At 42.5% G+C, this 57,671-nt stretch carries 55 protein-coding genes (1 of these 55 only partly in view); 29 read left to right on the top strand and 26 right to left on the bottom strand.

Features of this window, described 5'->3' with window-relative positions; translation table 11 throughout:
• Positions 1–213, bottom strand: the 5' portion of a protein-coding gene (locus tag DRW42_RS00530; protein WP_113946878.1) for a glycosyltransferase family 2 protein. Its footprint begins 642 nt before the window's first position; the window shows 213 of its 855 coding nt (coding positions 1–213); it begins with the start codon at positions 211–213; the stop codon falls past the left edge of the window.
• Positions 214–249: 36 nt separating this feature from the next.
• Positions 250–1,602 (bottom strand): lipopolysaccharide biosynthesis protein, encoded by a 1,353-nt coding sequence (locus DRW42_RS00525; RefSeq protein ID WP_113946877.1) that lies wholly within the window; start codon positions 1,600–1,602, stop codon positions 250–252.
• A 254-nt stretch (positions 1,603–1,856) separates the two neighbouring features.
• Between DRW42_RS00525 and DRW42_RS00520 the strand changes: the two genes are divergently transcribed.
• Positions 1,857–2,378, top strand: a complete 522-nt coding sequence (locus DRW42_RS00520) for a serine acetyltransferase (RefSeq protein WP_158544244.1) — start codon at positions 1,857–1,859, stop codon at positions 2,376–2,378.
• On the opposite strand, the gene DRW42_RS00515 is transcribed toward DRW42_RS00520, so the two are convergent.
• From DRW42_RS00515 to DRW42_RS00500, 4 genes are all read right to left on the bottom strand, one after another.
• Entirely contained in the window at positions 2,371–3,264 is an 894-nt protein-coding gene (locus DRW42_RS00515) for a glycosyltransferase family 8 protein (protein WP_113946875.1), read from the bottom strand. The two genes, DRW42_RS00520 and DRW42_RS00515, sit on opposite strands and share 8 nt — an antisense overlap.
• A gap of 74 nt (positions 3,265–3,338) precedes the next feature.
• Entirely contained in the window at positions 3,339–4,610 is a 1,272-nt protein-coding gene (locus tag DRW42_RS00510; RefSeq protein WP_113946874.1) for a UDP-glucose dehydrogenase family protein, read from the bottom strand.
• A 57-nt stretch (positions 4,611–4,667) separates the two neighbouring features.
• On the bottom strand, positions 4,668–5,834 hold the full coding sequence (locus tag DRW42_RS00505; RefSeq protein ID WP_113946873.1) for a glycosyltransferase family 2 protein: 1,167 nt from the start codon (positions 5,832–5,834) through the stop codon (positions 4,668–4,670).
• Positions 5,835–5,950: 116 nt separating this feature from the next.
• Entirely contained in the window at positions 5,951–6,886 is a 936-nt protein-coding gene (locus DRW42_RS00500; protein ID WP_113946872.1) for a glycosyltransferase family 2 protein, read from the bottom strand.
• 192 nt (positions 6,887–7,078) lie between these two features.
• On the opposite strand from DRW42_RS00500, the gene DRW42_RS00495 reads away from it, so the two are divergent.
• The 3 genes from DRW42_RS00495 to DRW42_RS00485 all read left to right on the top strand — a co-directional run bounded on the left by DRW42_RS00495 (position 7,079) and on the right by DRW42_RS00485 (position 9,222).
• Positions 7,079–7,912 (top strand): LCP family protein, encoded by an 834-nt coding sequence (locus tag DRW42_RS00495; RefSeq protein ID WP_113946871.1) that lies wholly within the window; start codon positions 7,079–7,081, stop codon positions 7,910–7,912.
• Complete coding sequence (locus DRW42_RS00490; protein ID WP_113946870.1) at positions 7,912–8,109, top strand: hypothetical protein; 198 nt, start codon at positions 7,912–7,914, stop codon at positions 8,107–8,109. The genes DRW42_RS00495 and DRW42_RS00490 overlap by 1 nt, the downstream gene beginning before the upstream one ends.
• Positions 8,110–8,598: 489 nt before the next feature.
• Positions 8,599–9,222 (top strand): class I SAM-dependent methyltransferase, encoded by a 624-nt coding sequence (locus DRW42_RS00485; RefSeq protein WP_113946869.1) that lies wholly within the window; start codon positions 8,599–8,601, stop codon positions 9,220–9,222.
• Positions 9,223–9,681: 459 nt separating this feature from the next.
• On the opposite strand, the gene DRW42_RS00480 is transcribed toward DRW42_RS00485, so the two are convergent.
• Entirely contained in the window at positions 9,682–9,891 is a 210-nt protein-coding gene (locus DRW42_RS00480) for a hypothetical protein (protein WP_147243638.1), read from the bottom strand.
• A 1,614-nt stretch (positions 9,892–11,505) separates the two neighbouring features.
• On the opposite strand from DRW42_RS00480, the gene DRW42_RS00470 reads away from it, so the two are divergent.
• Positions 11,506–11,904 carry a response regulator transcription factor gene (locus DRW42_RS00470; protein WP_158544243.1) on the top strand — a complete coding sequence of 133 codons (399 nt, stop codon included), beginning with the start codon at positions 11,506–11,508 and terminating at the stop codon, positions 11,902–11,904.
• A 123-nt stretch (positions 11,905–12,027) separates the two neighbouring features.
• Positions 12,028–13,152, top strand: coding sequence for an RCC1 domain-containing protein (locus tag DRW42_RS00465; protein ID WP_113946865.1), 1,125 nt, complete (start codon positions 12,028–12,030; stop codon positions 13,150–13,152).
• Positions 13,153–13,256: 104 nt separating this feature from the next.
• On the opposite strand, the gene DRW42_RS00460 is transcribed toward DRW42_RS00465, so the two are convergent.
• Positions 13,257–13,886, bottom strand: coding sequence for an alpha-ketoglutarate-dependent dioxygenase AlkB (locus tag DRW42_RS00460; protein WP_113946864.1), 630 nt, complete (start codon positions 13,884–13,886; stop codon positions 13,257–13,259).
• 47 nt (positions 13,887–13,933) lie between these two features.
• Positions 13,934–14,155, bottom strand: coding sequence for a hypothetical protein (locus DRW42_RS28630; RefSeq protein WP_158544242.1), 222 nt, complete (start codon positions 14,153–14,155; stop codon positions 13,934–13,936).
• Between the two features lie 57 nt (positions 14,156–14,212).
• On the opposite strand from DRW42_RS28630, the gene DRW42_RS00450 reads away from it, so the two are divergent.
• Both DRW42_RS00450 and DRW42_RS00445 read left to right on the top strand, forming a co-directional pair.
• Positions 14,213–15,001, top strand: coding sequence for a hypothetical protein (locus DRW42_RS00450; protein WP_147243637.1), 789 nt, complete (start codon positions 14,213–14,215; stop codon positions 14,999–15,001).
• Positions 15,002–15,153: 152 nt separating this feature from the next.
• On the top strand, positions 15,154–15,420 hold the full coding sequence (locus DRW42_RS00445; protein WP_113946861.1) for a hypothetical protein: 267 nt from the start codon (positions 15,154–15,156) through the stop codon (positions 15,418–15,420).
• Between the two features lie 179 nt (positions 15,421–15,599).
• Here the strand turns inward: DRW42_RS00445 and DRW42_RS00440 are convergent, their stop codons facing one another.
• From DRW42_RS00440 to DRW42_RS00420, 5 genes are all read right to left on the bottom strand, one after another.
• Entirely contained in the window at positions 15,600–16,604 is a 1,005-nt protein-coding gene (locus DRW42_RS00440; protein WP_113946860.1) for an IS110 family RNA-guided transposase, read from the bottom strand.
• An 853-nt stretch (positions 16,605–17,457) separates the two neighbouring features.
• A complete protein-coding gene (locus DRW42_RS00435) occupies positions 17,458–19,689 on the bottom strand; it encodes a hypothetical protein (protein WP_113946859.1) in 2,232 nt (743 codons plus the stop codon).
• Between the two features lie 653 nt (positions 19,690–20,342).
• Positions 20,343–21,035, bottom strand: a complete 693-nt coding sequence (locus DRW42_RS00430; RefSeq protein WP_244215156.1) for a DUF421 domain-containing protein — start codon at positions 21,033–21,035, stop codon at positions 20,343–20,345.
• A gap of 129 nt (positions 21,036–21,164) precedes the next feature.
• The gene (locus tag DRW42_RS00425; RefSeq protein ID WP_113946857.1) at positions 21,165–21,524 is read right to left on the bottom strand and encodes a response regulator transcription factor; all 360 of its coding nucleotides are present in this window, start codon (positions 21,522–21,524) and stop codon (positions 21,165–21,167) included.
• 64 nt (positions 21,525–21,588) lie between these two features.
• The gene (locus DRW42_RS00420; RefSeq protein ID WP_113946856.1) at positions 21,589–21,855 is read right to left on the bottom strand and encodes a hypothetical protein; all 267 of its coding nucleotides are present in this window, start codon (positions 21,853–21,855) and stop codon (positions 21,589–21,591) included.
• Positions 21,856–22,185: 330 nt separating this feature from the next.
• On the opposite strand from DRW42_RS00420, the gene DRW42_RS00415 reads away from it, so the two are divergent.
• Together DRW42_RS00415 and DRW42_RS00405 are read left to right on the top strand one after the other, a co-directional pair.
• Positions 22,186–22,731: an RNA polymerase sigma factor gene (locus DRW42_RS00415; protein WP_341866220.1), complete on the top strand. Its 546-nt coding sequence runs from the start codon at positions 22,186–22,188 to the stop codon at positions 22,729–22,731.
• A 1,044-nt stretch (positions 22,732–23,775) separates the two neighbouring features.
• Positions 23,776–24,282: a hypothetical protein gene (locus DRW42_RS00405; RefSeq protein ID WP_113946854.1), complete on the top strand. Its 507-nt coding sequence runs from the start codon at positions 23,776–23,778 to the stop codon at positions 24,280–24,282.
• A 427-nt stretch (positions 24,283–24,709) separates the two neighbouring features.
• Here DRW42_RS00405 and DRW42_RS00400 read toward each other — a convergent pair whose 3' ends face one another.
• On the bottom strand, positions 24,710–25,150 hold the full coding sequence (locus tag DRW42_RS00400; protein WP_113947168.1) for a MarR family winged helix-turn-helix transcriptional regulator: 441 nt from the start codon (positions 25,148–25,150) through the stop codon (positions 24,710–24,712).
• A 25-nt stretch (positions 25,151–25,175) separates the two neighbouring features.
• Positions 25,176–25,676: a GNAT family N-acetyltransferase gene (locus DRW42_RS00395; RefSeq protein WP_113947167.1), complete on the bottom strand. Its 501-nt coding sequence runs from the start codon at positions 25,674–25,676 to the stop codon at positions 25,176–25,178.
• A 343-nt stretch (positions 25,677–26,019) separates the two neighbouring features.
• Between DRW42_RS00395 and DRW42_RS00390 the strand changes: the two genes are divergently transcribed.
• Positions 26,020–26,469, top strand: coding sequence for a hypothetical protein (locus DRW42_RS00390; protein WP_113946853.1), 450 nt, complete (start codon positions 26,020–26,022; stop codon positions 26,467–26,469).
• A 380-nt stretch (positions 26,470–26,849) separates the two neighbouring features.
• On the opposite strand, the gene DRW42_RS00385 is transcribed toward DRW42_RS00390, so the two are convergent.
• Together DRW42_RS00385 and DRW42_RS00380 are read right to left on the bottom strand one after the other, a co-directional pair.
• Positions 26,850–27,530, bottom strand: a complete 681-nt coding sequence (locus DRW42_RS00385) for a GNAT family N-acetyltransferase (protein WP_113946852.1) — start codon at positions 27,528–27,530, stop codon at positions 26,850–26,852.
• Positions 27,531–27,562: 32 nt separating this feature from the next.
• Entirely contained in the window at positions 27,563–27,973 is a 411-nt protein-coding gene (locus DRW42_RS00380; RefSeq protein ID WP_113946851.1) for a winged helix-turn-helix transcriptional regulator, read from the bottom strand.
• Between the two features lie 112 nt (positions 27,974–28,085).
• On the opposite strand from DRW42_RS00380, the gene DRW42_RS00375 reads away from it, so the two are divergent.
• The 3 genes from DRW42_RS00375 (at position 28,086) to DRW42_RS00365 (ending at position 29,960) form a co-directional block, all read left to right on the top strand.
• Positions 28,086–28,715 (top strand): nitroreductase family protein, encoded by a 630-nt coding sequence (locus DRW42_RS00375; protein ID WP_113946850.1) that lies wholly within the window; start codon positions 28,086–28,088, stop codon positions 28,713–28,715.
• Positions 28,716–28,726: 11 nt separating this feature from the next.
• Positions 28,727–29,023, top strand: a complete 297-nt coding sequence (locus DRW42_RS00370; protein WP_113946849.1) for a putative quinol monooxygenase — start codon at positions 28,727–28,729, stop codon at positions 29,021–29,023.
• A gap of 193 nt (positions 29,024–29,216) precedes the next feature.
• Positions 29,217–29,960 carry an SDR family oxidoreductase gene (locus DRW42_RS00365; protein WP_113946848.1) on the top strand — a complete coding sequence of 248 codons (744 nt, stop codon included), beginning with the start codon at positions 29,217–29,219 and terminating at the stop codon, positions 29,958–29,960.
• 245 nt (positions 29,961–30,205) lie between these two features.
• On the opposite strand, the gene DRW42_RS00360 is transcribed toward DRW42_RS00365, so the two are convergent.
• On the bottom strand, positions 30,206–31,180 hold the full coding sequence (locus DRW42_RS00360; protein WP_113946847.1) for a gluconolaconase: 975 nt from the start codon (positions 31,178–31,180) through the stop codon (positions 30,206–30,208).
• A 1-nt stretch (position 31,181) separates the two neighbouring features.
• Entirely contained in the window at positions 31,182–32,381 is a 1,200-nt protein-coding gene (locus DRW42_RS00355) for a PQQ-dependent sugar dehydrogenase (protein WP_113947166.1), read from the bottom strand.
• A gap of 280 nt (positions 32,382–32,661) precedes the next feature.
• Between DRW42_RS00355 and DRW42_RS00350 the strand changes: the two genes are divergently transcribed.
• Together DRW42_RS00350 and ligD are read left to right on the top strand one after the other, a co-directional pair.
• Positions 32,662–32,820: a DUF3606 domain-containing protein gene (locus tag DRW42_RS00350; RefSeq protein ID WP_113946846.1), complete on the top strand. Its 159-nt coding sequence runs from the start codon at positions 32,662–32,664 to the stop codon at positions 32,818–32,820.
• A gap of 37 nt (positions 32,821–32,857) precedes the next feature.
• Positions 32,858–35,749: a DNA ligase D gene (ligD, locus tag DRW42_RS00345; protein ID WP_113946845.1), complete on the top strand. Its 2,892-nt coding sequence runs from the start codon at positions 32,858–32,860 to the stop codon at positions 35,747–35,749.
• 484 nt (positions 35,750–36,233) lie between these two features.
• On the opposite strand, the gene DRW42_RS00340 is transcribed toward ligD, so the two are convergent.
• From DRW42_RS00340 to DRW42_RS00330, 3 genes are read right to left on the bottom strand one after another with little or no spacing between them, the layout of a single operon-like run.
• The gene (locus DRW42_RS00340) at positions 36,234–39,464 is read right to left on the bottom strand and encodes an error-prone DNA polymerase (RefSeq protein WP_113946844.1); all 3,231 of its coding nucleotides are present in this window, start codon (positions 39,462–39,464) and stop codon (positions 36,234–36,236) included.
• 12 nt (positions 39,465–39,476) lie between these two features.
• Entirely contained in the window at positions 39,477–40,985 is a 1,509-nt protein-coding gene (locus DRW42_RS00335) for a Y-family DNA polymerase (protein ID WP_113946843.1), read from the bottom strand.
• Positions 40,986–40,988: 3 nt separating this feature from the next.
• A complete protein-coding gene (locus DRW42_RS00330) occupies positions 40,989–41,726 on the bottom strand; it encodes an ImuA family protein (RefSeq protein WP_113946842.1) in 738 nt (245 codons plus the stop codon).
• Positions 41,727–42,134: 408 nt separating this feature from the next.
• Between DRW42_RS00330 and DRW42_RS00325 the strand changes: the two genes are divergently transcribed.
• From DRW42_RS00325 to DRW42_RS00310, 4 genes are all read left to right on the top strand, one after another.
• Positions 42,135–42,908 (top strand): SDR family NAD(P)-dependent oxidoreductase, encoded by a 774-nt coding sequence (locus DRW42_RS00325; RefSeq protein ID WP_113946841.1) that lies wholly within the window; start codon positions 42,135–42,137, stop codon positions 42,906–42,908.
• Between the two features lie 61 nt (positions 42,909–42,969).
• Positions 42,970–43,890 (top strand): helix-turn-helix domain-containing protein, encoded by a 921-nt coding sequence (locus tag DRW42_RS00320; RefSeq protein ID WP_113946840.1) that lies wholly within the window; start codon positions 42,970–42,972, stop codon positions 43,888–43,890.
• 612 nt (positions 43,891–44,502) lie between these two features.
• Positions 44,503–44,955 (top strand): GNAT family N-acetyltransferase, encoded by a 453-nt coding sequence (locus tag DRW42_RS00315; RefSeq protein WP_113946839.1) that lies wholly within the window; start codon positions 44,503–44,505, stop codon positions 44,953–44,955.
• Positions 44,956–45,935: 980 nt separating this feature from the next.
• Positions 45,936–46,889 carry an alpha/beta fold hydrolase gene (locus tag DRW42_RS00310; protein WP_113946838.1) on the top strand — a complete coding sequence of 318 codons (954 nt, stop codon included), beginning with the start codon at positions 45,936–45,938 and terminating at the stop codon, positions 46,887–46,889.
• 519 nt (positions 46,890–47,408) lie between these two features.
• On the opposite strand, the gene DRW42_RS00305 is transcribed toward DRW42_RS00310, so the two are convergent.
• Complete coding sequence (locus tag DRW42_RS00305) at positions 47,409–47,999, bottom strand: TetR/AcrR family transcriptional regulator (protein WP_113946837.1); 591 nt, start codon at positions 47,997–47,999, stop codon at positions 47,409–47,411.
• A gap of 18 nt (positions 48,000–48,017) precedes the next feature.
• On the bottom strand, positions 48,018–49,550 hold the full coding sequence (locus DRW42_RS00300) for an ABC-F family ATP-binding cassette domain-containing protein (RefSeq protein WP_208643462.1): 1,533 nt from the start codon (positions 49,548–49,550) through the stop codon (positions 48,018–48,020).
• A 142-nt stretch (positions 49,551–49,692) separates the two neighbouring features.
• On the opposite strand from DRW42_RS00300, the gene DRW42_RS00295 reads away from it, so the two are divergent.
• The 5 genes from DRW42_RS00295 (at position 49,693) to DRW42_RS00275 (ending at position 53,517) form a co-directional block, all read left to right on the top strand.
• Positions 49,693–50,025 (top strand): hypothetical protein, encoded by a 333-nt coding sequence (locus tag DRW42_RS00295; protein WP_113946835.1) that lies wholly within the window; start codon positions 49,693–49,695, stop codon positions 50,023–50,025.
• A gap of 39 nt (positions 50,026–50,064) precedes the next feature.
• Positions 50,065–50,847: a DUF1223 domain-containing protein gene (locus DRW42_RS00290; RefSeq protein ID WP_113946834.1), complete on the top strand. Its 783-nt coding sequence runs from the start codon at positions 50,065–50,067 to the stop codon at positions 50,845–50,847.
• Positions 50,848–50,868: 21 nt separating this feature from the next.
• Entirely contained in the window at positions 50,869–51,048 is a 180-nt protein-coding gene (locus DRW42_RS00285; protein WP_113946833.1) for a hypothetical protein, read from the top strand.
• A 202-nt stretch (positions 51,049–51,250) separates the two neighbouring features.
• Positions 51,251–52,531 (top strand): epoxide hydrolase family protein, encoded by a 1,281-nt coding sequence (locus DRW42_RS00280; protein WP_113946832.1) that lies wholly within the window; start codon positions 51,251–51,253, stop codon positions 52,529–52,531.
• Positions 52,532–52,725: 194 nt separating this feature from the next.
• The gene (locus DRW42_RS00275) at positions 52,726–53,517 is read left to right on the top strand and encodes an alpha/beta hydrolase (RefSeq protein WP_244215155.1); all 792 of its coding nucleotides are present in this window, start codon (positions 52,726–52,728) and stop codon (positions 53,515–53,517) included.
• A 795-nt stretch (positions 53,518–54,312) separates the two neighbouring features.
• On the opposite strand, the gene DRW42_RS00270 is transcribed toward DRW42_RS00275, so the two are convergent.
• Positions 54,313–54,726: a DoxX family protein gene (locus tag DRW42_RS00270; RefSeq protein WP_113946830.1), complete on the bottom strand. Its 414-nt coding sequence runs from the start codon at positions 54,724–54,726 to the stop codon at positions 54,313–54,315.
• Positions 54,727–55,095: 369 nt separating this feature from the next.
• Between DRW42_RS00270 and DRW42_RS00265 the strand changes: the two genes are divergently transcribed.
• The 4 genes from DRW42_RS00265 to DRW42_RS00250 all read left to right on the top strand — a co-directional run bounded on the left by DRW42_RS00265 (position 55,096) and on the right by DRW42_RS00250 (position 57,653).
• On the top strand, positions 55,096–56,148 hold the full coding sequence (locus tag DRW42_RS00265; RefSeq protein WP_113946829.1) for an alpha/beta fold hydrolase: 1,053 nt from the start codon (positions 55,096–55,098) through the stop codon (positions 56,146–56,148).
• Between the two features lie 63 nt (positions 56,149–56,211).
• Complete coding sequence (locus DRW42_RS00260; protein WP_208643461.1) at positions 56,212–56,667, top strand: heme-binding domain-containing protein; 456 nt, start codon at positions 56,212–56,214, stop codon at positions 56,665–56,667.
• A gap of 43 nt (positions 56,668–56,710) precedes the next feature.
• Positions 56,711–57,166 (top strand): cytochrome P460 family protein, encoded by a 456-nt coding sequence (locus DRW42_RS00255; protein WP_113946828.1) that lies wholly within the window; start codon positions 56,711–56,713, stop codon positions 57,164–57,166.
• Between the two features lie 28 nt (positions 57,167–57,194).
• The gene (locus DRW42_RS00250; protein WP_147243636.1) at positions 57,195–57,653 is read left to right on the top strand and encodes a hypothetical protein; all 459 of its coding nucleotides are present in this window, start codon (positions 57,195–57,197) and stop codon (positions 57,651–57,653) included.
• Positions 57,654–57,671 lie beyond the last annotated feature (18 nt).

Here is a 57,671-nt window from a genome sequence, read left to right as displayed (position 1 = left end):
AGTGGCCAGGTTGGCCAGGCTCGCCATATTGCGGATAACATTAACTTCTTCATTCCAGGCCGCTATTACAATACTCACCAGGGGAGTTTCGGTTTGCAGCACATCCAGCCGGGCATTTATTTCTTCAAAAAGCGATTCGGGTACTTCAGTTAACTGTTTAAAAGAAAAATCATATTTGTTGATCCATTCCGGAGTAGTGAAAATATTGTTCATGGTATGCGTTATATCATTGAGTTAAATGGACCGTAATCAGCGTAAATTTTGTGCCTGTTTTATTCCCAGGGTTACAAACCTCATCAGTTCGCGATAGCCGCTGAGGTAACTGTTTACCAGAGAGAATTTTCTAAAATCTTTATTGATATAATAATAAGAAATGGCTATTGCGGTAATGGTTGGGAAAAATGTGCCGATTACAATGCCATAAACATTCCCAAGCAGGTAAACACCCAAAAAATCGGCTGAAAGGTTAACCAACAGCATCACCATTACTTTAATGAAATTGATTTGTGGCCTGTGGATCGCATCAAGCGCTACGCTCATAAAACGGTCTGCGGGGTAAAGCAATGCAAACGTGGTAAAAATCCTGAAGATGTTTATCGCTGTATCACCTGCGGAGGTATTGTGGTATTGCCCCCCGCCAATAATGCTCATGGCCAGTCCGGCGGCAATATAGGCTACAACCAGCACCGGAAACAGGCAGATGGTAATGGTTCCGATATATTTTTTCATAATATCAATTACTTCTTTCTTATTTCCGCTGTTATAAGCTTTAGATAAAGAAGGCATCGCGGTAGCCACGAAACTTCTTAGCGGAATTTCTACCACTTCCATCAGGCGTTTGCCCAGGTTATATACGGCCAGTGAGGATGGCCCGAGCATAAAATTGATCACAAAGGTATCTGTTACCCCAAAAAGGCTGCTGCTGATGGAAGTGCCCACCGTATATTTTCCGAAATTGAAAATCTCCCTGACGCAGTCTTTTTGTTTTTTAAAAAAATAACCAATGCCCGACCAGCCCATTACCAGCGTTAACATGCTGGTTAGCAGTGTAGCGGCAATATTGGCAAACATGAGGTATTGCAGCGAGTTGATTTTTAAAATGTTGAGGATAACCAGAAAGCTAATGAGTAAAATTACCTGGCACATCCTGATGTATAAAAGGGTATCAAACCGGAGCTCACCCTGGGCAATGCACATGGCTACAATCATCGGTAAGGAGCAGATCAGGTTTATTGCGTAATATTTGATGAAAAATGCAAGGCTTTCATCATTACTGAAGTGACTGAAAAATAGTAGCGGTATATTAACGGCTACTAATAACAAAGTAATTCCGGCGGCGATATACCAGGTAGAACCAATTACCTGCCGGCCTTTTTCTTCAGTAGCGCCTGCATAAAATTTTACAAATGCCGTGGTCAAAAATCCCTGTCTGAAAGTATCCAAAAAAGAAAGAAGTGCCTGAAAGAAAAACCAGATACCGATTTCTTTAGTGCTTAATGACCGGTATAAAATGGCGGTAAAAAGGAAAGTGAGCAACGACATTCCACCGGTACCCATAAGGGAAAGGAAATGGATATTTTTTAATTTAGAAACTAATTTCATTCAATAAAACAGGGTTTTCCGTAATTTCTGGCCAAAGCTCCATGCAGGGGCGGTTAATAAGGTTGATCAAAATTACTCATCCCGCATTGCTCTATAAATAGCCCTTAAATACTAATGAAAGCAAAGCTTTAAGGTGTTAATTTTGGGTATTCCCAGCTTCATCAATACATCGTGCGTTAATGCTCCTGTCTGGTTTTTAAATATGAATACACAAACAATACCGTTTACTGGCCTTAATGACCGGAAGTTTTAACATGGGGATAATCAAATATATTCTTCAGGACCGGAAGGCCAATCTGGCCAATCCCACCAAGGGAAAGTATATCGTGGTGTTTTTTAGGACAGCACAGCTTATATCGAGGTATAAAATCACTAAGATTCTGTTCTTTTGGTACCTGTTATTTTACAGGGTTGTTATAGAATGGACGATGTGTGTAGAGCTCAACTGGAAAACTTCTATAGGGAGCGGTTTCCAGCTTTGGCATGGCAGCGGCCTGGTTATTCATCCGGATACCATAATCGGTAAAAACTGCTCGGTGCGCCAGTGTACTACAATTGGTGTTAAACAGGATTTTACAGCATCGGGTCCCGTTAAAGCCCCGGTTATTGGCGATGCTGTAGATATTGGCTGTAATACAGTAATTATTGGTGACATAACCATCGGCAGCAATGTAACCATCGGGGCTGGTTCGGTAGTAGTAAAATCAATACCAGATGATGCCGTAGCCGCAGGGAATCCTGCGAGGATTCTCCGCAGCAACCCAGTGATTACCTGAAAGCCATCACCAGCTTTTTCTCTATCTTATTATAAATCTTTTTTAGTTTACTCACCGCATCACTTTTAATGCGGTAGTTTGCCCATTGGGTTTTATTTAGGTAATGGAAAAAAGTAGTTTTAAAATGTTCTTGTCCCGAATATCCATTGTAAATTGGTTTCATCCCTGTAAAATGGATGAGGTAGGGGCTGGCCATATCTTTTTTTGCAAACCAGTTCCATAAAGGATCCAGCTCAAACCAGTCATTATTAAAAACCACGTTAAGTGTGTATTGCTCTGCAAAGTTGAGATACGCTGCATTTTCTGCGGCACAGGCAAAAGCTCGGGCAGTAATATTCCGTTCGCGCCAACGCTGAGGTTTTAATAGCATCATGCCGGCATTAAGGTATTTGCTGTTAGGATCGAGCCCCAACGCTTTATAATTACTGATTCCTCCCCATGGAGAACTCACCAGACCCGAAAGATCGGGTACAGCACCCAGGTCGTAATTGCCTATATCTGTATGCCATAACTTAGATATATCATCAAGCACAATCATATCCACATCCAGGTAAATTGCTTTTGTAGCCTCCTGAGGAATAAAATAAGGGATGCACAAGCGCATGTAAACATTCGCGGGAAATGAAGATTTATCCCTGGGCAGTTTAAACTGTTTAGGTAGAGCTTTTTCAATCGGGATCCAGTGTAAACGAAGTTTGGTGGTAGCCAGGCTCGAAACCACTTTGAGCCGGTTTTTCTCCGTAATGTGGTCAGAAACAATATAGAGGTTAATTTCTTCTCCCGAATGGTGGTTATCTTCTAACGACCTCAGCATTGCAGCCAGCAGCGCCACAAACTGGTTGTCGCAAATGGTTACTATTGTTATACTTTCAGCTTGATGCATCATGGTATTTTATTGTTTTGTGTGTGATGTGCAGTTGGATAAGTTATTTTGATCAAACATTTTGAACAGCATCTTTTTTACTTTCCAAAGACTGATAAGGTTTCATCCATCGCAATCAATTTTCTTCCTATACTATTATAGTAATAGCCAAGCTCAGTCATTTTCTCGAGCTCGAACAGATTTCTGCCATCAAAAATTACTTTTTCCTTAAGCAGTTCAGCCATTTTTTCAAAGTCAGGGTTTCTAAATAACGACCACTCGGTTGCAATTAACAATGCATCTGCCCCCTCAAGTGCTGCGTAATGGTTTTCGGCATAAGAAATCCGGTTGTTAAATACCGATTTTACATTTTCCTGTCCCTCAGGATCAAAAACGCTTACGGTTGCGCCATTTTTAAGCAGGGTTTCGATTAGGTAAAGTGCAGGTGCTTCCCGGATATCGTCCGTTTCCGGTTTAAAGGAGAGTCCCCAGAGGGCAAAATGTTTTCCACTGATTTCATTGTCATAATAGTGAAGCAGTTTATCTGCAAGGATTACTTTTTGCTTTTCGTTTACGGTGATTACCGATTTCAGGATCTCAAAGTTGTATTCGTTTTCATCTGCTGATTTAACCAGCGCCTGTACATCTTTCGGAAAGCAGGAACCTCCATAACCAATACCGGGGAATAAAAAGCGTTTGCCAATACGTTCATCAGTTCCAATTCCTTTACGTACGGCATCAACATCAGCACCTACCAGCTCGCAAAGGTTGGCAATTTCATCCATAAAAATAACCGGATTGCCCTGGCGCACATAGGGTGCATAAAGTTCCGACATTAATTTTTTTGCCCTTTCGCTGCTTGTACCTATTACCACGCGGTCTGGTTTCATAAAATCTTCTACCGCAACGCCTTCCCTTAAAAATTCAGGGTTCGAAATCACATCAACAGCGATAGAAGTATGGCTTTCAAAAACAGCTTTTACTTTATCGGCAGTTCCTACTGGCACGGTTGATTTGTTTACAATTACTTTATAGCCGTTAAGGAGCGCTGCAATATCTTTTGCCGCACCAAGGATGTACGAAAGATCGGCCGCACCATCTTCGCCAGGAGGGGTAGGAAGGGCCATAAATATAATTTCGGCATGTTCTACCGCCGATTGCAGATTCATGGTAAAGCGGATACGTCCCTGCTGAATGTTGCGGTGAAAGAGCAGTTCTAATCCAGGTTCATAAATAGGGAGTTCGCCCTGTTGCATTTTTTCTATCTTGCTGGCATTAATGTCCACACAGATTACATCATTTCCTGTTTCTGCCAGGCAGGTTCCTGTTACTAGGCCCACATAGCCGGTGCCGATAACTGCAATTTTCATTTATTTTATTGTTAATAGCGTTTATTTTATCAATGAAAGTTTAGCCTGCTGGTCTGGCTACTTGCGTAGCGAGCGCTCCCAGGCTGCATTCTGGTTCTGGTTAATGTATCTTAAAATTCCCGCTGCCACAGCATAGTTCATCATGCAGAAATAATAGGGAATAAAAAGCGCTTTGAGCCTGATGTTTCTCCGTTCCATCAACATGCCCAGCAGGGCCAGGCCATAAAAAGCAAACTGTGCCATCAGCAGGAACAGGTAAAACCTTTGGTTATACTGCGAAACAATGATGATGTTGGCCAAAAGGGCCAGAACAAGCAGGAACGGGGTAATCGTCCAGCGGAGTACCCGGTGCGACAGGTACTGAAAAGTTAATATAGGATAACGGAAAGGGTTTGCTGCCACTTTTAGCCTGAAAATAGACTGGATACCGCCCGCTGCAATTCTGATTTTACGCTTAAGTTCTTCAGCGGTATTTGCCGAAGCTGTTTCACTGGCGTAAGCTGCAGGCTCATAAGCGATCAAATAGCCTTTTTCCGCAATCCGCATGGCAATCATATGATCATCAATAATGGTATCGCTTTCTACCGGTTCGTATAACGATGCCCTGATGCTGAAAAGTTCGCCGGCAGCACCTACATTAGAGTAGAGCTCATAATCCCACTCTTTAAGCCGCGATTCGTATTTCCAGTAAAAACCTTCTCCGGCTGAACTGGCATCGGCATGCTGGTTGACCAAAATCCGTTTTTCGCCTGCCACAGCACCTACTTTCCCATTCTGGTAATGTTTTACCAGCTCGCGCAGCGCCTGTTGGTTTAAAAAGGTGTTCGCATCCGAAAATACAATAATTTCGCCCGTTACGCCTGGCATCGCTCTTTTTATTGCCGCCATTTTGCCGTGGCGGGCACCGTTATGCATCAGCACAATTTCCTTATACGGATAAATCAAATCGGGAGTGTGATCTGTAGACCCATCAGTGATAAAGATAATCTGCAACAGCTCCTTTGGGTAATCCAGTAATAGCGTGTTTTTAATTTTATCGCCAATAATCAGTTCTTCATTCCAGGCAGCCACTAGTAAGGTAACTGTAGGCAGGGCGGCATCAGTGAGGAATTTTTTTGGATGGGTAACAATGCGTTTGATCCTGATGAGGATATAAAGTAATAATCCATAACCCACGAAGGTGTACATCACGATGGAAAGGCAGGCCCAAAAGAAAATAATCATTGTTTATTGGATATGTATAAATTGGTGGTGAATCATTAAGCCCAGGCTTACCAGCGGCACGAAGTTAGGATGCTTAAAACTGTATCTCAATAGTCCTTTACTACCATTGTATTGCCTTATTTAACACTTTTGGCTGGTAAAGTGATAGGAGAACGATGTTCGACATGATTCTTTGATCGGATCAGGTGCCACGAAAGCCCCTTTGTCACAAAAGGGATCAGATCTCTCCTGCCTTTTATGAGATAAGTAATGACTTGTTTTGGCACGGCCAGAAGCAGGTAATAAGTGCTAAACAGTGTAACATTTAGCCAGTTGGTATTCCGCCGCATAAAAAGCAGCCGGTTTCGGGTAACGAAATAGGTTTTTACAGCACTTTCTTTCCCTACACTCATCGATTCTTTATGAAAGATGTGTGTTTTACCGGTAAACCAGATCTGTTTGCCAGCTCGTCTAAACATCTCGCACCAATCCAGCTCTTCATAATACAAAAAATACTGTTCAGGTAACAGGCCGACATGGTGAATGTCGCTTTTCCGGCACATCATTGCGGCTCCATGGCAAAAAGCTGTTTGGTAACTGGTATTGTCGTATTGGTTATTATTCTGCCTGCCCAGGCCAATGGTTTGGTTTCTGCCCGTAATTAAATTTATTGGTGTAAAACCGGCATATTGGATTACACGTGGATCATCATAAAAGAGTATTAACGGCGAGAGTATCCCGATTTCCGGCCGTGCAATCATTTCTGCTACGAGCTGCATCACAAAACCGGGAATTATTTCGGTGTCGTTATTGATCATCAGGATATATTCACCCTTAGCCTGCATGATGCCGAGGTTGTTCCCGCCGGCAAAACCCAGGTTAACTTCCGAACGGAGATACCTTAATGAAGGATAGCAATCTGCAAAGAGGCCTTTGTTGTCAATATCGCTCGCATTATCAACCAAGATTACCTCAATATCATCCCTCTTGCAGTTTTTTTTAATTGATTTGAGAAGATCCAGGGTTGCCCCGGGCTGGTTGTAGTTTACCGTGATGATAGATGTTAATGCCATTTCTGCAAACTTATGCAAAGCCCGGCTACTGGTCTATAGTCTTTTTGGGTGGTTTATCAGCCCTTATAAAAACACTTACGACGGGGATTTAGTGAAATAAGGCTATAGGTGAAAGGAGGCGCTAACGATAGCTTTGTGTTTGATTATTCGGTGGATATGCATGTTTAGATCTGCCCTTTTAATATACTGATTATGAAAATCAAGAACTTAATTTTAATTATGTTACTAAGCCTGTCTGGCATGGCTACGCTTTACGCCCAGCAGATACTTTTGATCGGATCTGATTCGAGGGAGAATAATACGAGGGGTAATGCAGATCTGATTATGGTGATTACCGTAAAAAATAAAGAGGTAAAGCTGACTTCCATTTTGCGCGATACCTATGTTTACATTAAAGGATATGGCAATCAGAAACTTAATGCGGCGTACCGCCTGGGAGGTAGGAAATTATTAATCAGTACCATTAATGCAAATTTTAAAACCAAACTGGTATCTTCTATCGTAACTGACTTTAACAATACAGCAAGGGTAATCGACTCTTTTGGAGGAATTACCATTAATATAGATAAAGGCATACACCAGTATGTAAACCGTTATATAGCAGAACAGTCGTACTTAAAAGGTGTGCCTTCACTGCCATTAACGCGTACGGGGGTAATTAAGGTAACGGGCGATCAGGCTCTTGCTTATGCCCGGGTAAGGGTTGCCGGAACCTGCTATGATGACCATGCAAGGGTAGAGCGGCAGAAGAACATTACTAAAGCGGTAATCAGCTATGCGGTGAAAAATAAGTCGGTGGCTTTAAAAAATATCTCGGGTTTATGGTCGATGATTGATACCGACATCCACCTGAAAGATTACATGAAAACCTTTAGCACTTTCCTTAACAAACAGCACTTGCCGAGGTCGCAGGTGTTTCCTGCCGGAAACCTGTATAGTAATGAACGGATAAGTGGAGTGGGGCTGGTATTAAAGATAAAGAATTTTAAGAGTGCAGCTTACCGTTTAAACGATATGATAAAATAATGAGAAAGGGAAAAATACTGAGTGTGAGTGAGGTTCACGGACATGGAACTATAGAAGACGAAAACCAGCAGGAGATTACATTTAGTTTAGCGAGTTTACAAGTTAGCGTTCATGTTAGTGATGAAGTGTCATTTGATATCGCTATGGGGGCATCTGGTCTTGTAGCTGTAGATATCCTTACCATAAAGGAAGACTGATAGAATGCAGACCGCATGCATTAGTTGATCAATCTTTCGATATGTTTCTTCCCAGGACAAGATTATGAAGAAGTCCGCCTTTTTATTTTCCGATTATCCCTTTTATCTGTCGGAGAATATAAAGTTTATAAGATAAGGAATTAAATGTCAAAGGAGACGCCAAGCATTGCTACATCTGGTGATGCCTATTTGCATAGATGAAATGGCCAGTACGATAAATCTGCACCAGCACACAATGAAGTGGTTAAGCTACCAGTAGACTGACACAAGGTTTAAGGGATTTGTTTCGGGTATTTTGATACCAGTTTGTATCTCGACCTGTAAGCCAGAGATAATAATTTGATTGCAAATTATTTCCGATGCCTGTCTTCACATCCGGGAATCTCATTTTCGTATTACTGATATATATAAATCGGACCGGCAATAAAAAACAGAGACTTATCTTTCCTGAAAATTGAAGGCTAAGGTAAAAAAAGATAAATTTGCGGGATGAGCAGTTTTAACAGTTCGGATAATCTACAGGAAATCTACGGCAATATCGACATATATCTTTTTGATCAGTTATTAAAAGGTACTTACAAGGGCTGTGTGCGTGTTTTAGATGCTGGCTGCGGCAGCGGGAGAAATATTCAATTTTTCTTAAAGCAGGGGTTAGAGGTTTTTGGTGTGGATCAAGACCCGCAGGCTATAGCGGCGCTTCAGCAGCTGTACTCCGGGTCTGAGCAGGATTTTCAGGCAAATCATTTCGTGGTTGCAGAGGTGGAGGAATTGCCGTTTGATGATAACAGCTTTGATTTGGTCATCAGTAGCGCGGTTCTGCACTTTGCCAAAAACCTGGAACACTTCGAGCAGATGTTAAGTTCAATGTGGCGGGTGCTGAAAAAGGATGGTTATTTTTTCTGCAGGTTGGCTTCAGATATCGGCATTGAATCATCACTCCACTTTGTGGGCAACGGGCGGTATATTTTGCCGGATGGCTCGGAACGTTTTTTAGTTAATCAGGAAATGTTACTTAGGTTGACACGCAAACTCGGCGGCACACTCCATGAACCTATCAAGACCACTATAGTGCAGAACATGAGGAGCATGACGACCTGGTGCCTGAGAAAATAAAATTTTTTTTATGCGAATGATTTTGGTTCCTGGTCCTATAGTATGGCCTGAATCAATTGGAGTGCGTGTAGTTATCTCATGCTTACTTAAAGTTCCTGCCCCCTGAAATAGCTGGTACTGTTGGGGTGTTCTTTTCTGGGTTACCATTTTGGCAACTTAGATATGGGGCAGTTCTTCCATCTGACCTGAAAAAGCTACGGCTGGAAAATCATTGTGTCCAGCCCTGTCGATCGACCGTGATATATCGCTACTGTCAGCTGGACTAAATTCGAAATCAAAAAAATAGACTTTGGGTACATTATCTGCAGAGATAATTTTGGTAAAGACTATACGGGAATAAACAAAAACAACAGGCTTAAGAAGGCAAAAGGCGCTCGATTACCGAAAATTTTTTGATCAGCTTGTTCAGTAAAAATATTTCGATGCAAAGGACAACTATCATTGGAATGTTTCGATGCATTATATTGAGGTACTGATATTCGGCATTAGTAATGCTTTTTCCTTGCGCAGCTCAACTTGTTCTCCCAACTGGTTAATCCATCTTTGGGTATAAAGCGCTATCCCACTATGGTATACCCATCCATAATCTGTACTTACAATGTTCAGTTGCTGTCCGCTTATGTCCTGTTGAAAACTATAAATTGCTTTTTCCCCGTGATGTAGAATCATAAGCCTGCAATGGCAGCGTCTGCCATCTGCCTCTATGAAAAAATACCCGGAGCGAAACATACATCAAAGGAAATTGGTGGGGAAACAAAGTTAATGATGTATATCGGAATTGAAAATCTTTGAATAATTAAATTTACTATCTGCAAGTTGATTCTGAATATTTACTACCGGTACTAATTACCAGATAATAAGCTATAGGATTGGTGCCTTTTTTGGACAGGATTCATTGATACCGGTTGAAAAACCGAATCACAAAAAAGGGCGGGAAGGAATAGGTATTAGCCATCTAGAATTTATAATGTCAGGTGGTAACAGGCTGTCGCCTGCATATACACTTGTTACAGGAAATAAAATACATCAGAGCTTTGCCTTCCCTCATTCTTTGCACCTTGCCAGCTCCATGATTTAAGTGAAGAAAAACAATGTTTCTGATTTACAGATGCCGACTAAAAGACGTTGATAAGTAAGACTGTTGAAGATAAAAGGCATAGTAGAAGGAGTATAAAAAGCATGTCAATAAGTACATGTTTTTTTATGGAACTTTGCCATTCATCATACTCTGGCAAAAAATCCTGCTTCCAGTTTTGCGCATCTTTGCCATGGGTAAACTGTCTTCCCGTTTGATGATTGTTTTTTAATGTCTTATCCAATACTTTCATTTGATAAAAATGCCAAGGTTGATCGCTGAAAGATAAAATTCCTCTAATAATTCGTTACTAAAATAGATAATTCTTTGTATTTTTCTACTACCTAACTAATATGCAAAATCACATTTAATTTTTAAAAATTTCAAATTGTATCAGTTCCAAGACATTCATTTGTTTTGAAATATAATATCTCGCAACTGGTTAATCCGTTGTGTAATACAGTAGGCTATAAGATAACATCAGAGAAGAAAAACTTTTTAGGTCTAATAGGTTTAAAAAAGCTGATTGTCAAATGATAATATCCATGACCCGATATCGCTGCCAATCTGGTTTATCAGTTGTGCCAAAGGAGCCCTATTGCTTAATGGCCATATGGCTTTTTCAAATCCACCAAGATAGAATGCAGGTATCTATAGCCATTCGAATAGTTTAGCAAATATGCTAGCTTTGGAGGAAACCATTGCGATCTTTAAGTATATTCCGTTACATTCCGTAAAATTTTCATTGGTAGGCAACAATGGGATATATCACAATAGCGATAGCTTCTTGCTATTCGGGAAGGCGTCGTTAGTCATGTTGTAAGCAAAATTGCCAAGCAATGGTTATCGGATTGAAACCTGTTCAGTCGCATGCGGAAGTTTTTTATTTAGTTAGATTTATCCTTTCGCTTTAAAATTATTTTTTCTTATCCCAAATGTCGGCGGAGATGATTAATTCTTAATCCTTTGTTTCAAAATGTCTCTTTGGTTGATATGTCCTTGATGATTATGAGGGATATGTTTATTAATTTCATTGTTAAAATGACTGATTATTCATACTTTAGTATCGTCGAAATAATGCTGCGCAAGCAGCTGTATCCGGAAGCGGGCAGGGAGAGCGGAGAAGCGCCGGATGCATAAAGTTCTATCTGAACCCACGTTAAATGCAATAGCCAAAGTTTTAAACTGGGTTTATAAAATGAATGGATATGGAAACAATTTTCATTCACGAAACCGATGAAAGTATAAGGGATGTTTTAACAATCATCTTTAACTCGGAAGATTATCAGGTAAAATTTTTTGAAAGGTATGGTGACTGGTTTTTACGGAGTCTTTCCACCAATCCCAGTCTTGTTATATTGGATTTCAAGTTGACAGGTGAAGTTAGTATTGCTGCCTGTCAGCTCATCAGGCACAGGTATCCATACCTTCCGGTACTTGCGATGAGTTGCAATGAGAGGATCGGAGACCTCTATTTAAGGCATGGATTTGATGATTATATATTAAAGCCATTTGACGTCACTGAGTTGCTATCTGTTGTCCGCCGAATGATAAGCACAGCTAAGATTTCCAAGCACAAAACGTGTACAGTAACCGCCTCAAATTGACTGCAAAGAGATTTACCATACGCCTAATTCAAACGATCCTTTAAATTATCATATCTACTATCAGCAATGTTAAAACAAAACAAACCTTATCTTAGTTTCTAGTGGTAAATCTGCATTTGACATATGAAACGCATTGTTACACTGTGCCTGATAGGCTTATCGGGTATGTTTTATTCCTGCAAAAAGAATGGTTCTCCGGATCCCGGACAACCACAGCCTTCCCCTGATGCCCGTTTCACGGCAATCGCAACTACTGAACGCAATTCCCTGGCAATCGATGATAAAGGAACGCTATGGGGGGCTGGCGAGAACAACGGGCAAATGCTCCGAACCGGTAATAATGAGGTGCAAAAAAAATGGGCCAGGATAATGGATCAGGTAAAAGATGTTTCAATCAGTGAATCACGATCGCTGATTATCAAAGCTGATAATTCCGTATGGACCTGTGGACGGAATTCGTTCGGAGACCTCGGTACGGGAAATGATGCATCAACCAAAGGAAAATTCGTCAAAGTTGCTGATGGGGCACAGCAGGTTGAAGCAGATTACAATAACGGCTATATTATTAAGTCCGACCATACACTCTGGGCTACTGGTTTTAATTATTATGATCAGTTCGGCGCTGCGCATTCCAGAGCTGAAGTGATCAATACCTATGTAAAGATTGCCGATAATGTGACCGACATCGTAACGGGGAGAAATTGCATCCTGATTGTCAGAACTGATAACAGCCTATGGGCCTGCGGCCAGAATGTCTGGGGGCAATTGGGTCTGGGCCATAAGGCTGACCAATACGGGTTCGTTAAGGTTACAGAAAACGTAAAAGCGGTGCGTGCCGGGGAATTCCATACACTCATTATCAAAACAGATAACAGTCTTTGGGTAGCGGGTGACAATGAATTTGGAGAGCTTGGTACAGGAGATAAGCTCAGTCAGGTCAATTTTGTAAAAGTACTCGATGGGGTTACAAATATCGCGGGAGGCCGTTATTTTTCATTGGCGGTCAAAACCGACAATACGCTGTGGGCTACCGGATACAACAGTTTTGGGACGTTTGGCGTTTCAAGTGCGGACCAGGTAAAGTTCGTAAAAATCATGGATAATGTTTCGAAGGTGGCCTGCGATACCTATCATTCCTTTATGATCAAAACTGACCAGACTTTATGGGCCACCGGAGAGAACACTTATTACGGACTGGGTACTGGAACCAGAGATGATTTGGCTGTATTTACTAAAGTCAAACTGTAATAACGGATTTGATCCACTGTATTATAAAGCATCCTTCTATGATTGGGTAGTGATGCCAACAACCCGTAAAGGATCAATTTGTCTTTGTCGATAATAAACTTATCTCAAGGCAAATATAAGCCGAACTTTTCTATAAGCATTTCCGCCACTTTGCCCTGTGGGTTCATCTTGTGGACATTTGAGGGCTTGACCTTACGATAGGTGATCGATACGCGTCTTTCCCTTTTCATTAATGCTCCATTGATGTTATCCTTTTTTCTTGGCGGAATGCCGTGGGTCCATTTCTTTCTGGCATCATCCTGCATAATATACATTGACCTTCGCGGCATCTCAATATCTACGGTCTCGAGGTTTTTGCCCTTTATGAAACGCATGAGGCAACCACTGCCCAGATTAATACCGCAGATTTGGTTTTCGTAATAGCTGCGGTCCTTATGTGGACGGATTCCCTCGCCAGGAAGATATTCATTTATGATGACCTGATCAGGTTGTAAATCAAGAAGGCCCTGGCTCACTATATTCTTTGAAAGGTGGTAGATTCTTTCAGGTATAGTCAAGGGTATGGATATTAGTTGGTGTGGCTCTTCAAGCTCATTTCTATACCCGTAATATTGCAGGCGCCTGGAGTAATCAACCATCCATATCTGCTTGTCTATTTCTTGAAGTAGCTCTTCTTCAAGGGAACCTGAAATGAAATTAGGGTAAATATATAGCCCCGGGACTTTTGTTTCCATCAATAAATAACACTTAGACAGTTTGTTTGTGTGGGGCGAGGGATCATTTATTTACGCAGAGAAAACTGGTCCAAGGTGCCGTTTCCCAGTTGCCGGAATTTCTTGCGGGGTTCAGCGGCTGGAATGGTCAAGTACGCCAGAAAGAGCATAGGCAAAATAACGCTTATACCTGCTTTTCCGTTGACGCTGGCCAGGAAGGGTGGGCTGTTGATGGGAAAGGAGCGGGGGTGGATTGATGATGGTTGATTACTTCGCTGATTTTTGTGCATGTTTTGTTATTAACTGATATCATTTATCTTTACTGTTTATTTTGCAGTCAGATACATTTGAAAGAAATTCTACGTCGACTTGAAAAGCCGTTCCTCATCACCTATATTTCCATATGGGTAGCGGTTTACGTTTTGTCAAGGTTTTTCCTTGAAATTTATACCGATGATGCTCCGGCGTCGGTCTGGATATTTTTACTTATTGTCTTGGTGCCACTGAGCTTTTATGCGGCTGCAAGGACAGTAGCAATAAAGAGGGAAAACTGGTACGGCGTGATCGGTTATTTCATTATGTATAGTGCCGTGTCACTGCTCACAAGTAATTATATTATCGTCAATGGTGATCTTTTGATCAGCGCTGCCATTAAACCTAAAATGCGGAGTCAGGTGGTGGTGACCGATGTGCGTAAGGTTTTTTATAAAAGCGGCTTTGACCATACTTCAGTAACGGTTAAAACTCAAGATAGATTCATTACCCTGCAGGGCAAGCCTTATATTTTCTTTTACCTTCTGGGCAAAGAGCGTATCTCTGTGAGTTCCGCGAGATCTTTTTTAGCAAACGAATTTCTTTACACCGATGGAATTTCCCGTAGGGAAAAGCTTAAGGCCAGATGGCTGCATTTTAAAGACCAGATTTACCGTTTGCGCATCATTGCCGCTATCATCGCTACTTTGACACTCATCGGGTTTTTATGGCCTCAAAAAAAGTCCCCAAATCGCCAGGCGGCTGCAAAGATCGGGATCTGGAAGATGATGGCTATTGTGATGGGCATCTTGCTTACCCTTGGCCTGTTATTTTATGCCGGGCTTTTTGTGTATGTTAAATATTTCGCCACTGCGCGCCATTGATTCCGATTGCCATTAGCCTGGTTTTTTAATTGCAAATTTACAGCACCCCTTTGCGCGGTAAAAGGACTTTCGCGGCATAAGCGCTGCGCTATTTATTCCACGCTTCCCTGTAACGCTTAAACTCGGTACTGTCCTTTCTTTTGCAAAAAAAAATGGCTACTTTAAATCATGCAATCGAAAATCAATATGGCAATACCTTTCATCAGTCTTTAATTACTGACCATTATATCTTTTACACTGACGATGGTGACGGTATAATTATGTTTTTCCGCAATGACCTAAAAAGAGGGCCATTCCAGGGTTACAGGGCAGATGAGTTACTGATCGAGGTAATCTTTAAGGGGGAATGGGACTGGGCCAGTGAGGATATGAAATTCAATATCAGCTGCATCCTGGAAGCTGATAGTGAAGCAGGGTGAGCGTTATTGGAAAATAGCAATTCAACGTGAAGGGATAGCATTCAGTTCGGGTATTTTTAACTTCATAATTTTATTTATATGCAATGATCCTTTTTAATTTCATAATTTCCATGTTGCCAAAATTTTCCAGTCAGCTTCTGCGACGCAGGTTGAGATATTAATGCAACTCCTACGGTCAGTTATTTTACCTGATAATGAGTTTGATAAAACCTATCCTGGGCGATACAGGTAAACATCCTTGAAATAATTTTGAATCTGATTGCATTAATGACCAGCATTTTGTGCTTACCTTCGATTTCAACCTTACGCTTATAGTAGCCTCTCAGATCAGGCACGAATCTGATAGATAGTATCGCGGCAGTATGTAGTAAGGCCTTTACACGCTTATTTGCAGTTTGGGAGACTTTTGCACGCTTACTGATTGTCGTTCCAGACCGATGCCGAAAAGGAGCAACACCACAATAACTTGCAAAGCGTTTAGCTGTGGTAATTGATCTGAATTCATTGGTTGCAATGATCGCATGTAAAGCAATAACAGGTCCAATACATGGAATTGAAAGCAGGATCTTCATTAAACGGGAAAGACTTTCGTCAGACTTCCATGTTGCATCAATCGAGGCATTTATATTCTTTATGTCTGTGACCAATGCTCTCAAGCTGCCTGAACATAGACGGTTACTTTCCAATATCAGGCCTTTTTTCACAAAACCCGCATTTTCTTTTAATGTATTTACTATAGAAACCCTAAGGGCAATGAGTTTTCTGCGTAATGTCATTAAAGAGGATAAATGTCCAATGATATCGCGACGTGCTGCAAAAAACCTCAATTCGTTACGCGATTTGTAAAGATAACTGGCAATCCTTTCCGAGTCGTCCTTGTCTGTCTTCCCCCTGATCAGTCCAAAGGAGTTTTTAAGGTGTAATGGGTTTTCGAGCACAACTTTAGCCTTCTTTTGATGAAGAAATGTTACAAGTTTAGCAGAGTAAATCCCCGTACTTTCCATCCCAAAAACGGTGTTTCCAAAAGTCAATCCTTTGTTTGCCATGAGCTCTTTGATAAAGGCCTTTATAGCATGGCTTTCATTCTTAATACACCTGTGAATCACAAAAGTGTTGCCCTGTAATAGCGTGAGGTCCAGTGTGAGTTTTGATATATCAACTCCAACAAAATATTTTAATTTCATGATAACATTAAAAAAAGTAAAATTAGCCCCTGTCCATTCAGGTATTATATCATTTAATAGGCCATTAGCCTTGAACTGCTTATAATTCCACCTGAATGGGGCTTTTGGATGTTTTTTGCCAAAGAAGCGGTCTTAACACAATTCCCAGGCCTCTGCCTATGTTCTTCTTTAAGTCTGTTCCGAATCGTTGTTGCATTTTCTTCCATATCCTTCAGGGGCTACTTCAAGCATATATAGTTTTCTCATTTTAATAACCAGGCCTCATCTTAAAATCCTTTGTGTAAAGTTCAGTATTTAAATGTAAAAGCCTCGGCTACAAGCATTAAAAGTGCATTCCTGGTCTGGAAATTTTTAAACAAATCTTGATAAAATATCAAATAATAATTTTCGCATGGAAACCGCTGACGCGACGAACCGGTACATTTGAATGTTTTGAAAAGTTTAATTTATGATTGTGGTAGCGCCTGTATGGGAGACCTCACTTATATGCCAGGGTATCTTTGTTGCGAATGCTTGACAGAATGTAGACGATTTGCCAGATTTTATTAGTGATGATAGTTTAAGATGATATCGAACAATCGTTTGTTCGCCATGGATATTTGAATAATCCTAGGCGTATTGTGTCAAGAGTGGAAAATGAGAAAACAGTGTTTTAACAACGTGATTATATAATACATCTCGCATAACACGCTATGAAAAGTATTTATTTTTTCTTTGGTATAGTAGGGCTTTTAGATACCATTCATCCTAACCGTGCTCCTCAGGGGGAGTGAAGCCTGTTAATATCCACCTTTGAACAAATTTATTAGTTCCTAACCAATGTTAGAATTACGGTAATGGGAATATTTTTTTATTAGTCCGGATTGCAGCCTGGGGCTTTTTCATTTTTGCTTTTCCAGTTAATTTGCAATCTGGCATCGCCTTTAACAGTGGCCTCAAGCTCATTTTTTTTGCCTTTAGCAGTTTGAAATTTACCTGCTGCACCTTTCAGCTGAAAATCCAGATTTTCAAACTCATCCTGGTCACCTTGCGACACTATCCTTACGCTGCAATCAAGACGTTTATCTCCCAAAAGATGAAAATCCACTGCATGTTCCGATTTTCTTAGGGCTGCGAACGGATAGTCCGTAAAAATCAAAAAACATTCGTTCTGTGGGCGGATGAAGTGCCTTGGTAAAATGCCAAATGCATTTCCTGCTCCGTAAACTTCCTGGCCAACTGAGCCACTTTGCTTTAGGCCATCCTGTAGGTCTTCTAGTGCTATCCAAAGGTCAGGATCTACTTCGCCTGTTTTAACTTCTTTCGATATTACTTCTTTGGGAAGCATCGGCGGGTAATAATAAGCCGCCCGGTCTACTAGATACCGGATATATTCGGCGCATAACAACCTTACACTGGCTTCAATCGTTATACCTTCAGCATGCTGAAGGTAATCATGTAAGGCACAGAAAACCTCCTGCTCTTCATAAGCCGCTGTGTAGGGCGCATCGGCAAGTGGGAAAAGTGCAAAAAATGTCGGAAAATGTTTCGCCAGCCCATAACCGCAATCCCATAGTTGCACATTCTGAAATATCGAGGCCAGGCACCGGTAGCTCAAATTCAGGTAGATTTGCTTTCCCGTGAGCTTATACAATTTTAAGAGTGCACCTGCAGCGAAAGCGGTATTGTTGGCCTGGTACATGATTTCCATCCCCAGGCTACTGAGTTTCTTTGCAGCCCGCTCAGCTTCCTGTAGATATTTTTGATCACCGGTAAGTTCGTATGCCTGCAACATGACATGGGCATACAGGCCCGCAACATCCTGTTCGCCACCCTTGCCTTCGGAAGTTTCCGCTTTTATAATTTCCAGGGTATCCATTTTATAAAATACCGGCCACTCGTATTTGTAGGCATGGGCGACTTTTATCGCATAGCCAATGGAGTCCAAGAACAGCTTTTCGGCCTCATGGTCCCCTTTGATCGCTAACCTGGATAAGTTAAGTAGGGGATGGTGAAGATACCAGGAGTCCATCACCATTGGCAATTTCTGTTCTTCCTCTCCCGTCAATTTATCTTCAGCCGCTGGATGCCAACGAACAATTGTATTAAGTTTTTTATTGTAAAAAGCGGGTAAACCCGTTTTGATCTTTTTGACCACATCAAGCTTTTCTCCGCTCCACTCTACATAATCAACCAAAGGCAGAAGTACGGCAAGCTGGACCATAATTTCGGGAGGCGTGTTGTAGTCGCTGACATAGGCATTCAGGTAACTATTGCCTCCGACCATCGACCAGCAGCCAGGGTTTTCTATCAAGTCCTTCAGGCCTTTTTTTAAGATCCCCGGCCAGGAAAGGTATCGGGTTTTTGGACGTGGTAGGATCAGGTATACTGCTGCCAATAACTCTAAGTAGTTCAGGCTTAGTTCTTTTTCTTCTCGCTCCAAAGGTTGAAAGCATATATATGCATCCGAAAGCATAGTCTTTATACCTCCTCGCAAAGGTTTTTCAATCGCAGAGGGAAGCGATAAGCCGATTTCCGGCAATTGCCCACTCACCACTCCGGACATACTGGTAGAGGTCTGCTCAGCATAATTGGATAATGCTGTGAGATTTTGAACATAGAGTACGCGCAGCCTGCTCTGTTCTTTAGTGAAATAAGCCAGACCTGAACGCGTACCGATCTGACTGAGATGCAATACTCCCCAGGATTTCTGGCCATCTAAAGTAGAATTAGCCGTCAGGATGTCCCTAGGACAAAAGGGAAGGTATAGGGCAATTTTTGGGATTAAGCAACAGCTATAGTTCAACCATGTAAAGGCCCCTTTTCCAAAGGTAATCTTGATTAAAAACCGGCCCATCACAGCATCAATAGTAATATGAAATGTATTATCTTTAACTCTGGTACTAAGTTTTTTTATGCAGGCGGCTGGAACAGGACAAGTGTTAAAATATATAGGGGCCGCATTTTTATAGCTGGCTGCAACCCATACTGAATCTCGGGTTTGCAATAGGACGAATTGAAGCATGCCTGCCTGCAGGGTCTGAATTGGGCTGGCCTGTTTAAGCTGCTCTAAGCTGGTAATTGTCCACGAGGATAAGCCTTTCATACCTGATCATTTTGGTTAAAACTTTATAACAGTCTTTTTTAAGCTTTGTTTACAATTATATTTCACGATATCCTGGGGTATTAGGAAATCGTTCGCAATTGCGCTACACAGTAGGTTGGAATAAGTGTTTTTTCTTCCGCACAGCTGCGTTCACGTTTTTTTTAAAATCATTGACGAAGGGATTCTCACAATTGCTGGATAATTTTTTTGATCCTTTAGCATTTTAATAAGCGAACTGTCGGCAAGCCGCAGGTGGTTAAGCTTGCCGTTGAAGAATTGATCCTGATCTGAATGTGATGGATATCCGTCTGGGTATTGGTGATGGAGAGGGCGTCTGTGGTAAGGCGAAATCTGAAGCTGCTAGCTCAGATATTCGCATGGTGTTGGTAAGGGGCTGGTTATGATGAGAATACTTATTGATTGCCGGCAGATACTATAACGGGCAAGTGTTACAATAAGCGCTTTTTGTTGCCAACTTATCAATGAACGCTGAAAACCGGGTGGTTCACAGCCTGATTAATGATCCTGAATGATGGGCTTACTAGTTTGTTTTGGCGAAATTCTTGAAATTGTGGTGTTGGAGAGATGACCCAGGCGAGATAATCATGTGTATCGCAATGCGGCCGGGACAGCTGCCGAATACCTGACAGTGGCTATTTTATACGCGGCATATCTTTTGCTTTCACCCACTCATCGTGCTTGCAATTGGTGCATTTGTAGTTCTGTCCTTTGCCGATTTGTACGGTTTTTCCGCAGAAGCTACAGGCATAAAGATCCTCACTGTCCACTAACTTCGATGCCTGGGCAAATTCTTTAGGCAAGATCGGCAGGCCGGGTCTTACCTTATCGTCAGGAAAAAAATAGATACTTACGCAGCCTGAAGTTTCTAAAATCGCTGTTTCAACCTGGCCGAGATGTGACACGCCCTGCTGTCGGAGTTCTGCAAAGAATTCGTCCTGGGCTAAAGTTTCTTTCCGGAATTCATGAACTGAAAACATGCCTTTTTCAATGATGTATGTAGCTTTTCCTTCCACCAGATCGTCGAATCTATTGCTTTTTGCCATCAGGAAGGTAGTGAGCCTGTAGGCGCCTACAATAATTGCGAAAATTGCTATTGGAACCATAAGCCCGATTTCTTTATAGAACATCGGATCTCCGGCTGCAGATCCCAGGCTGATGATGACCACCATTTCAAAAACTGATAGCTGTCTTACCCCACGCTTACCAAGGAGCCTTAGCCCGATAAGTATAATAAAATACATTAGTATGGTACGTATGGCTATCTCGATAAGAAATCCCCATTTTTCCTCACCTACCATTATCTTGGTCCAGTCTAGGTCCTGCATAATTGATTATATTTAAGTGCTGCCTTCAGAAACTCTAAAGTCTGCTGTGGATGAGCCCGGCCAAGGTTTGTTCATGGCGTGGTACAACAATCCTCGCTTTTCTTCCAGCGTTTGCGAAGGGAGCCTCCTTTACGGGTTGACCTGTCTTTTTATTTTCCTCAACAGTACATCGATATCGAACGGCTTAGTTACATATTCTTCTGCGATGCATGCTCGGGTCATCTGAGGAAGGTCTGCATGCGCGCTCATCATCAATATGGGTATACGTTTTGTCGCTGCGTCTGATTTTAAAAGCCTGCAGACTTCCATTCCGTTACCGTCGGGGAGCATCACATCAAGTATAAATAAATCAGGGTTAGGATTTTTTCTTGATAAAAAATCGTTAACGCTCGAATAGCTTTCTGCCCGGTAACCCTCCTCTTTGAGCAGGATCTTGATGATATCGATAATGCCCGGATCGTCCTCCAGGATACAGATATTTTTGCCCATAAAAATGTTTCGTTTTACGTTCTACTCCGAATAATGAATGTAACTGTTTCAGACTGATGTCTTATCACTCTTCACCTTCTATAGGGCTTCCGGTGGGGCCTTCGTGATATCTTTTTTTTCCATTTTCATCCTCGTGTACGATAAGTGAATGTGGTGCAGCTGAAGGTAGATTGCTTCCGGTGCCTGAAGTTTTTGGTATTGAAAGTAATTCGTCGTTGTTATCTATAGAGGGCTTATCACCCTGGGGATTTCCCAATGCTGTCTGCGCCAGTCTTTCGCGGTCTGTCAAGACTTCATTTTGCTGGTCTTTTTTGCTTTCCTTATCTGCCATAATGTTTTTTTTAGATTAACACTAAAAACAGTTCAATAGTTTGGTGAATATTATTTCTACAACTTGAGGTTGGTGTTTTCGGATGATATGGGTAATATGCCTACGCCACCACGGTATCACTCAGCAGCCCTGAGCTTTTTCAGTTTATTAACCAGGGAGGCGACGGGCTTACCATGGCTGGCCGGACGCTATAGAGTCGATGATTGTTTATGGTATAATCCCTTGCGTATTTTCACGGGTCAATTGGGTATTTATAACAAAAATTAACAATTTAAAAAAAGAACCAAACCAAAACGGGCATATAGGGTTTAAAATTTAATGATCTGTGTTATGGTACAACTTATAGGCGGACTATTTCCGCCGGGATTTGATATTATGAACCAATTAGATTTTACTCAGGCAGCGCAATCATTTCAGCCACAACTTTACTCCCATGCGCTACATTTTACAAAAGATGAGGATGATGCAAAGGATTTGCTACAGGAAACACTTATCAAGGCATTCCGGTTTTGTGATCGCTTTGACGCTGGGACCAATCTTAAGGGATGGCTTTATGTGATCATGAAAAACACTTTTTATAATGGTGTGGTAAAAACAAAACGCAAAAGGGAGGTTATTTCTGATGAGGACCTGGACAGTCCCAGCCTTGTACATTCTTCCACCGCAAATGCCGGGGAGGTTAAGTTTGCAATGGAAGATATAGCTAAAGCAATGGGAGCATTGCGGCCAAACTACAGGATTGCTTTCCAGAGATATTTCGAGGGTTACAAATATGAAGAAATAGCCCATGAACTGGGTATTCCCTTAGGCACCGTTAAAACGTATATCTTTCAGGCCAGATGTGATCTGAAAAAATATTTAAAGATGTACAGGTAGCAAAATCTTACCCTTTCTGATAGATTTTCCCAGCTGTTTTTTTTTATTATTCAGTCATGGTTAGAAAGGATGTGAACTGTTTTGGTGATAGGCGCAATCTAAAAGAACATTTTAAACATTACCCTACCCGGAATCCCACGTGAAGTGAAACGAATTGTGTAGCGCAGGTGTCGCGCATCTAAGGAAAATCGATGGGAGTCCTGTGGGCGTCTAGATATTTTACAAGGGAATTTTGATGGTATGAATAGCCTAATTCATGAATACCTCAGGTTATGTATTATTTATCTGTACGCATTAAAACAATTGTACTTTTTTTAATGTCTAGATAGCATGTTAGAATTTCGCAAAGCTGAGAAAAAGATTTTTACCTCCACCGCTGTCAGCAGTCGGATTAGGCTTCACATGCCGGGCTTTTTAAAATGGCTTTTTCAGAGTTTTTGGTTGTTAGCTTTTCTGTTTGCATTAATCGTATTGTATTCCTTTGGTATTCTGCAAAGTTCCCTTAAGGAGCTCTGGTTTCAGTAAGTTAGGCATCTGGATTTGATATCGTATTGCTTTTTAAATTGCCCGGTCCAAAGTTATTTTTTCAATTGCCTAAAAATCCTGCATCAGCAGTTTTATCCACGCGCACAACCATCCCATTGGGAGAACTGTTTCTTAGAACGTAGGAGGTAGGCTGAATTCAATATTTGCCCCGGGGAGAAAGATCTTTAGTATTACGAATCAGGACGACCTGACTGTTTCTTCCCTTGGCCATTTTGGTTTTGGGATGAGCAGAGGATATTTTATATTTAGCCAGCCAATTCTCTATTGAAAAATGGGCTTGAACATTATATTTTTTCAGTTTTATGGTGTTTGTGACTTAGGAGTGGGGGACTGTTTGTTGTTGTCCTTTTTTGAACAGGTGGGACAATGAAAAGATATTTAGCTGCCGGATTCATAAAAAGCGTTGACTATTTTGATAGATAGATTGAAAAGTTGTTATACTGCTCGAAAAAAATCCATATTTTGTATCATCCCTGCTGCTTTAAAACAGGATTGCCTTTGAAAAAAATAGTTGACGGTACCATTATCATTTTTAAAGATCCTATAACAGCTAGAAGACTATACTTTTCCGGCATTGCTTATCTTTGTTTGTTTGCCGGCTCTGTTATCTGGCTTATAGGAATTTTTGCAGAGTTCTACATTGCTGATCAGGATTTTATAATAGGCATAGTAGTGCTATCTCTGGTTTCGCTCTTGTTTGGTTGGAAAATGGTCAGCAAAATTCTGGAAATAATGGGCATTTTGAGGAAAAATCCGCTAATTACCATTAGTCGCATGGGAATAGCCGTTTTTGGTGATACAATTAAACTTTGGTCAGACATCAAACAGATTAGGTTAATTGCAGATTTTGACAGAAAGTATATTGAACTGCGATGTTTTGTGGAGGAAAATAGTAAAAGTTATATGTTATATGCTGCTCCAGACACGTCAGAATTCGAAAATTTAGCTGAACTGAAAAGTGTACTTGACCTGTTTGCGAATAAAACCACTATTTCTGAATACTAAGGAGCGAAACTTATTGTGCATTTGTCGCTGCATTATTTGATCTAATCCCCTAACAAAACGAAAACGACCAAGCGCCCAAATCTTATTGAGGTGCATTCGGATTAGCCACTATCGTATAAGTAGGAGTTTATACATTATTTTAGATAACAGTTGTGATTTAGACCTTATCAGGATGCAAGTTGATGGAGCAGATGAGTGTAAATGTGATTTCAAATCATATGATTTGTGGGATAACTTCAAAGAAAACACTATAAGGTTAAATCGTGATGGTAGGAAGCGGTAGCAGTAGATGGCCCAAGTAAATGATGTCCTTTTTTGTTTAGATTTAAAAGCCACAAATTGGGGCTTTTTCTTTTTGTTGAATCTCGATTCTAATCATAAACCTATTTGGTAAAAGTTAGCCATATGTTTATTTAGCCTCTTTTGGTTAACTATCCTTCAGTGAAAGCATTTCCATTATGGCATGCATATGTGTCGTCAGTTCCTTTTGTTCATCATCGTTAAATTTAGAAATCAGAGCATCAACCTGCAAGTTAGATGCTCGATCCAGTTCTCCATAGATTATTTTTCCCTGGTCTGTCAGCGAAAGCAGTATTACCCGTCCGTCCGTATCTGATAGCTCTTTTGAAATCAATCCGGTTTTCTCAAAATGTTTCAGAACTTTACTGAGATATCCTTTATCAATATCAATTGCTGAGATAATCTGTGAGGCGCTGATTTTGCCCATGGCCTGTATTTCATAAAGAATACGGGCTTCTGCGAGAGAATATTTACTTTCCAGGAGATGATTGTCCATAAGGCCAAGTAGCTTTGTATAATAGCGGTTGAACTTCCTGATTTTATCAATTACTGGCTGTTTTGCTTTCATATATTGGTTTTTAAGCATGGGTTTACTAGGCCAATTCCAGGTCATATCTGTACTCGCGAATTGGCTTATTGAAACTATCAGATGTGCTTTCTTCAGTCAGCTCGAAACCAAATCTGGTATATAGAGCCATTGCTGCTTGCTGTTCTTCCGTAGTCCATAAATAGGCATGGGTGATATCTTTTTCACGCATAAACGCAATAAACTTTTGCATCAGATGTTTTCCCAAGCCTAGTCCACGGTATTCAGGGAGGAAGATAAAATAACGAAATTGTATCTGCTCAGAACGGTGTTGTGCAACCAGGCAACCGATGATCTGATTGTCATGTTCGCAGATCCAGACCCTGTCTTTTTTAGGATCATATCCTTTTGCAAAATCTTTTAGTCCATCCAGCACATAAGCTTCGAAATTTATTCCATAGCCGCATTCTTTTGCATATAGCTCACCATGTATATAGGCAATATACCCCAAATCTCCTGGTTTCAGCGTATCTCTGATCTTGATATCTGATAATGTAATCGTTCCCATAATTTCACATTTTAAATAAATGGTTGAAAAAATCAACAATGCAAATATAAATAAAAAAATGTTGAATTTGTCAACTATATGTAGTTTAGATAGTTTCTAATTGGATAATATTATAAATTCTTTACAATCAAAACGGATAAAAAGGCCGTGAATTTCGGGCGCTTCGTTCTCTGCGAGCGCATAATGTTCTCGCTACGCCAGAACACCCTTGGGGACTTATAGCTCTGCGTTCTCTCTTACACCCGTTTTTCCGGACTTTCTTTTTTCCGTTTTTTCTTTTGAAAAGATTTTTTGGGAAAGGAGGAAACAATGGAAATAAACAGGATTATTTAAGGATTTGGTGATGGAAAATTTGGAGTACCTCGAAAGTGAGATCGCAAGCTTTACGGAGGCTTTTTGCCCCTATGGTTATTTGGATATCAAAACAGCACTTTTGCGTACGCTCAGCGCTGGTTTTGATGCCACCTGGGCATTTGATCAGATAACTGTGTTTTGTGATGAATGTGGTCTCGAGTTTTCGAAGGTTGACCCCTGTTATATCGTAATGGAGGGCATTTTACAACAGGCCAGGAATGAAATTGAGGCTTTGAGCGGTTTTGATATTTGCAATGATGCTAACTTTTATGTTTATGGCAATTTTATGTGTTCATCTTTTGAAGGGGTAGAGGAAGACAGGGAGCAGTTGCGGTCTGCGCTTACCGGATGCAGCTGGCAGTTCGACGATCTTTCGGAATGTGCAAGATATTGGCTCGTTGAAAATGAAGTGGAATTAGGGTCTGATGAGGTGAAATGAGAAAAGTTGCTACTTTCAGTAAGGATAAGAAAAGGAAGTAACTGCTTTGGTGATATAGAGACATCATATACCCTGAATACCACTTGAAGTTAACGCATAATACTATGTCTAGAAAGCATGCTAGAATTTCGCAGAGCTGAAAAAGGACCTCTAATTTCCGCCGCAGTCAGCAACCGGATTAAGTTTCACACTCCAGGCTTTTTTAAAATGGTTTTCCTGAGTTCTGACTGCTAGCTTTTTATTTGCGTGATAGGGTCTGGATCATCTATTATTGCTTTCTAAACAATTATTGCTATAATAATCAAATAGATGTAGTCTCATCTGATGATTGCGAAAATCATTTCCGCCCAATTGTTCGCATCTTCGGCAGCATTTTTAGCTTATGTTTTCCCGATGATATAAATGACCATTTCTTTTCTAATCTCAAATCCCATAGACTGGTATATTTTGATTGCACGTTCATTGTCTCTCTTGACGTGCAGGTATGCCGTTTTACTATTGGCTTGTATCTGCCGGATTTGACTTAGGATTAATTGACTTGCATAACCTCTTCCCAGATAATCCGGATGGGTACAAACAGCGCTTATTTCGACAAAGTTATGGCTGTGTAACCTTTGGCCAGCCATTGCTACCAGCTTTCCATTGTCTAAAACCCCCTCATAGTTGCCAAAGGCAATCGTATTGCTTAAAAAAGGGCCTGGATTGGTTTGTATGGTAAGTGCAAGCATTGCCGGCACATGCTGTTTTCCAAGCTTTACAATATTTATATCACTCGGTTGAGGTTGCAGCGCTTTAATCAGTAGCATCTGGTAGCCATCGATCCGCTTGATGATATGCCATGGATCCGGGACTAAGAACTTTTCATCAGTAAATATCGCTGCAGGTGATTCAAATGGAAAAAGCTCATATAGTGTTTTAAAATTCTTGGCCGAAAATTCTTTCATCCCGGCAAAGGGCGAAATGTCGCGTGGTAAATACCTCACGGGTCCACTCCCTTGGGAAAGACGCGCATTTCCGCTTATCAGTGCTTCCCATACCGGATTATCTAATATATGTTTCATGTATCGCGTGTAGCTTGTATGGTTCAAGGCATTTATGGGATTGCATTCCTTAGTTTCTGCTGAAGTTTCAGTATGGTTCCCACCTTGTCATCTGCTAATGCTTTTAATAACTTTTCATTCCCGGGAGGATTATATTTCGATCCCCATATCGTTAGTTCCATTAATATCGGGACCAGTTCGATCCCTTTTTCGGTCAGGCTGAATAAAAACTTGTTCTTTTTTTCAGGTGACACCCTTTTTATAATAAAACCATATTGTTCAAGTGTATTCAATCTGTCGGCTAGGATATTGGTGGCTATTCTTTCATTTGATGCTAAAAAATCACCATAACTATTTTTATCCGAGAGTACCATATCCCTTAAAATGAGTAAGGTCCATTTATCCCCTAGAAAATCGAGTGAAAAACTTACAGGACATCCTGAGCGCTTGGTAATTGTTTTCATGACAAAAAAATGTTTAAATAATACTTGTGTTTTGCAAGTAAAAGCACATCTTTGTTTGCTTGCAAAATGCAAGTAAAAATACAACTAATTTTTTAAATAAGAAAATAAAATTATGTCATTAATAGAAGCCCTCAAATGGCGTTACGCCACCAAAAACTACAACACCTCAAAAAAAGTAGCTGATGCTGTTTTCCAGCAGCTCACTGAAGCCGTTCGATTAGCACCGTCATCGTTCGGGTTACAGCCATACAAGTTCCTGCTTATAGAAGACAAAGCCAAACTGGAAGCAATCAGCGCAGCAGCATATGGACAGCCCCAGATTACCAGCGGTGCACATGTATTGGTTTTAGCAGTTGAAACCAATATCGATGAGCATACCGTGGCCAGTTATATAGACAAGGCAGCTATTGCAAGAAAGACCGCCAGGAAAAACCTTGAAGCCCGTGAGCAGTTCGTAAATTCAGTTATCGACAAACTCGATTATGAGCAGCGTATTGACTGGGCCGAAAAACAGGCGTTTCTGGCTGTTGGTATTTTTGTTGCAGCTGCTGCGGTAGCCCAGGTTGATGCTTCCCCGATGGAAGGTTTTGATAAGTCGGCCATTGATGAAATCCTTGATCTTAAAAGTAAAAACCTCGCTTCCGCCCTACTTTTTGTCATAGGTTACCGTGACGAGGAGAATGAGTTTGCTGCTATCCCAAAAGTGCGTAAAGAAAAAAAAGAAATTTTCCATATCATTTAAATTTTGAACCAATGACGAATACAAAAGTAATCGTGCTGGCAGAGCTGCCTGTATTTCCCCAATATTTGAAGGAGATTAAAGCCCTATCGGCTAAATCCCTTATTCCTACCTTAAAGGAGGCAGGCTGCGAAGCTTTTTACCAGACCTATAAAATAGGTGCGCCAGATACGCTGGTTTTTTTTGAAGTTTTTAAATCGAAAAAGGCGCTTGATATTCACATGAACGCTGAACACACTAAAAAATTCTTCGAAGGTATAAAAGGCAAATTATCAGCAATGCCTGTATCAACAGTTTTAAGTGAAATATAAATTCAAATGGAATATCATTTCGCGATAGAGCAGCCGCAAGCAGTTCCGCTAAAAGTTAATCTGCAAATTGCAGCGCAAATATGTGCTCCCGGCATTTTATAGCCGGTCTAATGTCGTAAGAAAGCAACTGGCATTCCTGGTATTACTCAAGAATGCTTAAACAACGCAAAATTATTAGTTATCAAATAAACACATGGATTTAACAAATAAAACCATACTTATCACCGGCGCAGGATCAGGCATCGGTTTCGCTACAGCACAATCGCTAAGCAAAAAAGGAAACAAAGTCATTATCGTTGGTCGTAATGCAATTAAAATTGAAAAAGCCGCCGCGGAATTAGGCCTGGATTTCATTGTATGTGATGTTACTGATGAACAGCAGGTATTGGCGCTGGTATCAAAAGTGAATGCGCAGTATAAAGATTTAGCTGTGCTAATTAATAATGCAGGGGTAGCAAGCCTCTACAGGCTAGGCGAGAGCGCGAATGCGTATGAGAAATCAAAGCAGGAATTTGAAACAAACTATTTCGCTGTGGTCCGACTCACTGAGCTTTTGTTGCCAGTACTTAAAAACCAGTCAGAAGCTGCGATTGTCAACATCACTTCCAACGTTTCTTTTCATCCATTGGTTTTGTTACCAACTTATTCGGACACCAAGGCTGCGTTGCATTCTCATACAGTCGCACTCAGACTTACATTATCAAGGAATACTAACATCAAACTGTTTGAGGTAATGCCCTCATTGATCAATACAGAAGCAACCAAAGACATGGGTGGCGAAAATGGTCTTCCCCCAAGCGTAGTAGCAGAGAATATTTTTCAGGGTATCACTGCAGATACTTATGAGATATATGTAGGTGAAACAGCCCGGCAGTACGCAGAACATTTCGAAAACCCACTTTCTGCTCTTGAAAAGTTCAATGATGGATTGTATTGACGGTTACAAACGTTAGGACATTGCCGTTTTCTTGAGAGTCAAGAAGCGGCAATGCTTAAGTATTATTGAGACAATCAATGTGTATTATCATCAAAGTGAACTCTTGATTCGGGACGCTATACTTGACTGCCTCCACTTAAGTTGATAAGATATTTAACCTCTCGTATCGCTCAGAGTATTCGGCTTAAATATTTGAAACTGTTTATGCTCATTACCTGCCACCTTTTTCCTGTTGGCCGGATTTTTTAGGGTTTGACAGGTTTATATACCGCTTTCTGGATGGCAAATTTTTTAACCGGCACTTGATTGCTGTCCAACAGTTGATTAAATTGTGCATTCATCACCCAGATATCATTTCCGTTTTGGGTAGCGGTAGAAGGATAGGTGAAACGATCTGTAGCAAGCGTTGACCCGGCTACTTTGGCACTTTTCCAGCCGTCGGTAGAGCTAAGCTGATAAATTTTATCACTTCCTCCGTTTACAACCATATTAAGCGTATTCTTATCGCTTAACAGCAGTCCGTCTGCACCCAGGAAGAACTGGTCAATATCTATTCTTGCTACGCTTTTTGGATTTTTGATATCCACTTTAAAAAGCTGGCCTTTAGCACTGTTGTCTACAATGAGAAATCCATCGGGATGAAAAACAATTCCGTTCAACCCAACGCCTTCAGTTTTGAAAGTTTCATCCCGGCAAAATACAGAAGCCTTTCCATCAGCCGAGACTTTATAGATTACTCCTGCAAAGCTGTCCGTGATATAAGCATTATTCAGAAGGTCAAAAGCTAGATCGTTAGGGAAGTGCTTACCGGGTAAAAGAGTAGAGAGGTCCACATCAGAAAGTTTTTTGCCGGAGGACAGCTCTATTGAGATCAACCTTGCCATCTTGGTCCTGGTAGCGGGACTGGTATATTTGCTGTAATTGGCATCGCCCACACAGGCAAACAGTCGCTTGCCATCGGGATGGATTTTAAGACCATAGGTGGACTTCAAAGTATTCTCACCGTAAAGCACGCTATAAGTTCCCTGTGGAGTAACCTTACCTATATTTCCCAGCCTGGCAGAGGACACGTAATAAACATTTGCAGCTTTATCGAAGGCGATCCCTTCGGGGTAACTTTCCAGTGCCTCAAATTCTATTCTTGGGGTAGGCTCGGGCTTCGTTGCGGCAACGCCTGCAATACAGATCCCGCCCAAAATAACATATGTGATCTTTTTCATTTTAGTTCGTTTTTTTTACTACGTAAATATTACCGGATGCGTCATCCGAAATGTAAATTGTTCCCTCTTTAGTTACTGTAATCCCGGCAGGTCTTCCAAAACGGGAATCCCCCTGTAAAAATCCGGTGAGGAAATCTTCCGCTTTTACTGCTGTTCCATTTTCAAAGTGGATGCGCTGTACCTTGAAGCCTACCGGCTTTTCCGCATTCCAGGATCCGTGCCATGCAACCAGCCCATCTCCCGACCATTCTGTAGGGATATTCGATGCGCCCCTGAAAAAGCTAAAGGCTATCGGGGCCATGTGCGCTGTAAGTTCCAACACCGATGGTTCGGTTGCCTTAACAACTTCTTCTTTTGTATTTCCGGCAGGATCTTCCCGGCTTTTATCTACCTCTCTTTTTCCATAGGCATAGGGGAAGCCGTAATCTGCGCCCTGTCTTATCCGGTTCACTTCTTCAGGTGGCCATTCGCTGCCTTTGGCATCGCCTCCGTTGTCTACTCCCCAGAGTTCTTTGGTTTGGGGATGCCAGTCGAAACCAATAGTATTGCGCAGACCGCTGGCGTACAGTTTTCTGCTCCAGTCCTTTGGATCTACCTGCAGCATTACCGCAGTTTCCTTATCACTCTCCTTACAGTCGTTGCATAACGAACCCACACTGATATATAGCATGCCATCAGGTCCAAAGTCCATGGTACGGTTTGGATGCTGGCCGCCGTCAGGAAGATCTTTGATCAGTGTTTCTTTTCCATCTATATTAAGTGTGCCGTCGGGTTTAACGGGATAACGGCGGACTTCGTTGCTGTTGCACAGGTACATCCAGTTGTCTTTCATGGTAATGCCATGGACACCCTTAAATTCAGACACAACCGTGACCAGGTTTTCAAATTTGCCATCTTTGTTTTTATCCTCCAATAAAAGAACATCGCCTCCATCCCTGCGGGTAACGTAGACATTTCCCGATGGACTGGTATATAACATGCGCGGTTTACCCAGGCCAGAAGCTGCAACATTTACCTGCCACCCGGCAGGAACTTTTAACAGCTTGACCATTTCAGGCTTGAATTCCATTACCTGGGCATACTTGGTTACCGACATGGATCGGGTAACATCTTTGGGCGGGAGACCACGTTGGGCCTGTACACCCAGTGCAGCCGAGATGGCTAGCACTGAGAGGATGATGCGTAGTTTTTTGTTTTTCATATTCCGATTTTCTTTGGTAACATTTCCTTTTGACCATAGGTTTTGAGGAATCGAAATATTTAACACCATTTTGGAATATGAAAGGTGAAATTAGCCTTATAATGGAGCGGTCTGATAATGCATCAGGGTATTTTCATTAGTGATCAAAAATGAATTAGGTTTTTTCGTGCTTGATCGGGTACATGGGTTTTAGCTATGGTAGGCAATTATCATAGCCAAATTAAGTCGAAAACCAATTCGAAAATCTGATGTTCTTATATTAAACTAAAAGAAAAACATTATGGCAAGAGGAACAAAAGTGGAACGTAATTCGGTTTCCAACCAGGACCACGAAATCAACTATGAAGCAAATAAACTGGATGTTAAACCTGGCAAGATAAAAGATGCCAAGGAAACAAGCGGCAATCAGCGAAAAACTATAGAAAAAAAGGTTAAGTAAATACGATGAGCCCCGGTTGGGGCTTTTTTTAGCCTCCATGAAAATCGCAACCTACAACATCAACGGTATCAACGGCCGTTTGGACAATTTGCTGCGCTGGCTTAAAACCACCAGTCCGGATGTGGTATGCCTTCAGGAGCTTAAATGCGAGAACAAGAATTTCCCTGAACAAAAATTAAAAGATGCCGGCTACCATGCCATCTGGCAAGGGGAAAAAAGCTGGAACGGCGTAGCGGTGCTTTCCAAAAACGAGATCAAAGAATTAAGGCGCGACCTGCCTGGCGAGGATAGTGAATATACCCACAGCCGCTACCTTGAGGTTTTTACCTTTGGGATAGTCATTGGCTGTCTTTACCTTCCCAACGGTAACCCTTACCCGGGACCCAAGTTCGAATATAAAAAAAGATGGTTTTCAAGATTATTGGCACATGGCAAAACCTTGTTAGCAACGGGATTGCCGGTAATGTTAGTGGGCGACTATAACGTAATGCCTACGGATCTTGACACCTATAAGCCGGAAAAATACAGAAACAACGCGCTCTTCCAAGAGGAAATCAAAACGGCTTATGCAAACCTGGTTTCGCAGGGCTGGACGGATGCCATCCGTACGCTTTATCCTAGCAAACGCATTTACACCTTTTGGGATTACTTAAGGAAAGCCTATGAACGTGACGCTGGGCTTCGTCTTGACCATTTTTTGTTGAGCGAATATCTTGCGAAAAAACTATCTTCAGCTGAAGTGGACAAGGAGGTCAGGGGATGGCAGGGTGCCAGTGATCATGCTCCGGTATGGATTCAGCTTTCTGATAAGCCATTGGCAAAAAAAACAACTAAAGCCAAAAAAGGCAAAGAGGAAAAAATCTATGGAATAATCCCTGCGGAAAATCGGCATCTACTTGATGAAGCCGAAAAAACCAATATGCCAACAGGGCTAAAACCCATGAAGGCCACTTTGGTTGATGCCCCATTTGATGAACCCGGCTGGCTCTACGAAATCAAATGGGACGGATATAGGGCATTATCCTATTTAAGTACCTCCGGCACTTCAATCTATTCCAGGAACAACTTAGAATTCTCGCAATTTACTTCTGTTTCTGAAACGCTGACGGATCTAAATCTAAATGCTATTCTTGATGGGGAAATTGTAGCACTAAAGGATGATGGTACTGCTGATTTCGGTGCCCTACAGAACTGGAAGAATACCCAGCGATCCAAACTCATCTATTATGTGTTTGATATCTTATGGCTGGAAGGTTATTCATTATTGACGCTTACTCTGGCAAATAGGAGAAAGCTTCTGGAAAAGGTGATTCCCAAAGCTCATGACAATATTAGGATCAGCGAGGCCTATCAGACCAGTGGTATAGATTTTTTTGAGGCCGCAAGAAGAATGAAACTGGAGGGCATCATCGCTAAACGTGCGGACAGCTGCTATTCCGCAGACAGCCGTTCCAGGGAGTGGCTGAAGATCAAGGCTAAGCGAAGACAGGAAGTGGTCATTGGCGGCTATACCCGAAACGAAGGAACCGAGAAATATTTTAGCGCGCTGGCCATTGGCGTGTATGATGCAAGAGGCATACTACATTATATAGGGAAGGTGGGCACAGGATTTAACCAAAATTCCCAAAAAGAACTTATGACTGAATTCGAAAAGATCGCTACCTCTAGATGCCCATTTGAGGTGGAACCCGACGTAGATGAACCTTCGCAGTTTCGCCCTCAGCGCCTGGGCGCAAAACCAACCTGGCTCAAGCCCACGCTGGTATGTGAAATTGAATTTGCTGAACTGACTACTGGTGGCAAGGTGAGACAAGCCTCTTTCAAAGGATTAAGGGCAGATAAAAAGCCCCGGGAAGTTGCGCTTGAATTAGAAAAAGATACCGGATCCATTGTGCATGAAGTTGCCCTAGAACATGATCTCAAGGATAGTCCTAAACAGGCAAAACCTGCAGCAGCACCAACACCTAAAAATGGAAAGGCGCTGAAAACCACCGGCAAGCTTCTGCTGGATGGCACATCCGAAAGGCAGGAGAAAAAAGTAAATGGGCACCTGCTGAAATTCACCAACCTTTCCAAGCTTTATTGGCCGGAGGATAAAGTTACCAAACGGGACATGTTCAACTATTATGATCAGGTTTCTCCACTTATGCTACCTTATCTTTTGGATAGGCCGATGTCCCTCAACCGTTTTCCAGGCGGCATCCATGGAGAAAGTTTTTATCAAAAGAACGTAAGGGAAACTGCACCAACTTGGGCACGGACAATGCCCCATGCCAATGAGAAAGGCGAAGAGAAAAGCTATTTATTGGGCAATGACAGGGCTACTCTTTTATGGATGGCAAGCCTGGGCTGTATTGAAATGAACCCCTGGTTCAGCAGGGCAACCTCACCTGATTATCCCGACTATTGCGTAATTGATCTGGATCCCGATAAAAATACTTTCGAGCAGGTGATCCAGGCGGCTCAGGTTACCAAAGCCATACTTGATGCCATCGACGTTCCGAGCTTTCCCAAAACATCAGGTTCGACCGGTATGCATATTTATATTCCACTTGGCGCCAAATATACCTACGAACAATCTCAGCTTTTTGCCAACATTATCGTCCGGCAGGTAAACAGGGAACTTCCAAAGTTCACTACTTTAGAACGGACAATTTCAAAGCGCGGAGGAAAAATGTACCTTGATTTTCTGCAGAACAGGCCGGGCGCCACGATCGCAGGTGTTTATTCACTAAGACCCAAGCCTGGTGCAACCGTGTCGATGCCGCTATTGTGGGAGGAAGTAAAGAAAGGACTGAAAATGAGAGATTTTACAATTTTCAATGCGATTGATAGACTAAAGGAAACCGGCGATCTGTTTTCAGGAGTTCTTGGTAAGGGAATAGATATGGTGCATGTGCTTTCTGATGCTCAGGCGCATTTCAGTTAATAAATTGGTATATGGTTTACACTTGAAAACTTAATTGCATATTTCACTCAAACTGTACACTCCTTTTCTTTCCAAACTGTACGTGAATCTGGCTGCCGGATTTTTTGCGAAGTCATTCCTTTCCCTCTGAACGCGTAGCGGCTCGGCTGCAAATTTACCTCTTTCCCCAGGCGCTCCTTATCTTTCGGCCCTCTAAATTCAAGCTTTTCTTTGGATCTTCATTCCATCAACCTTCGGGTGAAACTGGGAAATCAGATAAAAAAACGCTCAGAAGCATTTAAATCCAACCTGATGGGCGCAAGATCACACCACGTATCGATTTTACCTATGGGGCTTTAATTTGACCTAAACTTAGAAATTTTATTGGAACTGCCGGGTGAAATCCTATAGATCAGGGCGTACAGCTTGGAGCGAAACAAGGTGTCAGCATAAATGCGAAAACGCGAGTACACTTTCCCGAAATACCCAGCCAGTTCCAAACTAGTCACTTAAAGTTTCTGCCCCCGTGAAATGCCTCTTTCGCCACTTCCTCGCGGACCTGTGCCCGTTTATTCTGCGATGGATAAGGTGCCGTTTTTTCATCACCACGAGCCAAGGTCAGTACCGGCAACTCATCCACTTCTCGTTGCAACAACTTGCCCAGCATTTTTGTAAAATCAAAACACTTGCTAACGATCACGTGCACCACTTTTCCCTCGCGCTGCAACCGGCCTTCCACCATTAGCATCCTTGCATGCAGTATTTCCTTTCGGTAGGTCTCAAATAGTTTTTCAAATACCACCAGATTAGAAGATCCCGTTTCATCTTCTATAGTGATAAAACATACGCCCCCTGCTGTTCCGGGCCGCTGGCGTACGAGTACCAAACCCGCGACCTTTACCAGTTGCCCATCTGTAGAATCATTGTTGATATGATGGCAACTTCGGATATTAAGCATATCCAGTTGTGACCGCACGAAACTCACCGGATGCGCTTTTAGAGAAAGCCCAATGCTGGCATAATCCTGCACCACATGTTCCCCTTTTCCCATAAGCGGCAATTCAACCTGCGTTTCCAGCACACTTTCAGATGCCTGTCCCTTGAAAAGTTCTACTGGCATATCCTGCAAGGCTGAAACTTCCCAGAGCGCCTTGCGCCGATCCATTCCCATCGAGCGAAAAGCATCCGCATCAGCCAATCGCTCCAGTGCCGCAATGGAAACCCCTGCATCGCGAAGCGCGGTAATGCTTTTATATCCTTCACCGCGTCCATTTACCAACGTATCGATATCATCGGCGCGGATGCCGCTGATCTGCCGGAATCCCAAGCGCAGCGCAAAATATTTTCCCGACCTTTCTTCGAGCTTATTATCCCACAGCGAATGGTTGACATCCACCTCTCGCACCTTTACGGTATGTTTCTGCGCATCGATAACAATTTGCGCAGGCTGGTAAAAGCCCATCGGCATACTATTAAGCAGTGCTGCAGCAAAAACATCGGGATAATAATGTTTCAGCCAGCAGGACACATAAACCAATAGGGCAAAGCTTGCTGCATGGGATTCAGGAAATCCATAGCTGCCAAACCCTTCCAGCTGACGAAATATCCGCTTGGCAAATTCTAAGGTATATCCCTTGGCCAGCATTCCGTCAATGAGTTTTTGCTCATATTGGTTTACTAGTCCCTTGAACTTGAACGTCGCCATACTTCTTCGCAATCCATCTGCTTCGGCCGGGGTAAATCCTGCTGCAACGATTGCAATTTTCATTGCCTGTTCCTGAAATAAAGGGACGCCCAATGTCCTTCCCAGGATTTCTTCCAGTTCGGGTGAAGGGTAGACCACAGGCTCTTCGCCACTTCGCCTGCGCAAGTACGGATGCACCATGTCTCCCTGTATCGGCCCTGGCCGAACGATGGCCACCTCGATCACCAGATCATAAAACTCTTTTGGTTTCAATCTGGGAAGCATAGACATCTGCGCCCGGCTTTCGATCTGGAATACGCCAAGTGTATCGGCCAAACAAATCATATCATAAACCCCGGGATCATCCTGGGGAATATTGGCCAGGGTAAAATGCTTTCCATAATGGTCGCGGCAAAGGTCGAACGCCTTGCGTATGCAGGTGAGCATGCCAAGGGCGAGTACATCTACCTTTAAAAATCCGAGGGCATCGATATCATCTTTATTCCACTCGATATTCGTGCGGTCCTCCATCCGTGCATTTAGGATAGGGCACAGGTCGGTAAGCTTGCCTTGCGTCACTACAAATCCCCCGGTATGCTGGCCGAGTTGCCGGGGAAAGCCCATCATCTGGGAGGTCAGCTCCAGCGTTTTTTTTAGGTGCGGATCATCTGGGTTCAGGCCCTGTTCTGTAATCCGTTTTCCCTCGAACCATTCTTCGGTAAACTCCCAAATGGAACTTGAAAGCCTATTGATCGTATCCACGGAAAGTCCCATTGCTTTCCCCACATCGCGGATTGCGCCCTTCTGGTGCTGCTGGGTAACCGTTGCTACGATTGCTGCCCGGTCACGGCCGTATTTATTGTAGATATACTGGATGATTTCTTCTCTCCGCTCATGCTCAAAATCCACATCGATATCAGGAGGTTCGTTTCTGGCAGGAGAAATAAAGCGCTCAAAAAGCAGGTCAAATTTCATGGGGTTAACCGAAGTAATTCCCAAAACAAAACATATAGCAGAATTGGCCGCTGAGCCCCGGCCCTGGCAGAGGATCCCGCGCGACCTTGCTTCACGCACGATATCCTCTACAAAAAGAAAGTAATTGGCATAATCCATCTGCCTCACAAATTCCATCTCATGGTGGATCATCTTAACGACTTTTTCAGGAATCTCTTCACCGTAGAACTCATGAGCGCCTTTCCAGGTCAGGAACTCCAACTCTTCCATTGGACTTCTGCCGCTTTGGTTGATTTCTTCGGGGTAAACATATTTTAGTTCATCTAGCGAAAAATTACAGGCTTCGGCAATGACCATGGTATTTTTAATGGCACTTGGATATTTTCTGAACAATCGCTCCATTTCGGATACTTCTTTCATATAGCGCTCAGCATTCTGGTGCAACCGGAACCCCGCTTCCTGGATTGTACATTTTTCCCGCACGCATGTCAGCACATCCTGGAGTTCCCGGCGCGAGGGATCATGGTAATGGATATCGCCCGTTGCCACAACAGGAATACTGTAACTTTGCGAAAGTTGTGATGTCCTAAAAATCAGTTTATCATCATTTCCCATATAGGATCTGGTAGCCGCCAGATATAACTGCCCACCAAAGGCCTGCTTGTATTCAGCAACCGCACTGATAAAATTCACCTCGTATTCAAACCTGCGGTTTAGCTCTCCGGGCATCACAAGACAGAAGATTATTCCCTTACTATGGGCATAAACATCCGCCCTTGAAATGTGGCAGGAGCCTTTTTCGGCCCGCATATTACCTAGGGTGAGTAGCGCCGATAATCTCCCATAGGCTTCCTTGTCGGTTGGATATGCTAACAGGCTTGGCCCGTCGAGCAGATCCAGCCTGCAGGCCGGAATAAGCTTGATGTTTTTTTCCCTGCATGCCGCATGGGCGCGGACAATCCCTGCCAGGGTATTACGGTCCGTAATCGCTACTTTTTGATAGCCAAAAGCCTCTGCCTGATCCACCAGCTCATGTGCATGGGATGCCCCCCGTAAGAAACTAAAATTTGATGTCACCTGTAATTCACTATAAGCCATAACCTATTTTTTTTATGCAAAAAATCCATGGATAAACCATTTGTATTTATTTTCTACCCCATAGTGTCCGGAACGGAACAGCCAGTAGCGGCCTCCTAGCTCATCCTCTACCTGGTAGTAATCCCGGTGTTCGCCCTGATCCAGCCACCATTCGCGCGCTATGCGTTCAGGTCCATCGGCTTTTGTGACGATATGGCGAACGCCCTTGTAGATAAAGAACTTTGGGGGATGATCAGGGATAATCGCCATCACCTCTATCGGGGCAGGGGTTTTGAGTAGTTCTGTGGGCCGGGGTTTATCTATCCTCCAGGGTGCTGTAGGTTTTTCGGTTACCGAAACCGCTTTGAGTATCGACCGTTCTGGCCAGTACCTTTTGGCAGGCAAATAGCGCTGTATCACCTGAAAACCTACTTTTCCAGCAACACGGTCAAGCAATTTGATAACGCTTTTATCATCCAGGCCCGGTTTTGATGTCCACATCTCTTCCTGGGGAACTTCCACATCATCAACCTTTGGCGCATCCAGCACAAAAAGTTCAATTCCCAGAGCCGGCCTGATCTGATCGATCTTCAGCTGAAAAAGCTTGAACAGGTGGCGGATGTCATGCGATGCTCCGCTAGTCCCGATATCCACCTGTACCACTTTGCCGTCGATCCGGTAACAGGTAAGCACGGCGGATCTTATTCCCTTTCCCTCGCCCTGCATTCGCTTGCATAGCTTTTCCAGCAATTTATTAATGACGATTTCTATCCCATTTCTTGTTTTAATAGGTTCCAGGCAGGCCAGCCTTTCGCTGAATGCAACAGGCAGCTGCAATGGAATGAGTACCTCGTTTTCTGTGCCGATGGCTTGCGCCAAGCGCAAAAGAAAACCATCACCGAATCGCCTGCGCAATACCGATCTGGGCATTCCGATAAAACTTTTGATCTGGTAAAATCCAAGTTTTCGAAGTTTTGCCAACACTGTTTCATCCAGTCGCAGGGCATCCGGCACCAGATTAAGTAAAGCATCTACATGTGCTCCGGCAGGGATCAGTGGGGTTACTGTTCCATAATGCGATACCGCCCAGGCAGCACCAGGCGTATCGGCTATTGCAACGCGCACCGAATAGCCCTTGCTTTTTAACCTGGAAACGATTTCTTTTAAGTATCCGCGTTCCCCGCCCCAAAGATGGCTACATCCGCTTGCTTCAAGCAGCAACCCATCCATCGCAAATTCGTCGATGGCTACTATTGGTGAATAACGCACGCACCACTCGCCAAGTCCCTTGAGCAGTTTTTTTGGCCTTCCGGGTTTATCATCCAGAACCTCAAGTCCGGGGCAAATGGCCTTTGCATCGGCAGCACGCATTCCAACTTCCACACCAAATCCATGTGCCAACCTGCTCACTGCGGTGATCATCATTCGGCCATGGTCGGGCGCTGCAAAAACAAACGGCACGCCTGAAAGCTCAGGCCTGCGGATAAGCTGCCAGTCAGAGAGCAACTGGCGGAACCATATGGAAACAAAACGCCTTTGCATGATCTATCCAATCTGTCTGCCATCCATTTCAGACCAAACAGGTTGTTTTTTGATTTTTTTAATTTCCTGGAATTTTTCTCCCGCCCATTCCAGCACGAAGTTCCCGGGATTGCCATTGCGCACCTTCAGCAGCTCGACCTGCCAGCGGGGGAAACCGAGACCCGGCATTCCATCCTCGGACTGAGAGGGTAGGGGGCTGATCCTCCACCTAGCGGTAGCCACTGTACTTGCGGTTTTATTTTCATCTTTCCGAAGGATAAAGCCGGTTACGCCACTTGATTCAACAGCCAGCTGCAATCTTCTGGATTCGATGAGGGAAAGATTGTTAACTTCAGCCACTACTGCAGCGAGTCCTTCGCACTTTAGCGCTTCTTCGGTGATCCATAACACTTCTTTTTCGGTCTGGACATCCATAAAAATGATGCGTTCGGGCTCAACATTGAAAAGACTTAGCGATGCAGGGAACAAATGGCGCGATGTACTTGCCCATACGCATGCCGCACCGTTTTCCATAAGTACGGCCAGCAGACCTGCGATAAAGCCATCGCTTGCCGCAGAATGTTCTGGAAATACGGTAATAAATTCATGGATTGCTTTTTTGGGGAATACTCCACCAGGAAATGCATCTTCTATATCTCCCAGCCCGATGCGTTCAGCTTTGCCCGAGGCCACAGGCTTAAAGCCCTGCCACAGCAGGATATCCTGCTGCAATTTTTGAAATAATTCTTTTTTAGCATTCATGATATTTGAGATAATTTTATACTATTATTTTTAGTATAACTAAATCATTCAACAAACATAAAGCTAAAATTGTTAGTAAAAAATGAAATGTGGAAAAGATTGCCGTTTTGGTGGAGAATTCTTGGATAGATGCTTCTACTAAATATCTGATATCAGTGGTAAGATTCATGTTATTTCCATGATACCAGAACCCGCAGTTTTTCCCTTAACGGTATGCTTACTTTGGATATTATCAGGTATACCAATCAACTCTTGAAAGAAGCCTTGAGGTGCATTTTTGCCTTGCTGAGAAAATTATCCTGCACAAAAATCATTTTCCTCAATATGGCTACAAAAGTTCTTGATTTGGATACGTGCCCAATTATTTTGATGTCCATCTTTGCTTTATAATTTAATCAACTTACAGTTATGCAATCAAAGGAACAAAAAACTGCACTGGTTTCCGGTGCTAATACTGGGGTAGGATTTCAAATCGCCAAAGCCCTTGCCGATAATGGGTATCTGGTTTACCTGGGTTCCCGGGACTTTCTTAAGGGTGAAACTGCGGCTTCGCAAATCGGTGATAATGCAAGGGCCATCCAACTTGATATCACAGATCAAGAATCTATTGCGGCAGCAGTAAAAACAGTGGGAACTGAATCCGGATACCTGAGTTTATTGGTCAATAATGCCGCAATCTCGCATGCTGGCAAATCAGGAAGGACAATGGAAGAAGTATTAGGATCACAACGGGCAAGCATCGTTGCTATTAACGAATTAAAGGCTGTATGGGAAACAAATGTATTCAGTACGCTGGCCCTTACACAGGCCTTTTTGCCCTTACTTCACAATGCTCGTGCTGCCAGGATTGTAACCGTATCGAGTGCATTGGGCTCACTGACAATCAATTCAAATCCCCAAAATCCTTACCGTTCAGCCTTCGATGCAGCTTATGGCGCATCGAAGACAGCGCTTAACGGGATTTTTCTCTCCCTTGCGATTGACCTGCAGGACACCAATATCAAAGTACACCTTGTCAGTCCCGGCTTCACAGCGACAGCCCTTAATAATTTTCAGGGAACAGATACCGTAGAGGAAGGATCTATCGAACCGGTAAGGGTGGTTTTATCGGAAGATCTGCCGACTGGCAGTTTTACAGGCCCGGCCGGCTTCAGCGGGGCGGACAATATCCTTCCCTGGTAAAAATGGTTTATTTTCAGGCCTGTGATAAGCTGATTGTCACAGGTTTTATTAAATTTAAGTAATGAAAAGTAAAGAAGATAAGCTGATACGCTTTATATCCATATCAGAAAGCCACCAGGCATTTGGCCTGCCTGCGCCACAGCATCCGCTCATTAGCCTGGTACATTTTAATGAGCACAATCCGTTTAACACCGACATGGCGCCGATTTATGATGTGGTAAATTTCTACAAAATTACTTTCATCACAAAAAATAGTGGCAGGCTGAAGTATGGGCAGGATTACTACGACTTTGATGAGGGGAGTATGTTGTTTTTGGCCCCCAATCAGCTGGTAGGGAGTACGGACTATAATAGTAATACCTATTGTTATATATTACTCATTCATCCCGATTTTTTGTTGGGTCATCCTTTGGCAACAAAGATCAGGCAATATGGATATTTTTCTTATTCATCCAACGAAGCGCTACATTTATCGGACAAGGAAAAGCAAATCATTCTTTCCATTTACCAGATTATGGAACAGGAGCTGAACAGCGGTGTCGATGAGTTCAGTCAGGAGGTTGTTATTGCGCAGATAGAATTGATGCTCAGTTATGTGAACCGGTTTTATAAGCGTCAGTTTATTACCCGTAAAGTAGTCAATCATGATATACTACAAAGGTTAGAAACCATTCTGGATCGTTATCTCATTAGTGAAAAATCCCTCAATATCGGGCTCCCCACCGTACAATACCTTTCTGAACAGCTGCATATCTCGCCGGGTTACTTAAGTGATATGCTGCGTTCACTAATCGGGAAAAATGCAAAGCAGTATATTCACGAAAAGCTTATTGAAAGAGCAAAAGAAAGATTGACAACCACTGAGCTGCCTATAAGTGAAATAGCTTATGAGCTGGGCTTTGAACACCCGCAATCCTTTAGTAAACTATTTAAAACTAAAACCAATGTTTCTCCCCTGGAGTTTAGAAATTCCTTTAACTAATAGGGGCTATTAATCCTGTTTTAGCGATTCCGGTGTAGTTTAATCTTTATACCTACTAGTCAGGATTATCTTCGCAAACCGGAAAGTTTTCGGGTTAAATTTCATTCTTGCTTAATTTCTGAGCACCTAAGATGCATGGCAGGTCTATAGTGGTAACATGGCTGACATGGTTATAATTGCTCACGTTAATAAACCCGATGCTATTTTTCTTTTAGGCCGACCTATGGCGCGAAAAAAAATAATATTTTGTTTGCTTTCCTGAAAATAAATCTCATTATAAGCTGATGTTATAGGTCTTGCTGTTCTTGCAGGGCTCAACGGGCGGGTAATTGCACAAAACTTTAACTCATTTATTATGGTTGTTATAGGGTGATGATAAAACTGGATTCTTTTGAGTGGCTGTTAATCTGCCTGGTATTTGCCATATTTATTCTTGGGCTAATGGCCGCAGTCATGCATGGTGACCGGGTAGCAGAACCTGTAAAACTTTATCCCACAGTTGCTTTATGCTGTTAGGTTTGGGGTGAGAACTTTCAACGGTTAATTACTTAAAACCAATTAAAACCATCATTATAATTTTATTTTTTTATTCACGCTATACTGAATTTTTAAATGACTTTACCGGAAAAAAATCCCTCGTATCATTATCAGCTAAATCCGGATTTGACCGGAATCGACTGGCAGCGTGTACTTGAACTCTTTAAGAAAATTAACTGGAAATACCGCGTCGCACAGGAGATAGAAAAAGCTTTTAAGATGAGTACTTCCACGCTTTTTATTTATGATGGGGACATGATTATTGCATTTGGTAGAATTGTAGGGGACGGTCGGTATTATGCTATGCTAGCCGATGTTGTCGTAGACCCGGCCTACCAGGGAAAGGGACTAGGCAGCTACCTTGTAATGGCGCTGAACAGTGAGTTGAAAAATTACCATTTTGTCAACCTAAGTGCCGCCCCCGGAGCTGACGGGTTTTATAAATCCCTGGGCTGGAAAAAGCAGACCACTTCCTATATATGGCCACAAGGGCCCAAACAGCTCAGGCAACACTGTGAAAAGGAATAGTGTTGCAAGCCATCTTTTTTAGAGATTCCACTAGTTTCCAATCGTTGATTTTGTCAGGACTTCTATAAACGATGTATCACTGGTTTATATCAAAAAGCAAATCAGATTACTTGTGCGAACAACGTAAATCTCCCGGTACGACAAGAAAAACCGCATTCACAGTCCCCATAAATAATAAGCAGATTGTCCAAGTCAGAACGGCGGGCTGTTAGCTGTTTAACCCTTATTTTTAGCGCCGTTTTGGCAAGGCCATAACACATCTATTATTTACTAAGTAATACAATGATACAATACATTGCTAAATCAAATGCCCCATCTTAATACCTGCAACCTGAATCGCAAGGGAATCAGGAGCGGAAGTGTTATAAATCTCCTGGGGTCATTTACCCACTTTCAAATAATGTGCTTCATAGCATGTCTGGGCTTGGTTCGTCCCTGTAAAAAGCGATAATTGGCAGTAACTCTTTATAACGGATCACCAGCACAGGTTTTTTTCAGTTTAGGCTCTATAAATAACTTAGGGCCTTAAGGTCATCAAGAAATGGAGCATTCGCTTTACTGCTGACCTCAGCTTTCAAGTAGTGAGCCGAATTTCAAAGAAATTTCCCTACCTAGCACTATCGGTACCCGTAAACTATAATACTGGTTGCGTTGGCGGTTCAACAATTTTACCTTCTTCAGATTATTTGCCATCTATCCCTTCGAGCTTTACAGTTTTTTTTAAGCTCTCAAGCTAAATTATCTGTCGAAAAACAGCAAAAAATGATTACTCCGGGTTATACACAATTGCGCTTGCCAGGGGATTTTTTCCTTTCATAAACAGCTGTCCTCTGGGGTCAAAAGACCATGCAATTTTCGGATGATAAACGAAGTCTCTTTTTGTCTTAATCAAAGATAGATTTGTCTGTTTCACTCTATAAGTAGTTAAAATACTTTCTGCTCCTTCTTACTTTCGGGATATCAATAAAAAAGAAAATTCTATGAAAATCAATTTTAAATTTCAATCAATGAAATTAGTCTGCCTTGTGCTCAGCATGGGAATAAGCCTGGCATCTTGCAAAAAGAATGATGAGCATCTATCAATACCCGATCCGGTTCAGAAGGATTATCATCAGACCGCGGTGACACAGTTTGTCACCTCAGGAGATGTTCGGTATGCCTACAGGATATTGGGTGATAGGGAGGGAATGCCACTTATCATGATATCCGCTCTTGGTGGATCAATGGATGACTGGGACCCTGCGGTTACAAATGGCCTTGCACAAAAAAACAGAGTTATTATTTTCGACATTCAGGGGGTTGGGGCAACCACCGGAAAAACGCCAGATAACATTGCGGGTATGGCGCAAAGCGCAGTTTCCTTCATTAAAGCGCTCGGATTGACAAAGGTTAACTTAATGGGCTTCTCGATGGGAAGTTTTATTACTCAACAGATTGTACTTACTGAACCAGACCTAGTAAATAAAATTATCCTGACAGGCACAGGTCCTAAAGGAAGTCAGGGACTTTCTAATCTCCCTAACCTGTTGGCTGCTGCTGCCGGCCTGAGCCCGGAAGACAGTTTTTTAAAGTTTGCTTTTACTTCTTCCGCTGCAAGCCAGGCCGCCGGTAAAGCCTCCTGGGGCAGGGTTCAAAAACGTACAGTGAACAGGGATGTGCCACTTACCCAGCAAGCAAGTCTAGCAGAGCTGACTGCCGTATTAGGTTGGGCCCAGCCCTATCCTAATGCGTTGGAGGAACTTAAAACAGTTACCCAGCCGGTATTGATTGCACAGGGAGAAAATGATATTCCCGTACCTGTAATCAATTCGATCAATATGTCGCAAAGCTTTCCCAATGCGAAACTAATTATTTATCCAGATGCGGGACACTCTGCATTTACCCAGAACTATGAACAGTTTGTTCCCGCTGTCAATGCCTTTTTAGCTAAATAGGTATAAGTTTGAGGCTACAGACGATGAAAAAAATAGCCATAGGACAAAATCCTGTGGCTATTTTGATTGTATTCTTCCAGGGGCTTCTGATTTAAGGATTTCTTTAACCGGTCATATTCTTGTTGACCAGGCCGATTTGGCCGCTCAATCCAATTTCGCTCGAGCGGAATCGTCTTTAAAAAATAAGTGTGACAAGTCTGGGGGATAAGATCAGTAGCCAATAGGGGGCATTGATCATAAGCTTCGAGTACTATATTGTTTCCCGGGATAGCTGGCTGCCTGAGTCCGTTTATTATTTTGGTTGAACTGGCCTGCTGTAGATGTTATGAACGCTTAGTCCATAGGCTGATCCTAAATCCCGGATCAGCATAACCACTGGCTCAGGAAAATACCTTGAAACCAGTTAAAAATACATAATTGAAATCAGGTTGATGACGGAGGAAATTCAAAGAAGGGTAGAGCTAAATAACGGTATCCTTCTGATTCCTTTTTTGTTCGCTCTTAATTGTTTGACATTCTTCATTCTGTAAAGAGCATTTTTAAGATTATTTCCTTACGCTGACCGATGAGTTCAGAAAATTTTTTTTCGCTGATCTGGAACAGCTGACGGTAAAGCGGAGCCATTATCAAAGGATAGGATAGCAGCGAGAACAGGTTCATCAGAAAATGTATGGGTTCTATTTTCTCCAGTGTGCCATTGTGCATTTCTTCTTTAACTTCCGTTAAAAAATTATTGATCGGTTCGGCTTTTATATTTTCTATCAGTTCTTTGCCAAGTGTGTTGATTTCGGTCACCAGAAAAGTTTCCTGATAGGGAAAGGCCGTCATATCTTTCAAAAATACTTCGATAAGATCCTCGATTTTTTGCCTGAACGGTTTTTCAGCTGCCATGCATTCATTCATACGCCCGCTGAGTGCCTGCATGGCTTCTTTGAAAACAGCTTCCAGTAACAAGTCTCTTGAACGGAAATAATAGTGAAGGGATGTTCTGTTGACACCTGCAGCATCTGCTATCTCTTGGGTAGTGGCATGAAGTTTCCCTTCAGCAAAAAATAGTCTTTTTGCAGTCTCTTTGATCAGCGTTTCGGTACCGGTATTTTTAAGTGGCATTGTTTGCTATGAAATTTTCTAACCTAATATAATTTTTTTATTTATACCTATCTCTGCGGTGAAGTACTCATCATGTGAGATCACCAATAATGTGCCTTCGAAATCCCGGACCGCGGCGGTAAGAATCTCCAGGCTTTGTACATCAAGATTATTTGTCGGCTCATCCAGAATCAGCACATCGGGTGCCTGATTGCCTACCGAAAGGCAGCATAAAGAAAGCTTCATTTTCTCCCCACCGCTTAATCCGTCACATTTCCTATCAAAAGATGCTGCATCGAACTGTGAATAAATTAGTGTCGCCTTCAGTTCATGTTCTTCCAGCCCTCTGGTATTATATTGCTGTACCTGCTCATATATGGTAAGTTCCGGGTCAACCATGGAATAATCCTGGTCGAGGTAAAGATAAGAAAAATCCGCCCGGCTAAAATTTCCCTCGAGTGGTTCCAGATTGGCTGTAATGATTTTCAGCAGTGTAGTTTTGCCAGTTCCGTTTTCACCCTCTATCTGTACACGGTCTGCTGAACGTATCTGAAAGTGTAATTTGGTCCATAACCGGTTTGAACGGTAGGCAAAGTTGAGGTTTTCAGCTTCAACAAGAACTTTCCCGGGATGCATACCGGATGATCCGATATTGATCTTAAGCACCTGATACTGTAGGATCTGTGATCTGGTTTCCCGCATGGTTTCCGCAAGACTGGATATTTTATCATGTTGTGCATCGATAACTTTGGCTGTACTTCGTTCTGATTTACTTTTCAGGCCCCCGGCAATAATTCTTGGCATTGAATTCCCCTGTCCGGCTGATCTGCCCCTGGATTCTTGCTGCTGTCTCTTGTAGGCTACCTCACGGGCCCTTTTTTCCGTTTGTTTTAACGTTTTGGCCTGCTCATTAAGCTGGGCCTGAAGCGCGTTTACTTTATCTTCTTTCTGCTGCTGGTAGAACTCAAAATTTCCACCGAAAACCTCTATGCCTTTCTTGCTGAGCTCCAGTGTCTTGTTCATCAGATTTAGAAGATGTCTGTCGTGGCTCACAAGTAGAACAGTGGCTTTACTCTGTAGGATAAAACTATAAAGTTTTTTTCTGGCCCTGGCATCAAGGTGGTTGGAGGGCTCATCCAACAGGATAAGTTCCGGGTCATGAAGATCCAAAGCAGCCAAAAATACTTTCGTTTTCTGCCCTCCGCTTAAGTTACCCAGCTGTTCTTCAAGACCAAAATTTTCCAGTCCCCACTTGTGGAGAGCAGCTTCCACTTTTTTCTCAATTTCCCAATCATCATCCAACACTGAAAAATGATCCACCTCTGCGCTACCATCAAGTATAGCCTGTAATGCCGCTAATTTCTTATCTACTTTAAGGGCACCGGCAATGCTGAGCTGATCATACTCGCCCAGGTGCTGGGGCATGTACCATGGCTTTTCGTGATAGGAAATCTCTCCCGAGCTTGGAATGATCCTACCCGCGATCATCTGCAGCAGCGTAGATTTTCCTGCGCCATTGATTCCCACCAGTGCAGCTTTCTCACCTTTGTTTATCGTTAGGTTGAGATCCAAAAAGAGCTGTTGGTTATCAGGATGTATATAAGAAAGGGATTTTATTATCAAACTCATATAATTGCTTCTCCATATTCTTGGTAAAGGCAAAGGTAAATTATATTATTCAATTTTGTTTAACAAAATTGTTAAATAAAAGATATTGTTCTACTTTTCCTGGATCAGTACGCTTATAGGTTCGATTTTTTGCTTAGAAGGTTATGCTGTCCATCTCGACTATCCGCACCCCAAAGTAGTACAGCGGCAATTAAAAATTAGTCGCTTTGGTGTAAAGGCAATGAAAGAACCTTATCTTTTAGCCTTTAGCTTAAATGCCTTTCATCGCCGAAATGATTTTTCCGGTAGTATAAATGCCGCCCCTTTTCTTAATTACCATGTCATTTTCGCTATCATTGGGTTTCTCTATCCAGCCTATCCTGCAAATCGTCGGGGTCACCCCTCAATTGGCCTGCTTGGGACGGATATTGTTGAATAGGTTTTTTGTGGCCCGTATTTTTGAAGAAAAAATAAGTATATGAAAACACTGAAAAAAATTGCAATAGCATGCGCGCTTTTAGTTTCTATAATCGGAATATCAGCATTTATCTGCCAGGAACCGGATAAGAAAAACACGGCCACCGGCGTAGCAGAGGGCAAGAGCTTTGCTGTTCTGGAGCTCTTCACCTCCGAGGGATGCAACAGTTGTCCGCCCGCTGAACAGCTTTTGGAAAAATTAGGGAAAGAATCAGCAGGAAAACCAATTTATGTTTTGAACTATCACGTTGATTATTTTGATCACCTGGGCTGGAAAGATGCATTTGGGAGCCGTGAGAACACGAGAAGGCAGCAAGAATATAGCACTTGGTTAAATTCCCAGGTTTACACTCCTCAGCTCGTGGTAAATGGCACGGCAGAATTTATCGGATCTGATGAAAAGGCTGTGCGCAGTGCAATAGCCAGCCAATTATCTATCAAACATCAAGGAATATTGTCTGTTAGTGTTCATAAAACCGGTAAGCAGATCAAAGTTGATTACCTTTCAGGGAACACCGGTGATCAAGATGACTTGATACTCGGCCTTATTCAAAAAAATGGCAGTTCCAATGTACTAAGGGGCGAAAATGCTGGCCTTAGGTTTTCCCATATCCAGATCGTCCGCAATTTGCAGAGCGTATCTTTAAAGCAATCCTCATCAGGTTCAAGGGAGTTTTATATTCCATTGGAAAATAATATGGAAAAATGGGAAGTCATCGGTATAATTCAAAATAGGAAAACCGGAAGGATAACAGCTGTGGACACTGCGCAAGTAAACCAGTAAACATTTATAAGCTGTTACGATATGGAAAATTTCAGGCACAAAAAGTTGCGCGGTATTTTCGCTGGGCTAGCTGCCATTTTATCAGCCCTTTTTTTATTTACTCCACCCTTTGAAAAAAATCCCCAGCAGTGTGAGATGGTTTTAACAAAGATAAGAGACAAGAAAAAAAACCTTAGAAATTCCGATAAAATCCAGGACTAGCATTACCGGAGTTGGAAGGTCATATGGGGGGACAAATCACGAATTGTTTTATTCCCGGTTTCGATTAAGAAAGTTTCATCGCCAGAAATGACTGTCCGAAATACGGAATAGTCCACCTCATCTAATCAATCATTTCATCCTGTCGCCTGCGGGGATATTTTTGGACCATAATTAATCAAAAGAACATATAACATCTTAAATTATGAACACAAGCTTTAAAACACTTATCAGAACGATTATCACCTGTGCGTTTGTTGTTGGCGCTTTGAGCGGTTTTGCGCAAACCGCCATCACAACAGGACCGCAGCCCGGTAACGATAAATTAATCCGGCCATTTCACGTTAACGTTCCTCAGCAAGCCATTGATGATATGCGCCAGCGGATTTCCGCTACCCGCTTTCCGGATAAAGAAACAGTAACCGATCAGTCGCAAGGGGTAAAACTTGAAAAATTCCGGGACCTGATGAACTACTGGGGTAACGGTTATGATTGGAGAAAAGCGGAAGCGAAGCTAAATGCCTATCCCCAGTTTATTACCACTATCGATGGGGTGGACATCCACTTCATCCACGTCCGCTCAAAGCACCCGAACGCCATGCCTATGATCATGACCCATGGTTGGCCGGGTTCTGTATTTGAACTATTAAAAATCATTGGACCGCTAACCGATCCGACCGCTTACGGTGGCAAGGCCGAAGATGCCTTTGATCTGGTTATTCCTTCCATCCCTGGTTTTGGATTTTCCGGTAAGCCAACAGTAAAAGGTTGGGGTTCAGATCATATTGGGCTTGCCTGGGCAGAACTGATGGAAAGATTGGGCTACAAAAAGTATGTTTCCCAAGGCGGTGACTGCGGTTCGGTAATTTCTCAGCGCATGGCCATTCAGCATGTAAAAGGCCTGATGGGTATCCATGTTAACATGCCGGCAACTGTCCCTGCCGAAATCGCAAGGGCATTGACCAATGGGGAGAGAGCACCTGCCGGGCTTTCGGCCAAAGAGAAACTTGCATATCAAACCCTGGATGCCTTTTATAAAAACAGTACAGGGTATTCAGGAATGATGGTAACCCGTCCACAGACTTTGGGATACTCGCTATCTGATACTCCAGTAGGTCAGGCAGCATGGATTTATGATGAATTCATCGGTTGGACCTTTTCTGGTGGAAACCCTGAAAAATCACTGACCAGAGACGAAATGCTGGATGATATCTCCCTATACTGGCTAACTAATACTTCCACCTCTTCGGCCAGAATCTATTGGGAAGACCATTCAAACAACTTCAATGCCATCGATCTTTCAACGCCTGTAGCTGTTACAGTTTTTCCGGGCGAGATATATAGGGCACCTAAAAGCTGGGCGCAGCGCAATTACCATAACCTGATCTACTTCAACGAGGTAGATCGAGGCGGCCACTTTGCTGCCTGGGAGGAGCCCCAGCTTTTGGCAGAGGAACTTAGAAAGGCTTTCAGATCTTTAAGATAGCATATTAAGGCGTTTAAAGCAAGGTTTATCCGGATAGGATGGTTGAATCCTGTCCGGGAAATCTCATGAACAACAATCCATACCTTAAGGCTATGGCCTCTGCCTGTTCACCCTGATGGGATCAGAAGCATTTGCCAGGCAAACACTCCTAAGACGGCGTGTCAATAAATCCAAAACTTAAAATAGATAATAAAATGAAAATCCAATTTAATCTAAATCAAAGAATGATCAAGGCTGTTCTGGCCGTTATGGTCTTAATCGGCAGCATGCTGTTATTGTCGAAAAAAAGTATCGCGCAAACCGGGCAAATTAAAAATATAGTGGTTGTACATGGCGCTTTTGCCGATGGCTCAGGCTGGAAAGGGGTATATAATATTCTCTCCAAAAAAGGGTATCACGTTACCGTTGTACAAAATCCGCTAACCGGACTCAGAGACGATGTGGAGGCTACCAAAAGGATTCTTGATAAACAGGACGGCCCAACGGTGCTCGTAGGCCATTCGTGGGGTGGGGTAGTGATTACGGAAGCAGGTACACACCCCAAGGTAGCAGCTCTGGTTTATGTTGCAGCATATCAGCCAGATAAAGGAGAAAATACCCTCAAATGGGCAAAAGCGCTTCCTGATGCGCCTGAATTCGGCATCCTTCCTCCTGATGATAGGGGGTTTGTATATTACCGAAAAGAGAAATTTCATGCTGGTTTCGCAGCTGACCTAAGCAAAGCTGAAACAGATTTTATGTTTGCCTCACAGCAACCTATCTATGGAGAGAGTTTCGCCACTCCTGTAGCCGAAGCTGCCTGGAGAATCAAACCCAGTTATGGAATTGTAGCAACAGAAGATAAAAGCATCAATCCTGATACCGAACGCAATATGTATAAACGTTCAAATACCAAAATTACAGAGGTAAAAGGCAGCCATGTCATCTTTGCCTCTCAACCAGAAGCGGTTGCAAAAGTAATCATTAATGCTGCAGCGCATAAATAGCGCATTTACAGGAAATGAGCGCGCATGATTTGCGTTGCTCATCGCTTTTATAAAACTGATTGATGGCTTATGGATGCCCTGGAAGGTTTTATCACCCAAGGATATGTATAGGCCATTTGTGAATTACAATGAATCTGGCGCCTTTTAGCATCAACTCTTTAAATATCAATTAGATAAATTAAAAAATTCAAATACCACTGTTTTGACACTCGCATTCACCTCATTCTTTTACTTACGGTAATGCTGAGGAAAACGGCATTGCAGTACAGGTACAATATGAGTGGCAGTTTGTCAAGCAGGTTTTCATAAAAAGCGTATAGATTTTAATCTACATTTACAACATCATTGAATTCTATTCCATCGAAAATTGTTTTTGCAAGTTCGGGCTGGTGAAGATAAAAACTGGCAGATGGCAATAATTTCTTTCAGTTTTTTTGGATTGTTATTCGATTCCCTGAAATAAATGCAGCAGCTTTTCGAATACATCTTTAGGGGTTTGATAGCATGAGCTGGAGTTCTTTTAGGGAATTATTTTCATCATTCCTGCCGCTATAAACCCAGTCATGGCACGGTGGCATCGGTTGCAAAAGTGCTGAGGAGATTCGCATCCGTTAGCTACCAAATTCAAGTATCTCAGCGCAATCCTCGTATTGCCGGAATAGATAAGTGGACAATCACCAGGATTGGAAGGTATTTCATACATCATTGTGTGTTTTTTTTGCCCATAATGCAAAAGCCAGAAGAGTAAATTAAACTCTTCTGGCTTTAGGTTTTTTGTTGTGGTAGGATATAGTATTATAGGTAAACCGGGCGGCTTTCTTCTTTCACTATCGAGTAACTTACTGCATGGATCCTGCGGAACATCAGATAGGTTGTAGCTACGATAAGGAAGGCCACAATCGCATCAATGGTTTCTGGTAGGCCGATAACAATTAGCTTAGAAAAGAATGCAAAAATGATGTCGAAGAAGATTCCTGCAAATACCCACTCTTTAAGCCTAAGCAGCCGGTTGGGAATCAGAAGAACAACAATTCCTGCCAGTTTGGCTACGCCCAGTACATAAATGAAATATGGTGGATATCCTAACTGAAGGGTAATGTCCCATACCAGTTTGTTTTTTGTCAATTCGCATATTCCGCTTGTTCCAAACCATAACGATGTTAATGCTGCTCCAATCCAATAAATTGTCTTTGTTGATGTAAGTTTCATAATATCTCTTTTTTTAAGTTTAGCACAAAAATGAAAGCTGAAGGGAGAAAAAATCAGCAAAAAAAACTTGAAATGGGCAAATAGATCCCCGAAGTAGACATAAAGATAATTGGCTGATCTGTTTTAGCAAACCTGCATAGATCATCATTAAATTGGTATTTACCCATTAATAGTCTGCTGCCAATCAAAATAATATCTCATTTGAAGAGTGATAGCGCAGGGTCAGCAGGCAGTTTGCCTGGATAACTTACCGTTTTGTCCATTTCACCTGTTTTCTGGTGGTTAAGGTCTTCCAACCTGCGTAATTTTATACTATCAGTTCAGTTGGACAGAGAAATTACACCTTAAATCATATAATATCTAACTCTTATGGCAGTTTATTCAATCACAAAGCACTCTTCTTTAATTTCAAAATTAACGATCATTCTAGCAGCATTGCAGCTGCTTATTTTTGGCATAGCTAATGCTGCCACGCCAATCTATGCGCTTACCAATAGTGTAAAGGTACCAGTAGCCTCAACTTTTGGGGAATTAAAACATATCCGGGCAGGCCTGCTTGATGTGGGCTATGCTGAGGTTGGGCCGCCTGATGGCGAGCCCGTTATCCTGCTTCATGGCTGGCCGTATGATATCTCCAGTTACCAGGAGGTAAGCGGAATCCTTGCAGCTAAAGGATACCGTGTTCTGGTTCCCTATCTGCGCGGTTACGGATCTACCCGTTTTTTATCCGCCTCCACTCCACGTAATGGACAACAGTCTGCCGTAGCACTGGACATTATTGCGTTCATGGATGCACTAAAAATCAAAAAAGCAATCCTTGGGGGTTACGACTGGGGAGCCCGAACCGCTGATATCATTGCTGCCCTTTATCCGCAAAGGGTAAAGGGGTTGGTTTCGGTAAGTGGTTATCTAATCGGTAGTCAGGCCGGAAACGAAGCTCCACTTCCTCCGAGAGCCGAATTGGCCTGGTGGTACCAGTTTTATTTTGCTACCGAGCGCGGGGCTGCAGGATATGCTGCAAATACACATGATTTCAATAAATTGATCTGGCAGCTGGCTTCTCCGAAATGGAATTTCAGCGATGCCATTTATGAGCAGTCTGCCAAAGGTTTCATTAATCCTGATCATGCTGCTGTGGTTATCGATAACTACCGCTGGAGACTGGGTTTGACCAAAGGTGAGGCCAAATATAATGAGCTGGAAAAGAAACTTGCACTGGCCCCATCTATTACCGTCCCGACAGTTACCCTGGAGGGAGACGCCAATGGTGCACCACATCCTGATCCTAGTCAATATGCCGGAAAATTTACAGGAAAATATGTACATCATAACATTACAGGAGGGGTTGGCCACGATCTTCCTCAGGAAGCACCGCAGGCTTTCGCAGATGCAATTATGGAAGTGGCTAATCTGGCCAAGTAATTAATTTTGTACCCGTTCTGGCTACTTTAAGCCGGTGCAGCTAACCTCTTTAAACGATAAACAATGAAAAGTAACCGCCTGTTCCGCTACCAGAAATTTATGATCGTTATCTGCATAGCAGTTGCTGTTTTTGCAATGTTGCAGATAAACGCTCCAGTAGTCCATAACCCACCAGTTACCACAGCGATTTCGCTGCCTGAAGATGTCAGCCTGATCTTAAAGCGTTCCTGTTACGACTGTCATTCCAATGAAACCAAACTGGCCTGGTATGATAAAATTGCGCCAGTTTCTTATCTCGTGGCAAAAGATGTTAAAGAGGGCAGGGCAAGGTTCAATTTTTCTCAATGGGGCGATAATCCCCCTGCAGTACAGGAGCTTTTGCTTTGGGAAATGCTTAATGCCGTACAGCAAGGTAAAATGCCACTTAAAAGTTACAGCTATGTTCATCGTGAAACCCTGTTGACCGGTCGAACTGAGTATCCTGAAAGGTTATGTCAATACCCTTCCGGGAAGACATAAAATAGATACCGCAAAAATTACCACGCCAGCCGGGAACACTTCTATGCAGACTGCGGACCATGATGCTCAAATAACTGCTTCCCTGAATGGTGTTGCTTATTCTTCGGACTATAAAAACTGGAAAATTATCAGCATTACCGATAAGTATGATGGAGGCAGTATGCGCGTGGTCTATGCAAACGATATTATGGTTAAAGCTATAAAATCCGGTACAATACCATTTCCGGACGGGGCCAAAATAGTAAAGGCAGTCTGGGGAAAACAGAAACCGGACGCTGAAGGAATTGTTAGGCCCGGCAACTTCCAAAATGTGCAGTTTATGGTTAAGGACGGCAAAAAATACCAGCAGACGGAAGGCTGGGGATTTGCGAAATTTGATGGGTTTGGACTAAAGGCTTATGGTAAAACGTCCTTATTTGATAGAACCTGCATCAACTGCCACCGTTTACTGGTACCTGAAAATGATTTTGTGTTTAATATCCCGACAAAAAATAAGTAGTTAAACCAGATTCCAGATCTAAGAAACCATGAATAATAGATTTATTTACGTGTTGTCCCTTACCCTGCTCTTTGCCTCTTGCCAGCAAACAAGGTACGCAACTTTGGCACCTGAATACCTTTTTGATGCAAAGGGGCAAAGGCTGATCAGCTCGCTTATAGATTCAAAAAAAGGTACTATCTCTGTAATATATGGCAATGAGATAGCCATTAAAGCCGCTGGAAACCATTCGCCAAAAGCACTGGCCGGTGCTGAATATACGCTGGTTACCTGGAAGCAAAAGGAGATGCCCGGATGGTACGGGACAAACATGAATGGTGATCTGTATTCGATAGAAACACTCAAGGTGCAAGGCAAGAATCAACAACAGATACATTTAGAATATCTATTCAAGGCCGGGCATACCTATCCAAAAGGAGCGGAAGCGCCAGAACGCAACGGAAGGATAAATTTAATAACCAATCAGCCCGCTGCGGTTTTTCCTTGAGCTTGCCGCAGGGAAACT

It is taken from the genome of Pedobacter miscanthi (genome assembly GCF_003315595.1).
Lineage (GTDB): Bacteria > Bacteroidota > Bacteroidia > Sphingobacteriales > Sphingobacteriaceae > Pedobacter > Pedobacter miscanthi.
The sequence above is the reverse complement of the archived record's forward strand: the minus strand, read 5'-3'. Positions and strand labels throughout refer to the sequence as shown.

What these genes read in the sequence shown, in the direction of transcription:
- DRW42_RS00335 (WP_113946843.1), bottom strand. Translation starts at nt 40,985, where the DNA reads ATGCAAAGGCGTTTTGTTTCCATATGGTTCCGCCAGTTGCTCTCTGAC.
- DRW42_RS00330 (WP_113946842.1), bottom strand. Translation starts at nt 41,726, where the DNA reads ATGAATGCTAAAAAAGAATTATTTCAAAAATTGCAGCAGGATATCCTG.
- DRW42_RS00445 (WP_113946861.1), top strand. Translation starts at nt 15,154, where the DNA reads ATGGCTACTTTAAATCATGCAATCGAAAATCAATATGGCAATACCTTT.
- DRW42_RS00310 (WP_113946838.1), top strand. Translation starts at nt 45,936, where the DNA reads ATGAAAATCAATTTTAAATTTCAATCAATGAAATTAGTCTGCCTTGTG.
- DRW42_RS00485 (WP_113946869.1), top strand. Translation starts at nt 8,599, where the DNA reads ATGAGCAGTTTTAACAGTTCGGATAATCTACAGGAAATCTACGGCAAT.
- DRW42_RS00505 (WP_113946873.1), bottom strand. Translation starts at nt 5,834, where the DNA reads ATGATTATTTTCTTTTGGGCCTGCCTTTCCATCGTGATGTACACCTTC.
- DRW42_RS00525 (WP_113946877.1), bottom strand. Translation starts at nt 1,602, where the DNA reads ATGAAATTAGTTTCTAAATTAAAAAATATCCATTTCCTTTCCCTTATG.
- DRW42_RS00500 (WP_113946872.1), bottom strand. Translation starts at nt 6,886, where the DNA reads ATGGCATTAACATCTATCATCACGGTAAACTACAACCAGCCCGGGGCA.
- DRW42_RS00370 (WP_113946849.1), top strand. Translation starts at nt 28,727, where the DNA reads ATGACGAATACAAAAGTAATCGTGCTGGCAGAGCTGCCTGTATTTCCC.
- DRW42_RS00385 (WP_113946852.1), bottom strand. Translation starts at nt 27,530, where the DNA reads ATGAAACATATATTAGATAATCCGGTATGGGAAGCACTGATAAGCGGA.
- DRW42_RS00380 (WP_113946851.1), bottom strand. Translation starts at nt 27,973, where the DNA reads ATGAAAACAATTACCAAGCGCTCAGGATGTCCTGTAAGTTTTTCACTC.
- DRW42_RS00420 (WP_113946856.1), bottom strand. Translation starts at nt 21,855, where the DNA reads ATGGCAGATAAGGAAAGCAAAAAAGACCAGCAAAATGAAGTCTTGACA.
- DRW42_RS00275 (WP_244215155.1), top strand. Translation starts at nt 52,726, where the DNA reads ATGAAAATCCAATTTAATCTAAATCAAAGAATGATCAAGGCTGTTCTG.
- DRW42_RS00395 (WP_113947167.1), bottom strand. Translation starts at nt 25,676, where the DNA reads ATGGGAACGATTACATTATCAGATATCAAGATCAGAGATACGCTGAAA.
- DRW42_RS00490 (WP_113946870.1), top strand. Translation starts at nt 7,912, where the DNA reads ATGAGAAAGGGAAAAATACTGAGTGTGAGTGAGGTTCACGGACATGGA.
- DRW42_RS00260 (WP_208643461.1), top strand. Translation starts at nt 56,212, where the DNA reads ATGAAAAGTAACCGCCTGTTCCGCTACCAGAAATTTATGATCGTTATC.
- DRW42_RS00375 (WP_113946850.1), top strand. Translation starts at nt 28,086, where the DNA reads ATGTCATTAATAGAAGCCCTCAAATGGCGTTACGCCACCAAAAACTAC.
- DRW42_RS00315 (WP_113946839.1), top strand. Translation starts at nt 44,503, where the DNA reads ATGACTTTACCGGAAAAAAATCCCTCGTATCATTATCAGCTAAATCCG.
- DRW42_RS00430 (WP_244215156.1), bottom strand. Translation starts at nt 21,035, where the DNA reads ATGCAGGACCTAGACTGGACCAAGATAATGGTAGGTGAGGAAAAATGG.
- DRW42_RS00425 (WP_113946857.1), bottom strand. Translation starts at nt 21,524, where the DNA reads ATGGGCAAAAATATCTGTATCCTGGAGGACGATCCGGGCATTATCGAT.
- DRW42_RS00495 (WP_113946871.1), top strand. Translation starts at nt 7,079, where the DNA reads ATGAAAATCAAGAACTTAATTTTAATTATGTTACTAAGCCTGTCTGGC.
- DRW42_RS28630 (WP_158544242.1), bottom strand. Translation starts at nt 14,155, where the DNA reads ATGCACAAAAATCAGCGAAGTAATCAACCATCATCAATCCACCCCCGC.
- DRW42_RS00325 (WP_113946841.1), top strand. Translation starts at nt 42,135, where the DNA reads ATGCAATCAAAGGAACAAAAAACTGCACTGGTTTCCGGTGCTAATACT.
- DRW42_RS00290 (WP_113946834.1), top strand. Translation starts at nt 50,065, where the DNA reads ATGAAAACACTGAAAAAAATTGCAATAGCATGCGCGCTTTTAGTTTCT.
- DRW42_RS00470 (WP_158544243.1), top strand. Translation starts at nt 11,506, where the DNA reads ATGGAAACAATTTTCATTCACGAAACCGATGAAAGTATAAGGGATGTT.
- DRW42_RS00280 (WP_113946832.1), top strand. Translation starts at nt 51,251, where the DNA reads ATGAACACAAGCTTTAAAACACTTATCAGAACGATTATCACCTGTGCG.
- DRW42_RS00350 (WP_113946846.1), top strand. Translation starts at nt 32,662, where the DNA reads ATGGCAAGAGGAACAAAAGTGGAACGTAATTCGGTTTCCAACCAGGAC.
- DRW42_RS00250 (WP_147243636.1), top strand. Translation starts at nt 57,195, where the DNA reads ATGAATAATAGATTTATTTACGTGTTGTCCCTTACCCTGCTCTTTGCC.
- DRW42_RS00460 (WP_113946864.1), bottom strand. Translation starts at nt 13,886, where the DNA reads ATGGAAACAAAAGTCCCGGGGCTATATATTTACCCTAATTTCATTTCA.
- DRW42_RS00510 (WP_113946874.1), bottom strand. Translation starts at nt 4,610, where the DNA reads ATGAAAATTGCAGTTATCGGCACCGGCTATGTGGGCCTAGTAACAGGA.
- DRW42_RS00320 (WP_113946840.1), top strand. Translation starts at nt 42,970, where the DNA reads ATGAAAAGTAAAGAAGATAAGCTGATACGCTTTATATCCATATCAGAA.
- DRW42_RS00355 (WP_113947166.1), bottom strand. Translation starts at nt 32,381, where the DNA reads ATGAAAAACAAAAAACTACGCATCATCCTCTCAGTGCTAGCCATCTCG.
- DRW42_RS00255 (WP_113946828.1), top strand. Translation starts at nt 56,711, where the DNA reads ATGCAGACTGCGGACCATGATGCTCAAATAACTGCTTCCCTGAATGGT.
- DRW42_RS00305 (WP_113946837.1), bottom strand. Translation starts at nt 47,999, where the DNA reads ATGCCACTTAAAAATACCGGTACCGAAACGCTGATCAAAGAGACTGCA.
- DRW42_RS00415 (WP_341866220.1), top strand. Translation starts at nt 22,186, where the DNA reads ATGGTACAACTTATAGGCGGACTATTTCCGCCGGGATTTGATATTATG.
- DRW42_RS00435 (WP_113946859.1), bottom strand. Translation starts at nt 19,689, where the DNA reads ATGAAAGGCTTATCCTCGTGGACAATTACCAGCTTAGAGCAGCTTAAA.
- DRW42_RS00520 (WP_158544244.1), top strand. Translation starts at nt 1,857, where the DNA reads ATGGGGATAATCAAATATATTCTTCAGGACCGGAAGGCCAATCTGGCC.
- DRW42_RS00400 (WP_113947168.1), bottom strand. Translation starts at nt 25,150, where the DNA reads ATGAAAGCAAAACAGCCAGTAATTGATAAAATCAGGAAGTTCAACCGC.
- DRW42_RS00465 (WP_113946865.1), top strand. Translation starts at nt 12,028, where the DNA reads ATGAAACGCATTGTTACACTGTGCCTGATAGGCTTATCGGGTATGTTT.
- DRW42_RS00515 (WP_113946875.1), bottom strand. Translation starts at nt 3,264, where the DNA reads ATGATGCATCAAGCTGAAAGTATAACAATAGTAACCATTTGCGACAAC.
- DRW42_RS00265 (WP_113946829.1), top strand. Translation starts at nt 55,096, where the DNA reads ATGGCAGTTTATTCAATCACAAAGCACTCTTCTTTAATTTCAAAATTA.
- DRW42_RS00360 (WP_113946847.1), bottom strand. Translation starts at nt 31,180, where the DNA reads ATGAAAAAGATCACATATGTTATTTTGGGCGGGATCTGTATTGCAGGC.
- DRW42_RS00365 (WP_113946848.1), top strand. Translation starts at nt 29,217, where the DNA reads ATGGATTTAACAAATAAAACCATACTTATCACCGGCGCAGGATCAGGC.
- DRW42_RS00480 (WP_147243638.1), bottom strand. Translation starts at nt 9,891, where the DNA reads ATGATTCTACATCACGGGGAAAAAGCAATTTATAGTTTTCAACAGGAC.
- DRW42_RS00440 (WP_113946860.1), bottom strand. Translation starts at nt 16,604, where the DNA reads ATGAAATTAAAATATTTTGTTGGAGTTGATATATCAAAACTCACACTG.
- DRW42_RS00340 (WP_113946844.1), bottom strand. Translation starts at nt 39,464, where the DNA reads ATGGCTTATAGTGAATTACAGGTGACATCAAATTTTAGTTTCTTACGG.
- DRW42_RS00285 (WP_113946833.1), top strand. Translation starts at nt 50,869, where the DNA reads ATGGAAAATTTCAGGCACAAAAAGTTGCGCGGTATTTTCGCTGGGCTA.
- ligD (WP_113946845.1), top strand. Translation starts at nt 32,858, where the DNA reads ATGAAAATCGCAACCTACAACATCAACGGTATCAACGGCCGTTTGGAC.
- DRW42_RS00390 (WP_113946853.1), top strand. Translation starts at nt 26,020, where the DNA reads ATGGAAAATTTGGAGTACCTCGAAAGTGAGATCGCAAGCTTTACGGAG.
- DRW42_RS00270 (WP_113946830.1), bottom strand. Translation starts at nt 54,726, where the DNA reads ATGAAACTTACATCAACAAAGACAATTTATTGGATTGGAGCAGCATTA.